General features: G+C 71.4%; 54 protein-coding genes and 1 riboswitch (2 of these 55 only partly in view). Of the genes, 21 read left to right on the top strand and 33 right to left on the bottom strand.

Annotation, left to right across the window (positions count from 1 at the left end; translation table 11 throughout):
* Positions 1–90, top strand: the 3' portion of a protein-coding gene (locus tag NMK44_RS18880) for a hypothetical protein (protein WP_254744551.1). The gene continues 72 nt to the left of window position 1, outside the view; the window shows 90 of its 162 coding nt (coding positions 73–162); the start codon falls outside the window, past its left edge; it ends in the stop codon at positions 88–90.
* Between the two features lie 3 nt (positions 91–93).
* On the opposite strand, the gene NMK44_RS18875 is transcribed toward NMK44_RS18880, so the two are convergent.
* The 7 genes from NMK44_RS18875 to NMK44_RS18845 all read right to left on the bottom strand — a co-directional run bounded on the left by NMK44_RS18875 (position 94) and on the right by NMK44_RS18845 (position 7,467).
* Complete coding sequence (locus tag NMK44_RS18875) at positions 94–1,287, bottom strand: UDP-N-acetylglucosamine--N-acetylmuramyl-(pentapeptide) pyrophosphoryl-undecaprenol N-acetylglucosamine transferase (RefSeq protein WP_254744549.1); 1,194 nt, start codon at positions 1,285–1,287, stop codon at positions 94–96.
* Between the two features lie 199 nt (positions 1,288–1,486).
* Entirely contained in the window at positions 1,487–2,140 is a 654-nt protein-coding gene (locus tag NMK44_RS18870; protein WP_254744547.1) for an epsilon-toxin family protein, read from the bottom strand.
* 67 nt (positions 2,141–2,207) lie between these two features.
* Entirely contained in the window at positions 2,208–2,807 is a 600-nt protein-coding gene (locus tag NMK44_RS18865; protein ID WP_254744545.1) for a hypothetical protein, read from the bottom strand.
* Positions 2,808–2,950: 143 nt separating this feature from the next.
* Entirely contained in the window at positions 2,951–4,378 is a 1,428-nt protein-coding gene (locus NMK44_RS18860) for a CoA transferase (protein ID WP_254744543.1), read from the bottom strand.
* 121 nt (positions 4,379–4,499) lie between these two features.
* Positions 4,500–5,381, bottom strand: a complete 882-nt coding sequence (locus NMK44_RS18855; RefSeq protein ID WP_374215298.1) for a D-alanyl-D-alanine carboxypeptidase family protein — start codon at positions 5,379–5,381, stop codon at positions 4,500–4,502.
* A gap of 149 nt (positions 5,382–5,530) precedes the next feature.
* Entirely contained in the window at positions 5,531–6,928 is a 1,398-nt protein-coding gene (locus NMK44_RS18850; RefSeq protein ID WP_254744538.1) for a GntT/GntP/DsdX family permease, read from the bottom strand.
* A gap of 23 nt (positions 6,929–6,951) precedes the next feature.
* The gene (locus NMK44_RS18845) at positions 6,952–7,467 is read right to left on the bottom strand and encodes a gluconokinase (RefSeq protein WP_254744537.1); all 516 of its coding nucleotides are present in this window, start codon (positions 7,465–7,467) and stop codon (positions 6,952–6,954) included.
* A 133-nt stretch (positions 7,468–7,600) separates the two neighbouring features.
* On the opposite strand from NMK44_RS18845, the gene NMK44_RS18840 reads away from it, so the two are divergent.
* Together NMK44_RS18840 and NMK44_RS18835 are read left to right on the top strand one after the other, a co-directional pair.
* Positions 7,601–8,341, top strand: coding sequence for a FadR/GntR family transcriptional regulator (locus NMK44_RS18840; RefSeq protein ID WP_254744536.1), 741 nt, complete (start codon positions 7,601–7,603; stop codon positions 8,339–8,341).
* 76 nt (positions 8,342–8,417) lie between these two features.
* Positions 8,418–9,281, top strand: a complete 864-nt coding sequence (locus NMK44_RS18835) for a YwqG family protein (protein ID WP_254744535.1) — start codon at positions 8,418–8,420, stop codon at positions 9,279–9,281.
* Here NMK44_RS18835 and NMK44_RS18830 read toward each other — a convergent pair.
* Genes NMK44_RS18830 through NMK44_RS18815 form a run of 4 tightly spaced genes read right to left on the bottom strand, consistent with a single transcriptional unit; the run spans position 9,271 to position 14,470 of the window.
* Entirely contained in the window at positions 9,271–10,533 is a 1,263-nt protein-coding gene (locus NMK44_RS18830; RefSeq protein WP_254744533.1) for an LCP family protein, read from the bottom strand. The two genes, NMK44_RS18835 and NMK44_RS18830, sit on opposite strands and share 11 nt — an antisense overlap.
* 17 nt (positions 10,534–10,550) lie before the next feature.
* Complete coding sequence (locus tag NMK44_RS18825; RefSeq protein WP_254744661.1) at positions 10,551–12,641, bottom strand: bifunctional polysaccharide deacetylase/glycosyltransferase family 2 protein; 2,091 nt, start codon at positions 12,639–12,641, stop codon at positions 10,551–10,553.
* Positions 12,635–12,955: a hypothetical protein gene (locus NMK44_RS18820; RefSeq protein WP_254744530.1), complete on the bottom strand. Its 321-nt coding sequence runs from the start codon at positions 12,953–12,955 to the stop codon at positions 12,635–12,637. The genes NMK44_RS18825 and NMK44_RS18820 overlap by 7 nt, the downstream gene beginning before the upstream one ends.
* A 60-nt stretch (positions 12,956–13,015) precedes the next feature.
* Positions 13,016–14,470 (bottom strand): amidase, encoded by a 1,455-nt coding sequence (locus NMK44_RS18815; RefSeq protein WP_254744528.1) that lies wholly within the window; start codon positions 14,468–14,470, stop codon positions 13,016–13,018.
* A 179-nt stretch (positions 14,471–14,649) separates the two neighbouring features.
* On the opposite strand from NMK44_RS18815, the gene NMK44_RS18810 reads away from it, so the two are divergent.
* On the top strand, positions 14,650–14,796 hold the full coding sequence (locus NMK44_RS18810; protein WP_254744525.1) for an SCO1431 family membrane protein: 147 nt from the start codon (positions 14,650–14,652) through the stop codon (positions 14,794–14,796).
* A gap of 54 nt (positions 14,797–14,850) precedes the next feature.
* Here the strand turns inward: NMK44_RS18810 and NMK44_RS18805 are convergent, their stop codons facing one another.
* Entirely contained in the window at positions 14,851–16,137 is a 1,287-nt protein-coding gene (locus NMK44_RS18805) for an alpha/beta hydrolase (RefSeq protein WP_254744523.1), read from the bottom strand.
* Positions 16,138–16,310: 173 nt separating this feature from the next.
* Between NMK44_RS18805 and NMK44_RS18800 the strand changes: the two genes are divergently transcribed.
* Both NMK44_RS18800 and rox read left to right on the top strand, forming a co-directional pair.
* Positions 16,311–17,024, top strand: a complete 714-nt coding sequence (locus NMK44_RS18800) for a B3/B4 domain-containing protein (protein ID WP_254744521.1) — start codon at positions 16,311–16,313, stop codon at positions 17,022–17,024.
* Positions 17,025–17,200: 176 nt separating this feature from the next.
* A complete protein-coding gene (gene rox, locus NMK44_RS18795) occupies positions 17,201–18,628 on the top strand; it encodes a rifampin monooxygenase (protein WP_254744519.1) in 1,428 nt (475 codons plus the stop codon).
* A 40-nt stretch (positions 18,629–18,668) separates the two neighbouring features.
* On the opposite strand, the gene NMK44_RS18790 is transcribed toward rox, so the two are convergent.
* From NMK44_RS18790 to NMK44_RS18780, 3 genes are all read right to left on the bottom strand, one after another.
* Positions 18,669–18,881 carry a hypothetical protein gene (locus tag NMK44_RS18790; protein WP_254744517.1) on the bottom strand — a complete coding sequence of 71 codons (213 nt, stop codon included), beginning with the start codon at positions 18,879–18,881 and terminating at the stop codon, positions 18,669–18,671.
* Between the two features lie 14 nt (positions 18,882–18,895).
* The gene (locus tag NMK44_RS18785) at positions 18,896–19,522 is read right to left on the bottom strand and encodes a SecDF P1 head subdomain-containing protein (protein WP_254744515.1); all 627 of its coding nucleotides are present in this window, start codon (positions 19,520–19,522) and stop codon (positions 18,896–18,898) included.
* 72 nt (positions 19,523–19,594) lie between these two features.
* Positions 19,595–21,184 (bottom strand): acyl-CoA mutase large subunit family protein, encoded by a 1,590-nt coding sequence (locus tag NMK44_RS18780; RefSeq protein ID WP_254744512.1) that lies wholly within the window; start codon positions 21,182–21,184, stop codon positions 19,595–19,597.
* A 154-nt stretch (positions 21,185–21,338) separates the two neighbouring features.
* Here NMK44_RS18780 and NMK44_RS18775 point away from each other — a divergent pair, with 154 nt between their 5' ends.
* Positions 21,339–22,235 (top strand): L,D-transpeptidase family protein, encoded by an 897-nt coding sequence (locus NMK44_RS18775; RefSeq protein ID WP_374215297.1) that lies wholly within the window; start codon positions 21,339–21,341, stop codon positions 22,233–22,235.
* 251 nt (positions 22,236–22,486) lie between these two features.
* On the opposite strand, the gene NMK44_RS18770 is transcribed toward NMK44_RS18775, so the two are convergent.
* The 4 genes from NMK44_RS18770 to NMK44_RS18755 all read right to left on the bottom strand — a co-directional run bounded on the left by NMK44_RS18770 (position 22,487) and on the right by NMK44_RS18755 (position 27,214).
* Positions 22,487–23,587: a hypothetical protein gene (locus tag NMK44_RS18770; RefSeq protein ID WP_254744508.1), complete on the bottom strand. Its 1,101-nt coding sequence runs from the start codon at positions 23,585–23,587 to the stop codon at positions 22,487–22,489.
* On the bottom strand, positions 23,587–24,270 hold the full coding sequence (locus tag NMK44_RS18765; RefSeq protein WP_254744505.1) for an RNA polymerase sigma factor: 684 nt from the start codon (positions 24,268–24,270) through the stop codon (positions 23,587–23,589). The genes NMK44_RS18770 and NMK44_RS18765 overlap by 1 nt, the downstream gene beginning before the upstream one ends.
* Before the next feature lie 51 nt (positions 24,271–24,321).
* Entirely contained in the window at positions 24,322–25,176 is an 855-nt protein-coding gene (locus NMK44_RS18760; RefSeq protein ID WP_254744503.1) for a DUF4328 domain-containing protein, read from the bottom strand.
* Positions 25,177–25,606: 430 nt separating this feature from the next.
* Positions 25,607–27,214 carry a beta-N-acetylhexosaminidase gene (locus tag NMK44_RS18755; RefSeq protein ID WP_254744501.1) on the bottom strand — a complete coding sequence of 536 codons (1,608 nt, stop codon included), beginning with the start codon at positions 27,212–27,214 and terminating at the stop codon, positions 25,607–25,609.
* A 228-nt stretch (positions 27,215–27,442) separates the two neighbouring features.
* Between NMK44_RS18755 and NMK44_RS18750 the strand changes: the two genes are divergently transcribed.
* From NMK44_RS18750 to NMK44_RS18730, 5 genes are all read left to right on the top strand, one after another.
* Entirely contained in the window at positions 27,443–28,060 is a 618-nt protein-coding gene (locus NMK44_RS18750) for a 2-oxo-4-hydroxy-4-carboxy-5-ureidoimidazoline decarboxylase (RefSeq protein WP_374215296.1), read from the top strand.
* 135 nt (positions 28,061–28,195) lie between these two features.
* Positions 28,196–28,576: a succinate dehydrogenase, cytochrome b556 subunit gene (sdhC, locus tag NMK44_RS18745; protein WP_176182458.1), complete on the top strand. Its 381-nt coding sequence runs from the start codon at positions 28,196–28,198 to the stop codon at positions 28,574–28,576.
* A gap of 3 nt (positions 28,577–28,579) precedes the next feature.
* Positions 28,580–29,050: a succinate dehydrogenase hydrophobic membrane anchor subunit gene (locus NMK44_RS18740; RefSeq protein ID WP_254744499.1), complete on the top strand. Its 471-nt coding sequence runs from the start codon at positions 28,580–28,582 to the stop codon at positions 29,048–29,050.
* A gap of 24 nt (positions 29,051–29,074) precedes the next feature.
* Positions 29,075–30,829: a succinate dehydrogenase flavoprotein subunit gene (gene sdhA, locus NMK44_RS18735; protein WP_254744497.1), complete on the top strand. Its 1,755-nt coding sequence runs from the start codon at positions 29,075–29,077 to the stop codon at positions 30,827–30,829.
* Positions 30,829–31,602: a succinate dehydrogenase iron-sulfur subunit gene (locus NMK44_RS18730; RefSeq protein WP_254744494.1), complete on the top strand. Its 774-nt coding sequence runs from the start codon at positions 30,829–30,831 to the stop codon at positions 31,600–31,602. The genes sdhA and NMK44_RS18730 overlap by 1 nt, the downstream gene beginning before the upstream one ends.
* A gap of 94 nt (positions 31,603–31,696) precedes the next feature.
* On the opposite strand, the gene NMK44_RS18725 is transcribed toward NMK44_RS18730, so the two are convergent.
* Together NMK44_RS18725 and NMK44_RS18720 are read right to left on the bottom strand one after the other, a co-directional pair.
* Positions 31,697–32,170 carry a group II truncated hemoglobin gene (locus tag NMK44_RS18725; protein ID WP_254744492.1) on the bottom strand — a complete coding sequence of 158 codons (474 nt, stop codon included), beginning with the start codon at positions 32,168–32,170 and terminating at the stop codon, positions 31,697–31,699.
* Positions 32,167–32,511, bottom strand: a complete 345-nt coding sequence (locus NMK44_RS18720) for a putative quinol monooxygenase (protein WP_254744490.1) — start codon at positions 32,509–32,511, stop codon at positions 32,167–32,169. The genes NMK44_RS18725 and NMK44_RS18720 overlap by 4 nt, the downstream gene beginning before the upstream one ends.
* Before the next feature lie 152 nt (positions 32,512–32,663).
* Between NMK44_RS18720 and NMK44_RS18715 the strand changes: the two genes are divergently transcribed.
* The 3 genes from NMK44_RS18715 to NMK44_RS18705 all read left to right on the top strand — a co-directional run bounded on the left by NMK44_RS18715 (position 32,664) and on the right by NMK44_RS18705 (position 36,521).
* Positions 32,664–33,578 (top strand): LysR family transcriptional regulator, encoded by a 915-nt coding sequence (locus tag NMK44_RS18715; protein WP_254744488.1) that lies wholly within the window; start codon positions 32,664–32,666, stop codon positions 33,576–33,578.
* Positions 33,579–33,777: 199 nt separating this feature from the next.
* On the top strand, positions 33,778–35,169 hold the full coding sequence (locus NMK44_RS18710) for a serine/threonine-protein kinase (RefSeq protein WP_254744486.1): 1,392 nt from the start codon (positions 33,778–33,780) through the stop codon (positions 35,167–35,169).
* Between the two features lie 77 nt (positions 35,170–35,246).
* Positions 35,247–36,521: a VanZ family protein gene (locus tag NMK44_RS18705; protein ID WP_254744484.1), complete on the top strand. Its 1,275-nt coding sequence runs from the start codon at positions 35,247–35,249 to the stop codon at positions 36,519–36,521.
* Here the strand turns inward: NMK44_RS18705 and NMK44_RS18700 are convergent.
* Both NMK44_RS18700 and NMK44_RS18695 read right to left on the bottom strand, forming a co-directional pair.
* Positions 36,487–38,121: a metallophosphoesterase gene (locus NMK44_RS18700; protein ID WP_254744482.1), complete on the bottom strand. Its 1,635-nt coding sequence runs from the start codon at positions 38,119–38,121 to the stop codon at positions 36,487–36,489. The two genes, NMK44_RS18705 and NMK44_RS18700, sit on opposite strands and share 35 nt — an antisense overlap.
* Before the next feature lie 45 nt (positions 38,122–38,166).
* Positions 38,167–38,418, bottom strand: a complete 252-nt coding sequence (locus tag NMK44_RS18695; protein ID WP_254744480.1) for an SCO4848 family membrane protein — start codon at positions 38,416–38,418, stop codon at positions 38,167–38,169.
* A gap of 10 nt (positions 38,419–38,428) precedes the next feature.
* Between NMK44_RS18695 and NMK44_RS18690 the strand changes: the two genes are divergently transcribed.
* Positions 38,429–39,841, top strand: coding sequence for a D-alanyl-D-alanine carboxypeptidase family protein (locus NMK44_RS18690; protein WP_374215295.1), 1,413 nt, complete (start codon positions 38,429–38,431; stop codon positions 39,839–39,841).
* A gap of 10 nt (positions 39,842–39,851) precedes the next feature.
* Here the strand turns inward: NMK44_RS18690 and NMK44_RS18685 are convergent, their stop codons facing one another.
* From NMK44_RS18685 to trpS, 3 genes are all read right to left on the bottom strand, one after another.
* Positions 39,852–40,823, bottom strand: coding sequence for a YihY/virulence factor BrkB family protein (locus NMK44_RS18685; protein WP_254744476.1), 972 nt, complete (start codon positions 40,821–40,823; stop codon positions 39,852–39,854).
* 303 nt (positions 40,824–41,126) lie between these two features.
* Complete coding sequence (locus tag NMK44_RS18680) at positions 41,127–41,726, bottom strand: 2'-5' RNA ligase family protein (protein WP_254744474.1); 600 nt, start codon at positions 41,724–41,726, stop codon at positions 41,127–41,129.
* Positions 41,727–41,990: 264 nt separating this feature from the next.
* A complete protein-coding gene (gene trpS, locus NMK44_RS18675; protein ID WP_254744472.1) occupies positions 41,991–43,004 on the bottom strand; it encodes a tryptophan--tRNA ligase in 1,014 nt (337 codons plus the stop codon).
* A gap of 55 nt (positions 43,005–43,059) precedes the next feature.
* Here trpS and NMK44_RS18670 point away from each other — a divergent pair, with 55 nt between their 5' ends.
* Both NMK44_RS18670 and NMK44_RS18665 read left to right on the top strand, forming a co-directional pair.
* The gene (locus tag NMK44_RS18670; RefSeq protein ID WP_374215294.1) at positions 43,060–43,881 is read left to right on the top strand and encodes an RNA polymerase sigma factor; all 822 of its coding nucleotides are present in this window, start codon (positions 43,060–43,062) and stop codon (positions 43,879–43,881) included.
* A 13-nt stretch (positions 43,882–43,894) separates the two neighbouring features.
* Complete coding sequence (locus NMK44_RS18665; RefSeq protein WP_254744470.1) at positions 43,895–44,083, top strand: hypothetical protein; 189 nt, start codon at positions 43,895–43,897, stop codon at positions 44,081–44,083.
* On the opposite strand, the gene glyA is transcribed toward NMK44_RS18665, so the two are convergent.
* Positions 44,043–45,314: a serine hydroxymethyltransferase gene (gene glyA, locus NMK44_RS18660; protein WP_254744468.1), complete on the bottom strand. Its 1,272-nt coding sequence runs from the start codon at positions 45,312–45,314 to the stop codon at positions 44,043–44,045. The genes NMK44_RS18665 and glyA overlap by 41 nt on opposite strands.
* Before the next feature lie 42 nt (positions 45,315–45,356).
* Positions 45,357–45,454, bottom strand: a riboswitch (ZMP/ZTP riboswitch).
* Positions 45,455–45,569: 115 nt separating this feature from the next.
* Between glyA and rocD the strand changes: the two genes are divergently transcribed.
* Positions 45,570–46,796 carry an ornithine--oxo-acid transaminase gene (gene rocD, locus NMK44_RS18655; protein WP_254744466.1) on the top strand — a complete coding sequence of 409 codons (1,227 nt, stop codon included), beginning with the start codon at positions 45,570–45,572 and terminating at the stop codon, positions 46,794–46,796.
* A 172-nt stretch (positions 46,797–46,968) separates the two neighbouring features.
* Here rocD and NMK44_RS18650 read toward each other — a convergent pair whose 3' ends face one another.
* From NMK44_RS18650 to pdxR, 3 genes are all read right to left on the bottom strand, one after another.
* The gene (locus tag NMK44_RS18650) at positions 46,969–48,153 is read right to left on the bottom strand and encodes a glutathionylspermidine synthase family protein (protein WP_254744464.1); all 1,185 of its coding nucleotides are present in this window, start codon (positions 48,151–48,153) and stop codon (positions 46,969–46,971) included.
* 3 nt (positions 48,154–48,156) lie between these two features.
* The gene (locus tag NMK44_RS18645; RefSeq protein WP_254744462.1) at positions 48,157–48,489 is read right to left on the bottom strand and encodes a hypothetical protein; all 333 of its coding nucleotides are present in this window, start codon (positions 48,487–48,489) and stop codon (positions 48,157–48,159) included.
* A 72-nt stretch (positions 48,490–48,561) separates the two neighbouring features.
* A complete protein-coding gene (pdxR, locus tag NMK44_RS18640; protein WP_254744460.1) occupies positions 48,562–49,956 on the bottom strand; it encodes a MocR-like pyridoxine biosynthesis transcription factor PdxR in 1,395 nt (464 codons plus the stop codon).
* A 47-nt stretch (positions 49,957–50,003) separates the two neighbouring features.
* On the opposite strand from pdxR, the gene NMK44_RS18635 reads away from it, so the two are divergent.
* A complete protein-coding gene (locus NMK44_RS18635; protein ID WP_254744458.1) occupies positions 50,004–50,468 on the top strand; it encodes a carboxymuconolactone decarboxylase family protein in 465 nt (154 codons plus the stop codon).
* Positions 50,465–51,178 (top strand): isocitrate lyase/PEP mutase family protein, encoded by a 714-nt coding sequence (locus NMK44_RS18630; RefSeq protein ID WP_254744456.1) that lies wholly within the window; start codon positions 50,465–50,467, stop codon positions 51,176–51,178. The genes NMK44_RS18635 and NMK44_RS18630 overlap by 4 nt, the downstream gene beginning before the upstream one ends.
* A gap of 60 nt (positions 51,179–51,238) precedes the next feature.
* Here the strand turns inward: NMK44_RS18630 and NMK44_RS18625 are convergent, their stop codons facing one another.
* The 3 genes from NMK44_RS18625 to NMK44_RS18615 all read right to left on the bottom strand — a co-directional run.
* Positions 51,239–52,195: an ABC transporter substrate-binding protein gene (locus NMK44_RS18625; RefSeq protein WP_254744657.1), complete on the bottom strand. Its 957-nt coding sequence runs from the start codon at positions 52,193–52,195 to the stop codon at positions 51,239–51,241.
* Between the two features lie 79 nt (positions 52,196–52,274).
* On the bottom strand, positions 52,275–54,308 hold the full coding sequence (locus tag NMK44_RS18620; RefSeq protein ID WP_254744454.1) for an ABC transporter permease subunit: 2,034 nt from the start codon (positions 54,306–54,308) through the stop codon (positions 52,275–52,277).
* Positions 54,305–55,012 carry the 3' portion of a quaternary amine ABC transporter ATP-binding protein gene (locus tag NMK44_RS18615; RefSeq protein ID WP_254744452.1) on the bottom strand. 390 nt of this gene lie beyond the right edge of the window, so 708 of the gene's 1,098 nt are visible here — the last part of the coding sequence; the start codon falls outside the window, past its right edge; the stop codon is at positions 54,305–54,307. Before NMK44_RS18615 ends, NMK44_RS18620 begins: the two co-directional genes overlap by 4 nt.

The raw sequence follows: 55,012 nt of genomic DNA, 5'->3' as shown, positions 1-55,012 counted from the left end.
GAGACCCAGGCCGTGACGCACTGCCTCCGCGACAGTGATCAGCTCGGAGACCGCACCGACTGGACGCGGGCGGCCTCCGGCATGGCGTAGAGATCAGCCTCGCGCGCCGGTGGCGGTGCGGCTGGCCGACAGGATGACGTCGACCAGCCGCTCCGCCGCGTCCGGCCGTCCATGGGCCCGCGCCGCCAACGCCATGGCCGCCCGCCTTTCCGGATCCGTCAGCAGCGGGCCGACCGCCGAGCGCAGCCGGTCCGCCGTCACCTCGCCGACGATCGCGACGGCCGCGCCGGTCTTCTCCAGATGCCGGGCGTTGTGCGCCTGCTCATTCCCCGCCGAGGAAGCGAGCGGGATGAAGACAGCCGGCTTGCCCAGGGCGGTCAGCTCGGCGAGGGTTCCCGCGCCACTGCGGGAGAGGACGACATCAGCGAGTGCCAGGACGTCCGGCAACTCCGGTCCCACGAACGGGGTGAGGTGATACCGGGCGGCGAGCGCGGGAGGCAGGCCCGTCGCGTTCCCGCGCAGGGCCTCGTGGTTCGCCGCCCCGCACTGGTGCACCACGTTCGCACGCTCCAGCAGCCAGGGAAGCGCATCCCGGACCACATCGTTGATCTGCTGCGAGCCCTGCGCCCCGCCGGTGACGTACAGGGTCGGAAGACGCCGGTCGAAGCCATGCAGCCGCAGCGCGGCGATGGCCTTGTCCGGATGTCCGGTCAGTACCTCCGGCCGCACCGGATTGCCGGTGACCACGGCCACGGACCGAACGGCCTCCGGCAGGAGCGGGAGCGTCGACTCCGAGGAGACCGCGATCCGGGTCGCCGACCCGGCGAGCTTGCGGTTGGCGAGCCCGAGCCGGACGGTCTGCTCGTGCAGCACCAGGGGAGCACGGCGCATCCGCGCCGCGAGCCCGCCCGGGACCGCGACGTACCCGCCCGTCGCGAGAACGACGTCCGGCCGGAAATCACCCACCACCTTCCGGGCCTGAACCACCCCGAGCGGCACACGGGCCATGTCCCGGATATTGGCCGGCGACACCATCTTGAGCGGATTGGCGGAGCGCCGGATCTTCCCGGTGGCCACCGTGGTGAACCGGATCCCCTCCGCGGGTGCGACCCGGGCCTCCAACCCGTCGGGAGTCCCGATCCAGAGCACTTCGAGCGTGCCCCCTCCGGCTGCCAGCCGCGTCTGCAACGTACGGATGGCGGTGAGGGCGGGGTACGTGTGACCGCCGGTCCCTCCTCCTGTGACGATCAAGCGGAAGGGGTTCGCGTACCGGATCGCATCATTCACCCGGCGCACGCTACTCCGTGACCACCGCGCACGGCACAGATCCGGCCGCGTCACCTCATCGCCCGCCAGCGGGCAGGGCAAACGGCCCGCGGCCACCGCGCGATCTCCGGGAGTCGGTACACCCTCCCGTTGATCACGCGGTGGCCGTTCCCGTTCCAGCCGGGCCCGCCACAGGTCCGCGAAAGCGGACCGGGGGCGCTCAGCCGCAGTGCTGGGCCTTCTCCTCCTCCGTCATCGGGCGGGTGTGCTGGGTCTTGGTGCTGGACGCGTCCTTCTTGGGCGCGGTCGACTCGAACGGCACGTACCAGATGTAGTGGCCGTAGAACCGGTCCTCGAAGTGCAGTTCGTAGGTGCCCTTGACCTTCTCCATGGTGGGTTCGCGGGTCACCCAGCCCACCTCACCGGGGCGGACGTCGACATTGGTGGTGTCGGTCTCGGTGTGCGAGGTCTCCCAGGTGTGCCCGTAGCTGGTCTCGATGCTCACCTTGAAGACCTCGGAGAAGCCGTACTCGGCGCTGAGCGAGACCCCGAGGCTGTTGGACTCCCCGGTGGTGTCGGCCCACGCGATGCTCGACCGCTGGAGGTCCTGGGTGCAGTTGTAGGCGGAGTCACCGACCTGGTGCGCCTCCCCCATGGAGTCCGTGGGGGCGCCCTCGGGGTGGAAGACGCAGGAGTCGGTGCCGTTGTCGCACTTGTCGAGCAGTTCGCGCATGGTCGGCGTCTCCTCGGCCTGTGCGCCGGGGGCCATGGCGACGCCGCCCAGGACGGCCACCGCGGACAGCAGAACGGCGGCGCGGGTGCGGCGGATCCGGTGGGAACGGTCGCCGGTGCTGGTGCGTATGCGGTTGTTCATGTGCAGCCCTCCCGTGGGGGGTGTGCGATGAAGGGGGATACCGGGCACCGGTTCAGCGCGGTGGAGGTCAGCTGAACCCGATCGACTGGGTGCGGTCGTTCATCATCTGGCCGACGTCCGCGGTGTTCTCGTCGAACGGACCGTCGCGGTCACCGCCGAGGCCCGGCTCCGGGTAGAGCCAGATCGCGCAGTTGCCCCACGGCTGCACCGAGGAGACGCGGTTCTTCCAGTCCTCGGCCAGGTCGTGCTGGTAGTCGACCCAGCCGTCCTTCTCGCACAGACCCGGACCGGTGATGGTGAGCGAGGAGCCGGTGAAGTCCTTCTCGTCGAAGAACGTCCCCTGGATGACATCCCCCTCGGCCGCCTTCGACCGGGCCCCGGACGCCGCCGCGGTGCGGGCACCGGACAGCTCCGCCCGGAAGGACGCCGACGCCGCGGCCTCCCGCGGGCTGGCGGGGGCGTCGGTGACCCGGCCGTGAGTGGCTCTGTCGACGGCCGCGGTGAAGGTCGCGAAGCAGCTCTGCTGTCCGGAGCGGGCATCCACCACGCAGTGCCGCGGGGCGGATTCGGCGGCGGTGGCGGTCTGTGTCCACGGAACGCAGACCACACCGGTGACGAAGGCGACGGCCGCCCCGGCGAACCGGGCGCGGAGGGTCTTGATCGCCATACGAACACCTCCTGACTGTGTGTCACGGGCAGTTCTCACCACCGCGTGTGCTCGCCCTGGTACGGACCAAAACTACGAAGTCCCCTAGCAGATCTAGGGATTCCCCCAGGGCGCTTTTCAGCCAGCGGGCGGAACCTCCGAGGTCAGCGCCAGACCGGGGCGTCCGCGCCCCAACGGCCTGGCGGGCGGCTCCAGTTGAAGCCTCCGCCGCCGGGTCGGGCGAGCGGTGACCGGGCGTACCGCAGTGTGCCGTACGGCGATTCCGTCTCGGCCAGCCAGGGGGCCGGGTCATGGCCGGGCCCGTCCTCCGCGACCGGGGTGATCCCGTGCAGCAGCCAGGACGCGGTGCCCGCGAGCGAGAGGCCCAGCCGCCGCCCGGCGCCGGTGTCCTGGCGCTCGGTCAGCGCGCGCAGCACCGCCGCCGCGATCAGATAGCCGGTGCCGTGGTCCAGCGCCTGCGCGGGCAGTGCCCCCGGACGGCCGTCCGGTCCGGCCTCGATCGCGGCGATCCCGGTCCCCGCCTGGACCAGGCTGTCGAAGCCGCGGCGGCCGGTCCACGGCCCGGACCAGCCCCAGGCGCACAGATGGACGGCGATCAGCCCGGGGTGCCGGTCGGCCAGGGTGTCCGGGTCGAGGCCGAAGCGGTCCAGCGCACCCGGGCGGTAGCCGCTGACCACCACATCGGCGCGGGCGAGGAGTTCCCCGAAGGCCCGCCGGTCCCCGGGGTCACCGAGGTCCAGCCGGGCGGAGCGTTTGCCGAACCCGGTGTCGGCGTGCGAGTCCGGGTCCTCGGGAAGCCGCGGCGCGTCGATCCGCAGGACGTCGGCGCCGAGTGCGGCCAGGGTGCGGGTAGCCACCGGTCCGGCGAGGACCCGGGTCAGATCGAGCACCCGCACCCCCTCGGCGGGCAGCGGCGCGGCGGGCAGCGGACGCGCTGCGGCGTCCGGTCCCGGCCGGGACTCGACCAGCGGGAGTCCGTCCAGCGGCATGGCGGTGGCACCGGGCCGGGCCACGGCCACCGCCAGGGCGCCCGCCGGGTACGCCACCTCCTGCACCTCGTGCGCACGGCGGCCCGCCAGCTCCGCGCGCAGCCGCTCCACCAGCTCCTCCGGGGTGCCGCGGGCGGGGATGCCGAGGGCGGCCAGCAGCCGGGCGCGGTGGTGGGGGTAGTTGGCATGGGTGCGGACCCAGCCGTCGGCCGTCCTCCAGAAGCCGGACAGCGGTGCGAACGCGGTCGGCTGCCGTCCGTCGATCCGCAGCAGCCGCTCGCTGTGGAACGCCGTGGCCACCGCGGCCTCGGCCACCCGGACACCGCCCGTCCCCGCCGGCGGACGGCCGGAGCGCCGGGCGTCCAGTTCGGCGGCGGCCAGTGAGCAGACCCCCACGGTGGCGCGGGCCATCTCCCGCACCGGGAGCCGGGCGGGCAGCGCTCCGGCCGCCGGTGCGTAGCTCACGGCGGCGGCCAGGTCGGGCGCTCCGCCGAGGGCGGCCCAGGCGTACGCCGTCGCGCTGTCGGTCCCCGCGTGGTCGTCCCCGTGGTCGTGCGCGCGGTCATCCCCGTTGTCGTCCATGGGCTGATTCTGTGCCGGGGCGATCACGGGTATGCGGCGGCCGCGTGTGACATGAGCCGGGGCCCGTCCGGCCGACCGGTGCGGTCGATCGGACGGGCCCCGGACCCGTGACGCGGAGGGACTACTTCTTGAAGCCGTAGTCCATCAGCTTCTTGGCGTCGGAGGTGCGGGCGTCCACCGAGGTGGAGGCGAGCACCGTGCCGATCATCGTCTTGCCGTTCCGGGTGGCGGCGAAGACCAGGCAGTACTTGGCCTCCGGACCGGAGCCGGTCTTGACGCCGATGGTGCCCGAGTAGCCGCTGAGCAGGTTGTTGGTGTTGCTCCACGACATGTAGCGGTAGCCACCGCTCTTCGTGGTCACCTTCTGCTTGGTCGACTTGGTCTTCACGACCGACCGGAAGGTCGAGTACTTCATCGCGCTGCTGGCCAGCTTGGTCAGATCACGCGGGGTGGAGTAGTTCGCCCCGTGCCCGATGCCGTCGAACGAGTCGAAGTGGGTGTTGCTCAGACCCAGGTTCTTGGCGGTGGTGTTCATCTTGCCGATGAACGACTTCACCCGGGCGGACCGGGTGGAACCGCTGCCGAACTTGTCGGCCAGCGCGTACGCCGCGTCACAGCCGGACGGCAGCATCAGGCCGTAGAGGAGCTGCCGGACGGTGACCTTGTCGCCGACGATCAGCCGCGCCGAGGAGGCGTAGTTGTTGTCGACGATGTAGTCGCTGTACGCCTTCTGGACCGTGACCTTGGCGTCGAGGTTGAGGTTCGGCTGCGCGAGCACCACCCTCGCCGTCATGATCTTGGTGGTGGAGCCGGTGGAACGACGGGTGTCCGCGGCCTTGGTGTACAGGCTCTTGCCCGTGCCGTTGTTCATCACATAGCCGCCCTTGGCGGCGATCGAGGGCGTGGCGACCGCGGCGGCCTGCGCGGTGGCGGAGAACGCCCCCGCCGCCAGCACGGCTCCCGCGGTGACGACCGCCGCGGTGGCGCGACGTACGCTCTTCATGCCGTATCTCAAGATATATACTCCAAATGCCCCTGCCGTACGGCGGCATAGCAATGCCGCTCCACTTGATGACGCGCGACAGGGGCCGATGGATGTGCTCCATGCGGATGTTTTTCCGCCGGATGTTCCGCGGAAGGTTTCGGAGCGGGTCAGAGCACCAGCGAGAGCAGCATCACAAAGCCGAGTCCGGTCACCGAGATGATGGTCTCCATCACCGACCAGGTCCGCAGGGTCTGCCCCACGCTCATCCCGAAGTACTCCTTGACCAGCCAGAACCCCGCGTCGTTCACATGGCTGAAAAAGAGCGAACCGGCGCCGATGGCCAGCACCAGCAGGGCCGTGTGGGTGGTGGACATATCGGCGGCCAGCGGTGCCACCAGACCCGCGGCGGAGATGGTGGCCACCGTCGCCGAGCCGGTCGCCAGCCGGATGGCGACCGCGATCAGCCAGGCCAGCAACAGTGCGGAGATGTTCCAGTCCTTGGAGAAGTCCAGGACCATCTGACCGACGCCGATGTCGATGAGCGTCTGCTTGAAACCGCCGCCCGCGCCGACGATCAGCAGGATCCCGGCGATAGGGGCGAGCGAGGTCTCCACGGTGGTGGTGATCCGCTCCTTGGTGAAGCCCGCGGCCCGGCCGAGCGTGAACATCCCGACGATCACCGCGGCCAGCAGCGCGATCAGGGGCGAGCCGATGACGTCCATGGCGCGCTGGACCCCGGCCTCCGGGTCGTCCACCACGATGTCGGTGAGCGCCTTGCCCAGCATCAGCACCACCGGCAGCAGCACGGTGGCCACGGTGGCGGTGAAGCCCGGCCGCCGCTCCAGGTCCTCCGAGGGACGCTGCGGGATCATCCGGTCCGGCGGGGTGATGTCCACCCAGCGGGCGGCGTACCGGGCGAACAGCGGTCCGGCGATGACCACGGTGGGCAGCGCGACCAGCACCCCGAGGGCCAGGGTGACGCCCAGGTTGGCGTGGACGGCGTCGATCGCGGCCAGCGGACCGGGGTGCGGCGGCACCAGGCCGTGCATCACGGACAGGCCCGCGAGCGCCGGGATGCCGATGCGCATCAGGGAGTAGTTGCCGCGCTTGGCGACCAGCAGTACGACGGGGATCAGCAGCACGATGCCGACCTCGAAGAACAGCGGCAGTCCGATCAGTCCCGCGATCAGCGCCATCGCCCAGGGCATGGCCCGGCCGCTCGCCTTCGCCAGGATGGTGTCGACGATCTGGTCGGCACCGCCGGAGTCGGCGAGCAGTTTGCCGAGTATCGCGCCCAGCGCGATCAGGACCCCGACACCCGCGACCGTGGTGCCGAGTCCGGCCGTGAAACTGGTGATCGCCTTGTCCAGCGGCGCCCCGGCCGCGGCGCCCAGCACCAGTGAGCCGATGGTCAGCGACAGGAACGCGTGCAGCTTGAACGTGGTGATGAGCAGGACGATGACGGCGATGCCGAGGAGGACGGCGATCCCGAGCTGTGCGTGACCGGCCGAGGTGATCGGCTCGACGGTCTCCGCTGCCAGCATCTCGACGCTGAGTCTGGTCACGGGGTGTTCCTTACGTAGCGGTGTCAGTTCTGCGCGATGCGCCGCCGCAGCTCGGCGGCGGCCCGCTCGGCGATGGCCTCGGGCTCCGGGGAGATGTCCACGGCCATACCGTTCTCGTCCGGCTCCAGCGGTTGGAGCGTGTCGAGCTGGGAGTCGAGCATCCGGTCGGAGAAGAAGTGGCCCTTGCGGGCCTTGATCCGCTCGGCGATCCGTGCGCGGTCGCCGGTCAGATGGAGGAAGACCACCTCGGGATTGGCCGCGCGCAGCCGGTCCCGGTAGCCGCGTTTGAGGGCGGAGCAGCTCACCACCCCGCCGCCCGCGGCGTGGTCCCGGGCCCAGGCGCCGATGGCGTCGAGCCAGGGCCTGCGGTCTTCGTCGTCCAGCGGGGTCCCGGCCGACATCTTGGCGATGTTGGCGGGCGGGTGGAAGTCGTCGGCCTCGGCGTACGGCACGCCGAGCCGGTCGGCCAGCAGCGGCCCGACCGTGGTCTTGCCCGTTCCGGACACTCCCATGACGACAACTACCTGGGGGACGTGCATTGCGGTGAAACCTCGCTGTCTTCGTCGACCTCGGCGCCGCGGCACACTCAACCTCACAGATACGACGTATTCAAGAGTCCGTGACTCAAAAGTCATACTTATTTGGTCCGGGTGGGGCACGTAGGCTGATCCCATGGACAACCAGGGGCCGGACAACCAGGGGCCGGATGATCAGGGGTCCAAGGGGCGGGGGCCGCACGCCCGGGTGCTGCAGACCCTCGGGCCCGCGATCACCTCGGGGGACTGTCCGCCGGGGACCGTGCTGCGCACCGATGAGCTGGAGCAGCGGTTCGAAGTGTCGCGCACGGTCGTACGGGAGGCGGTGCGGGTCCTGGAGTCCATGCACCTGGTGGAGTCCCGGCGCCGGGTCGGGGTGACGGTGCGCCCCGCGGAGGACTGGGACGTCTTCGATCCGCAGGTCATCCGCTGGCGGCTGGCCGGTCCCGACCGCCCCCGCCAGCTCCGCTCGCTGACCGCGCTGCGGTCGTCGATCGAACCGGCCGCGGCGGCGCTGGCCGCCGAGCACGCCACCCCCGAGCAATGCGCCGAGCTGACCGAGCACGCCCTCGGCATGGTGGCCACCTCACGCGGACAGCAGCTCGCCGGATACCTGGTGCACGACATCGCGTTCCACCGGGTGATCCTGCGCGCCTCCGGCAATGAGATGTTCGCGCGGCTCGGCGATGTGGTCGCCGCGGTGCTGACCGGCCGCACCGAGCACGAGGTGATGTTCACCGACCCCGACCCCGAGGCGGTCACCCTGCACGTACGGGTCGCCGAGGCGGTCCGCGAACGGGACGCGGAGCGGGCCGAGGCGTACACCCGCGAGATCACCGTGGGGGCGCTGCGCGAGCTGGACATCCTGGCCCCGTAAGCCCCGTAGGCCATGTCCGCAGCCGGGCCGCGGGGCGGCCGCCGGCCGCGGCGGGCCCGGGTGCGAGACTGCCCCGATGGCCCTCACCACCGCCGCGCCCTCCGTCGATCCGGTCCGGCTCCGTCCCGGGCTCGCCCCGTACGCCCGCACCACCGTGCGGCTGCATCCGCGGCGCGGCACCCCCGGAGTGACGGACAGTCATCTGGGCGGACCGCTGTACTGGCCCGCCGGTGAGCCCTGGCCGCACTGCGCGGACCACCGGGATGTGAACGGCCGTCCCCTCGGGCCGTACCCGATGGCCGCGGTGGCCCAGCTCACCGCGGCCGACTTCCCCGAGATCCCCTTTCCGGCCGGCACCGATCTGGTCCAGGTGCTGTGGTGCACCGACTGGCACGACCAGCCGCACCCCGAGGGCTGGGGCCAGTCCTGCCGGGTGTTCTGGCGGCGGACCGCGGAGATCACCGCCGTTCGGGAACCCTCCGCCGGGGAACCGGGCACCGGTGACGCGCACGACGAGGACATGGTGCCGCGGCCCTGTGTGCTGCGGCCGGAGCGGATGGTGGAGTACCCCTGGTACGAGGAGCTGCCCGGCGGGCTGGGGGACGGACTCGGCGAGTGGTACGAGGAGGTGTCCACGGTCCCCGGCTGCAAACTGGGCGGCGCGATGGGCTGGGCGACGACCGATCTGCCGGCGGCGCTGGACTGCGGTGACTGCGGCCGGCCGCTCGCGCTGTTCCTCCAGTTCGACACCTATGAGTTCCTGGGCGGACACGAGCCCGACCGCTGGTGGCCGCTGGAGGAGCGTCATCTGGTGCCGGGGACCGCGGAGTTCACCGCGGCGCGCGAGCCGACGGGGATGACGGTGGGGCGGGGCGGCCACGCCGGGCTGTTCCTCTGCTCGGCCGACCCCACCCACCCGCCGTCCTTCTTCACCCAGTAGGGCCCACCGGCCGGTCGGTCCGCAACTGCTCGAAGAGCCGCTTCGCGCGCCTGTCGTCCCACTTCACCGCGCTGCCCTTGGACGTCGGGAAGCCGAGGCTCGCCACGGGCACGTTCAGCTGCCTCCCGGACCCGCCCGCGACGCCCTGCATCGCCTGGAACATGGACTTGAGCGTCGGCAGGTTCATGTCCTTGTCCACGATGAGGGTGTCCAGACCGGCCCCCACGGTCGGGAAGACCTTCCACGGCACCAGGACCTGGCCCGGCTCCGCGGCCTTCTTCGCGAGGGCGGACAGGAACTTCTGCTGATTCGCGCTCCGGCCGAGGTCGCCCTTGGCCTCCTGGTGGCGCTGGCGGACGAAGGCCAGCGCCTGGGCGCCGTCCAGGGTCTGGCACCCGGCCTTCAGATCGGCGCCCGACTTCTTGTCCTTGATGGCCCGGTCGAGACACATCGGGACCCCGCCGACCGAGTCGACGACGTTCACGAAGCCCGCGAAGCCGATCTCCGCGTAGTGGTCGATCCGCAGTCCGGTGTTGTGCTCCACGGTCCGCACCAGCAGTTCGGGACCGCCGAGCGAGAACGCGGCGTTGAGCTTGTTCTTCGCCGCCCCGGGGCGTTTGCCGGTCATGGGGTAGGTGAACGGCGGGAGGGTCACCCAGGAGTCGCGCGGCAGGCTCATCAGCGTGCTGCCATGGGCCCCGGTGTGCAGCACCATCATCGAGTCGGTGCGGCGGCCCTCGGCCGAGCCGGTGGTCAGATCCTTCTTGTCCTTGCTGGAGAGCCCGTCCCGGCTGTCGGAGCCGACGATCAGGTAGTTGGTGCCCTCGCCCTTCGCGGGGCGGTCCTCGACGCGGCTCAGATCGACGTCGGTGTTGAGCTGGGACGTGGCCCAGCCGTAGGCGGTACCGGCCCCGGCGAGGGCCAGCGCGAGCACGACGACCACCGTCCGCCGCAGCCGCCGGGGCCACCGGCGGCGGGGAGCGGTCCCGTCTCCCCCGTCGTCCCCGTCGCTCCCGCTTTCCTCACGCGGGCGGTACGGATCCGGTGGTATCTCCCGTAGCGGCACCGGCTGTTGCCGCTGTGGCGGAAGGGCGCTGTCCGCGTACGGCGCGTAGTGGTCGCCTTCATGCGGCACGTAATGGTCGCCCTGGTGCGGTACGTAGTGGTCGCCCTCGTACGGCACGTAGTGGTTGCCCTGGTGCGGCGCGTAGTACCCGGGGTCAGTCGGGTCGTACGTCCACTGGTCGGTCATGGTTCTCCTCACCCCGTTCACTTGGACGGCAGGCGCTCGTGGTGGCGCCCGGCCGGTTCGGAGGTCAGCTGGTCGCCCGCGGAACCGGAGCGCTGCATGCGGTGCCAGCGCAGCCGGGTGCCGAACAGGGCGCTGACCACGGACTGGATGATCACCAGGTACATCAACTGCCGGTAGACGAAGAGCTGGAGCGGCATCGCCCACAGCTCCCGCAGCCGCTCCTTGTCCAGCCGCAGCGCGTATCCGGCGCCGAGGAGCTGCACCACGAGGAAGGCGAACCACACCCCGATGGACGACAGCGGATCGGCGAACAGCACGCCGTACACGGCGAAGACGTCCACGATGGGCGCCATCAGCGGCAGCACGACCTGGAAGAGGAAGAGATACGGCAGCGCACGGCGGGCGAAGCGTCCGGCCGGGCCGACCTCGGTGAGGGCGCGCCGGTGCTTCCACATGGCCTGGAGGGTGCCGTAGCACCAGCGGTAGCGCTGCCGCCACAACTGCCGCATCGAGGTGGGGACCTCGGTCCAGGCGATGGCGGACTCCTCGTAGACCACCCGCCAGCCCGCCCGCCACAGGGCCATGGTGAGGTCGGTGTCCTCGGCGAGGGTGTCCTCGCTGACGCCGCCGACCCCCAGCAGCGCGTCCCGGCGGAAGGCGCCGATGGCGCCGGGGACGGTGGGCATGCACTCCAGGACCTCGTACATCCGGCGGTCGAGGTTGAACCCGAAGACGTACTCCAGGTGCTGCCAACGGCCCAGCAGCCGACGGCGGTTGCCGACCTTGGTGTTGCCGCTGACGGCGCCGATGGCGGGGTGGGCGAGCGGCTGGACGAGCTGGTGGATGGCCTCCGGTTCGAAGACGGTGTCGCCGTCGACCATGACCACGATGTCGTGCTGCGCGTGGACCAGTCCGTTGTTGAGGGCGGCGGCCTTGCCCGCGTTGCGCTGCCGGATCACCATCACCCGGGGGTCGTCGATCCGGGTGGCGAGATCCGCGGTGCGGTCCGTCGACCCGTCGTCGATGACGATGACCTGGAGCTGCCGGTGGGTGGAGGCGAGCAGCGACCGCACGGTGGACTCGATCCCCGCCTCCTCGTTGTACGCGGGGACCAGGACCGTCACCGGTTCGTTCACCTCGCGCAGCCAGGGCGAGCCGGGCCGGAAGCGGTGCAGCCGCCGGACGTGGGTCCGCGCGAGGAAGAGGAGCAGCAGCAGCCGCAGCAGGGCCAGCACCCCGGCGATGCCCAGCACCCAGGTCATGGCGTCGACGAAGGTGTGTCCGATGCCCTGGACCTGGATCAGCGCCTTGCCCTGCCAGTGGCCGACGGTGGACGCCGGGGAGTTGGCCGGGGCCTGGCCGAGCCCCTCGGACACGGTGGCGAACTTCTCGACCTTCCGGTTCCGGAGGAGCTTCTTCACCTGGCCGTAGGCGGTGTCCGTCTGGCTGTACTGCCGGACGACGCCCCGTTCCGGTTTGCGCAGCGGCCGGTCGGCCGCGACCACGAGGTAGCCCTGTGCGGCGGCGCGCCGTGCGGCGGTCCACTCACCGCCGCAGAGGGTGTCCGCCTGGGTGGTCAGCGGCAGCCGCAGGAGTTTGGTGGTGACACCGGCGGTGCCGGCGAGTGCGGTCTGGGTGAGCGAGAGCTCCAGCCGGGTGCGCGGTCCGGAGACCGAGCCGAGGTCGGATCCGGTATAGGTGAGCGAGCCGAGCTCATGTCCCTCGGCGCGGATCCGGCGCACCAGCTCCGGGTGGCGGACCGCCTGGGCGCCGGAGACGAAGAAGGTGGCGTGCGCGCGGTGCTCACGCAGCAGGTCGAGCAGACGTGGGGTCCATACGGAGTTGGGGCCCCCGTCGAAGGTCAGGGCGACGGTACGGGCCGGCATCCCGGCCGTCTCCACCGTGTTCCCGGCGATGCGGACCACCGGCTCGCCGGTGTCGGCCGCCTTCGGGATGGGGTGGGTGCAGGGCTTGCGGGTCTGCTCGGAGGCGACCTCGTGGGTGGTCCAGCCCTCGAAGACCAGCGCGGCGGCGACCGCGGAGATGACGATGATCAGCAGCAGCCAGTGGCCGCGCGGCGGGGGCCGGAGTGCGTGCCGGCTCACCAGGGGCTGCCTCCGGTGGCGGGGGCCGTGGCAAGGGGCGCGGACACCCCGGCGCCGTGGAGGTGTGCGCCGGACCAGGGCCCGGCGGCCGGAGCACTGCCGGTGGTGGACCGCTCAAAGGTCGCGGGCGGCGCCTTCTCGTCCTTCCCGATCACCCCGGACAGGGCCGCGGCCAGCAGCAGCAGATAGCCGAGGCAGACACAGCCGACCGCCAGCGCGACGAGCCGGAGGAGCTGCCTCCGGCCGCCGGAGGCGTTGACGAATATCTGCCCGTTCTGTTTTCTCCGCCGTCGCTTCGCGGTCACCTTCTTCACCATGTGGCGGGAGTGTAGTAACGATCTTCCGCGCCCGTGGCCGCAACGGAGGACTTCGCTCCGTTATGAACCGGGGGCCGCCGGGTCCGTCCGACCGGCCGATCGCCCCGCGAGCTGGGGCCAGTGTTCGAACCAGCGCCGGTCGGCCTCGAGCTGAGCGGCCAGCGAAATGAGACGGGGCTCACTGCTCGCCGGGCCGAGGAGCTGGGCTCCCAGCGGCAGGGTGTTGCCGGCGTCGGCGAACCCGGCCGGCACGTTCACCCCCGGCCATCCCAGGACGTTCCACGGCCAGGCGTAGGGGCAGGCCGCGATCATCGCGCGGTCGGTGCGCCATCCGGAGAGCCCGGACATCGCCCCGATCCGCAGCGGCGGGGTGGCGGTCGTCGGGGCCAGCACCACATCGAATCCATGCCGGTGGAAGATGGCGCCGACCCGGCGGTGCAGCCGCAGCTCCGCGGCGCGCGCCCAGCGCAGCGGACCGCCGCCGAGCATCCGTCCGTGGCGGGCGGCGGCCTGGGTGCGGACGTCCAGCAGGGCCTGGTCCGGCACCCGCGCGGCCCATTCGCGGATCCCGGCGGTGGCGCGCGGCAGGAAGGCGAGCCCGACCATCCCGTAGCGCGGCTCGGCCTCGACCACGTCGTGGCCGAGAGCGGCCAGCCGCTCCGCGAGCCGCCGCACCGCGGCCTCGACCACCGGATCCAGCTCCTTGGGCGTCCCGGTGAACGCGGGCTTGAGCGAGAGCGCGATCCGCAGCCGCCCCGGGTCGCGGCCCACCGCGGACAGCACGTCCACCGGCTCGGGCCGGTGGAGGTCGCTTTCATGGTTGCCGCTGGCGGCGTGCAGCAGCAGGGCGGCGTCCGCGACCGTGCGGGCCAGCGGGCCGTTGCAGGTGATGCCGTTGAACGCCTCGGGGTCCGGCCAGGTGGAGATCCGGCCGCGCTGCGGCTTGATGCCCACCAGATGGGTCCAGGCGGCGGGGATCCGCACCGAACCCGCACCGTCCGAGCCCAGCGCGGCGGGGACCAGCCCGGCGGCGACGGCGGCCGCGGCGCCGCCGGAGGAGCCGCCGGGGGTGTGCGCGGGGTTCCAGGGGTTGCGGGTATCGCCGAAGGCCGGGCCCTCGGTGAAGGGCCACTGGCCCAGCTCGGGGGTGTTGGTCTTGCCGACGATCACCGCGCCGGCCGCCCGCAGCCGCCGGACGACCTCACCGTCCTCGGCCTTGAGGGGAAACTCCCCGGGGCAGCCGAACGCCGTCGGCTCCCCCGCCAGATCCGTATCGTCCTTGATCGCGATCGGCACCCCCAGCAGCGGTGCCCGCTCCCCCGCCGCCAGCCGCCGGTCCGCCTCGTCGGCCTCGCGCAGCGCGGCCTCGGTCCGGATCCGGCGGAAGGCGTTGAGGGTTCCCTGCGTCGCGGCGATGCGCTCCAGCGCCTGTTCGACCAGGGCGCGGGAGGACACCTCGCCACCGGCCAGCGCACGGGCCTGTTCGCCCAGACCCTTGGGAATGACGCTGGTCACCCTGGACCTCCTCGATTCGCACGGATTCGCACGCGGAACGGCGTGACGGTACACGGCCTACGGGTGAGTTCGGCCACTCCCCCTTTACCCCGGGTGGGTCGTCACGCACCCTGGGGAGGCGTGGGGTGACCGATTCATCCCGTTCATCACGATCATCTCCGAGCACCGAGGACACCCGTATGACCGACATAGCGGCGCGCCGCATCGGCCTCCGTCCCCGTACCGGCGGGCCCAAGGACGACGACCAGCTCAAGGAGCACATCGCGGGATGGGCCCTCGCCATCGTGATCGCGATGCTCACCGTCCAGCTCGGACTCTTCTTCTAGGCCGCTTCCGGGTCGCGCGGGCTGCTTCCGGGCCGCTACGCCCCGCGCCCCGCGTCAGCGCACCCGCCGCAGCTCCGCACCGCCCGCCGACGGGCCGTCCGGCAGCCCGCCACCTCCGGCGCGGCCCCGCAGCCAGGTGTCGAAGAACCCCCGCACACAGGCCCGCTCGGCGGCCATCGCCCGCCGCGGCCGGACCGTGCCGAGCACCTCGGTGACGGTACTCGCCGGCAGGCCGAGCCGCCGGACGATCTGCGGCAGCAGCGCGACGGCGTCGGTGAACGCCGCATGGCGCGAGCCGCGCAGCGTCAGATCGCACCGCGGGCCGGTGCTGTGGTCCCACAGCGCGCCCCATGAGGGCACGGTGTGGTGATCGTTGCCCTCCATGCCCATGAGCAGCACGGGCCGGTCCACCCCGTCCCGCGCGGCGGTCGAGAGGTTCCCCGGGTCGTGGTCCTCCCTGACGTGGGCCAGCACACCGTCCAGGTTCGCGGCCGCCGCGATCCGCCGGTCGTCGTGCATACCCTGCACCGCCGCGAACCCGCCCGCGGACTGTCCGAACATCCCGACGGCCGACACCTCCGACCCGGCCGGGACCAGCGTCTGAAGCCGGTCGAGGACGAAGCGGGTGTCGGCCACCCGCACCGCGCAGGTCTTCTCCAGCAGGGCGGTGAACGTCCCCTCGCGCTCGGCCCGCTCCCACTCCTCCGGCAGCCGACTGGTCTCCACCCGGCCGTCCGGGAACTCCACCGCCGACGCGTCGTAGGTGTGGTCGACACAGACCACGACATATCCATACGAGGCCAGCTCATCGGTGAGGGTGGTGCCCAGCGAACGCGGGTCGCCGACACCGGGCGAGTAGAGCACCACGGGCCACCGGCCGGTGCCGCGCCGCGCGGCCGGGGCGCCCCGGTGCGCGAAGGTCCGGGTCGCGGCCCAGTCGACGCGCCCCTGCGGCACACCGGTGAAGGAGTTCAGCCGGTCGAAACCGGCCGCCTCGCCCGGCAGTAGCTGCGCGGCGCGCGGATATCCCCCGACGTCCCGGGCGGGATAGCGGACGCTGATCATCAGCTCACGCGAGCGCCCGGCCGCCACCCAGGGATCGGGGCGGGTGTGGTCGACGAGATGGCGGGAGACGGTGCCGACGGGATACGGCCCGGTCGGGGCGGGCAGCGTCAGCCGGGCCCGGCCGCCGGAGGGGTGCGGCGCGGCCCGCGCGGCGGGCGCGGCGACCGCCGCTCCCAGTGCGGCGAACGCCGCGGCGGCCAGTAATCCCCTGCGGTCCGGCCCACGGCCGGAGGTGCGCTGATCCATACAGGTCTGATCCATACAGGTCTGATCCATACGCAGAAGGCTCCCGTCCGCACCGGTCGCACCGCCATCGGGCTGCCCACCGTTCCGGGGTGGGGCCCGCCCCCGTGGGCCCCACCCCCACGGTCCAGCATGCTGCACCGCACCGTATGCCATAGTGGACCAGCCGGATCCACGCGCGAGCGCGCCACCGCAGGGAGAGAACCATGATCAACGACGTAGCGGGCTGGCTGGAGTCCGCCGCCATCGACCCGGCCGTCCACGCGCTGCGCCCCGACTACCGCGCACTGCTCATCACCGCGGAGGGGCTGCGCCCCGGACCGAGTGACGGCTTGAGCGAACGCCTGCTGGCCGAGGCCGAGTCGGCCGCCCGGGAGCGGTTCGGGGACGGGCCGGTGGAGGAGGACCCGCACCTCGCCGCCTGGCGCGAGGCGTTCCGCGGCTTCGGGGCCAAGCCACAGCGCACCCGGCCCAGCGCGGAGGCCCTGCTGCGCCGGGTCGGCGCCGGACTGCCCCGGGTGGACCGGCTGACCGACCTCTACAACGCGGTCTCGGTCACCCACGCGGTGCCCCTGGGCGGTGAGGACCTGGACCACTACAGCGGCCCCGCACAGCTGGTCCGCGCCACCGGCGAGGAGGACTTCGCGACCACGGCCGGGGGCGAGACCGTCACCGAGCACCCCGCGCCGGGCGAGGTGGTCTGGCGGGACGACGCGGGCGTCACCTGCCGCCGCTGGAACTGGCGCCAGTGCGTCCGCACCCGGCTCACCCACACCACCACCCGGGCGTTCTTCGTCCTGGACGCGCTCGGGCCGCTGGACGACATCGCGCTGAAGGCGGCCGGTGACCAGCTCACCGAGGCACTGGCCGAGAGCAGCCCCGGGGTGCGGCTCGCGTCCCGGCTGGTGACGGGCGGCTGACGGCGGCCACGCCACGGGGTCCGCACACACCGCGGGCACCACGACAAAGGCAAGGAGCTCGACCGCTCCTTGCCACTCTCAACGTATAGCGCACCGGGGGCCTTGCGGCAAGGCCCCCTCCGTACCGCAGAATTCACCGTCCGAAAGCGATGACCTGCGGAAACGGGGGATTGTCAATGATCGATGTGATCATCGCCGGGGGTGGTCCGACCGGGCTGATGCTGGCCTGCGAACTGCGGCTGGCCGGGGTGCGGACGGTCGTGCTGGAGAAGCTGACCGAGCCGACGAGCCAGTCCCGCGGACAGGGGCTGCACACCCGCAGCGTCGAGCTGATGGCCCAGCGCGGTCTGCTCGACCGGTTCCTGGCGGTCAGTGAGACGTTCCAGGCCGGAGGTCTCTTCGGCGGCATCGTCACACCGTGGCCGGACCGGCTGGACACGGCCCACCCCTACGGCGTCGCCACCCCGCAGCCGGTCACCGAACGGCTGCTGAACGAACGCGCCCTGGAACTGGGCGCCGAGATCCGGCGCGGCCACGAAGTGACCGGGCTGAGCCAGGACGAGGACGGGGTGACGGTCGAACTGGCCGACGGGACCCGGCTGCGCTCGCGCTACCTGGTCGGCTGTGACGGCGGCCGCAGCACGGTGCGCAAGCGGCTCGGCGTCGGTTTCCCCGGTCTGCCCGCCACGGTCGAGACGCTGCTGGGCGAAATGGAGATGACCGAGGATCCGGCGACGGTCGCGGCCGTCGTCGCGGAGGTCCGCAGGACCCAGCTACGGTTCGGCGTCACCCCCGGTGAACACGGGGTGTGCCGTGTCGTCGTACCCGCCGACGGGGTGGCGGAGGACCGTGCGGCCGAGCCGACCTTCGAGGAGTTCACCCAGCGGCTGCGGGCCGTCGCGGGCACCGACTTCGGCGCGCACTCACCGCGCTGGCTGTCCCGGTTCGGCGACGCCACCCGGCAGGCCGAGCGCTACCGGGTCGGCCGGGTGCTGCTGGCCGGGGACGCGGCGCATATCCACCCGCCGACCGGCGGACAGGGGCTCAACCTCGGTGTGCAGGACGCGTTCAATCTCGGCTGGAAGCTGGCCGCGGCGGTGGGCGGCTGGGCCCCGGAAGGGCTGCTGGACAGCTACCACTCCGAACGGCACCCGGTGGGCGCGGCCGTACTGGAGAACACCCGCGCGCAGATCACACTGCTGGGCACCGATCCGGGCGCGACCGCGCTGCGTGAGCTGTTCTCCCGGCTGATGGACTTCGAGGAGGTGAACCGGTACGTGACCGGGATGATCACCGCGGTCTCGGTCCGCTACGACGTCGGCGAGGGCCATGAACTGCTGGGGCTGCGGATGCGGGACCTGAAGCTGAAGGAGCGCGGCCGTCTCTACGAGCTGACGCACCGCGGCCGCGGGCTGCTGCTCGACCAGACAGGGCGGCTGTCGGTGGCGGGCTGGGCGGACCGGATCGACCACATCGTGGATGTCAGCGACGAACTGGAGGTGCCCGCGGTGCTGTTGCGGCCGGACGGCCATGTGGTGTGGGCCGGTGAGGATCAGCGGGAGCTGCTCGCCCGGCTGCCGCGATGGTTCGGCGCCGCCGCCTGAGCGCGGGCGGGGACGGCCCTCCGGGGCGCGGGAGCGGGGATCAGAACAGCGCCTGCTGTCCGCCCGTCGGCGGCTCGTCCCCGCCGAACAGTTTCGGCGGGGCGCTGAGCAGCGGCGCGATTCGCCGCGACCCCGGACAGGAGACCAGTTCGTAGTCGGAGCGGCGGCCCGGCGGATCGTGGCGGGCGAACCGCCCGCCCACGACCGCGATCTCTCGGGTGCAGACCGGACAGGCGCGGCGGGGAGCAGACATGACCCCAGTGTCGCTCACCCGCCGCCGAGGCCGCGGGCCAGTTCGCGCGCGGACGCAGCGGTGAAGCTGCCCGAGATGACCACCGTGCCGCCGGTGATGGAGCTCGCCACCGAGGGGGCGGACAGCACCCGGCCGTCGCGCACGATCGCGAGCTCGTTCCCCGGGGCCTGCTGGGTGGAGAGCTCCTGGGTGAGCCGGGCGAAGCGTGCGGCGTCCCGGCTGTTGAAGGTGACGGTGACGATGTGGCCACCGCCGTTCTCGTCATAGCTCGCCTCGGCGGACCGGGGCTCGTCGACGGTCATCCCGTCGTCCGGCCGGACCACGTAACAGATCTCCTCCCGGTCCTGGTACGTGGCGTAGCCGTCCGGGTCCGCGGTGAACGGCACGCTCGGACAGGTCCCGGGGGCCGACATCACCACGGGCAGCAGACGCAGCGGCTCCGCGAGCGGTGTGGCGGTGCGGGGCGCTCCGGTGTCCGCCGGGGCGCCCGTCGTGACACTCACGCTGGGGGCGGGGCCGCCGCGCGGGTCCCGGCCGCCCCCGCCGCCCCCACCGTCACCGTCGCCGCCGCATCCCGTGAGCGCCGCCATCACCAGCACCAGCCCCACGGCCGCCGCGCCCCGTACCCGTCCGGCCCCCATCGGCCCGCCCCCTCGCCGTCGTCCGCGGTCCCGTCCATGAACCCGGACTCCCGTCCGTGCACCCCGGACCGCTCAGAATGCATCAGCGGGCACATACGTGCCCCACACTTCGCGCAACGCGTCACACACCTCGCCCAGCGTGGCCCGTGCCGCCAGCGCGTCCTTCATTGGATAGAGCACATTGGCCGTGCCCGGCTCGCTCTCCGCCGCCTTCTTCAGCGCCACCAGCGCCGTACGGACCGCCTCCCCGTCGCGCCCGGCGCGCAGCCCCGCCAGCCGCTCGCGCTGCCGGTCCTCGATCGCCGGGTCCACCCGCAGCGGCTGATAGGGCTCTTCCTCCTCCAGCCGGAAGCGGTTGACGCCCACCACCACCCGCTCGCCGTCGTCCTGCTCCCGTGCGATGCGATAGGCGTTGCGCTCGATCTCCTCCTTCTGGAAGCCCTGTTCGATGGCGGCCACGGCACCGCCCCGGTCCTCCACCCGCCGCATCAGGTCCAGGGCGGCGGCCTCGACCGCGTCGGTCAGCGCCTCGACGGCGTACGAGCCCGCGAACGGGTCGACGGTGGCCGTCACATCCGTCTCGTACGCCAGCACCTGCTGGGTGCGCAGCGCCAGCCGGGCGGACTTGTCCGTGGGCAGCGCGATGGCCTCGTCGAAGGCGTTGGTGTGCAGCGACTGGGTGCCGCCGAGGACGGCCGCGAGCCCCTGCACCGCGACCCGCACCAGGTTGACCTCGGGCTGCTGCGCGGTGAGCTGGACCCCCGCGGTCTGGGTGTGGAAGCGCAGCATCTGCGACTTGGGGTCCCGGGCGCCGAACTCCTCCCGCATCACCCGCGCCCAGATCCGCCGCGCGGCACGGAACTTGGCGACCTCCTCCAGCAGGGTGGTGCGGGAGACGAAGAAGAACGACAGCCGGGGCGCGAAGTCGTCGACGTCCATGCCCGCGGCCACCGCCGTGCGCACGTACGCGATGCCGTCGGCCAGGGTGAAGGCGATCTCCTGCGCGGGTGAGGCCCCGGCCTCGGCCATGTGGTAGCCGGAGATCGAGATCGTGTTCCACCGGGGCAGCTCGGCCCGGCAGTATTTGAAGGTGTCGGCGACCAGCCGCAGCGAGGGCCCGGGCGGGAAGATGTAGGTCCCGCGCGCGATGTACTCCTTGAGCACGTCGTTCTGGATCGTGCCGGTGAGCTGGTCGCCCGTCACCCCCTGCTCCTCGGCCACGAGTTGGTAGAGGAGCAGCAGCAGCGCGGCGGGCGCGTTGATGGTCATGGAGGTGGAGACCCGGTCCAGCGGGATGCCGTCGAACAGCACCCGCATGTCCTCGACCGAATCGATGGCCACGCCCACCTTGCCGACCTCGCCGTGGGCCAGTTCGGCGTCGGAGTCGTACCCCATCTGGGTCGGCAGGTCGAAGGCGACGGAGAGCCCGGTGGTGCCGTGCTCGATCAGCCGGCGGTAGCGGGCGTTGGACTCGGTGGCGGTGCCGAACCCGGCGTACTGCCGCATGGTCCAGGGGCGGCCGGTGTACATCGTCGGGTAGACCCCACGGGTGAAGGGGTACGCCCCGGGCTCGCCCAGCAGCGCGTCCGGGTCCCGGCCGGTGAGCGCGCCGGGTCCGTACACCGGGTCGACGGGGAAACCCGACTCCGACTCGCGCGCCATCGCTCCACGCCTTCCTGGTGGCTGATACCGGCTCTTGTCCCGGTTCGGGCCCTCTTTCACAGCATGCGTCGATGTTCGCCGGACGGCAGCCCCGGGAAACATCCCGGGCGAAATATCAGTGGACCGGGTGGACTGGGGGGATGAGATGCACCGGATGCCGGTGATCCGCGCCGCGCTCGCCACGGCCACGGCCACGGCGCTCCTCGCGGGGTGCAGGGCGGGGTCGGTGACCACGGACGGACGGCCCCAGGACAGACCCCAGGCCCGGACGAGTACCAGCGCCCCCGCGCGGGACGCCCCGCGTCCGCACCGCACCTTCACCCACACCCCCCGGCCGGAGGCCGAGCGCACCCCGGCCCGGGCGCGTCCGGTGCGGCCGCCCGCCCATGTGCCCCGGCGGGACACCGCGCCCCGGGCGGCCCCGGTGGTGATCGCGGTGGGCACCAGCGGTGAGCGGGTGCGGGACCTCCAGGCGCGGCTGCGCCAACTGGGTCTGTTCGGGCGCAATCCCACCGGGTACTACGGCTCGGTCACCCGGGCGTCGGTCCTCTCCTACCAGCGCGGCCACGGTCTGGTGGCCACCGGTTCGGTGGACCGGCGCACCCTGGACTCGCTGCGCTCCCGGACCCGGCCGCCCGCGCGGGACGAGCTGTATCCGCCGACCACCCTGCCGCCGGCCGAGCCCGACCGGCGCTGTCTGACCGGGCGGGTGCTGTGCATCAGCAAGAGCAGCCGCACCCTGGCCTGGATGGTGGACGGGCGGGTGGTCTCCGCGATGGATGTGCGCTTCGGCTCGCAGTACACCCCGACCCGGGAGGGTCTGTTCCAGGTCAACTTCAAGAGCCGGGACCATGTCTCGACGATCTACCACACCCCGATGCCGTACGCGATGTTCTTCAGCGGCGGCCAGGCGGTGCACTATTCGGCCGACTTCGCGGCCCGTGGCTACGCCGGTGCCTCGCACGGCTGTGTCAACGTCCGGGACAAGAAGAAGCTCGCCTCGGTCTTCGGCCAGGTGAAGGCCGGGGACAAGGTCGTGGTCTTCTCCTGAGCGAAGGACCTCGGGGAGGTCCTTCGCGGAGGACCGGCGGGAGAGCTGGGAGAGCGGCGCGGGCAGGGCCGGGGGAACGTGCCCCGCCCGCGCCGGATGCGCGGAGCCGTCGGTACGGGGGGAACCTCGGCTCTCGCGCGGCCGATGACCAGTCGGCCCGTTTCTTACAGCGTCACCGTCGAAAAAAACGTCACACCTAAGATCTTGAGCGCTCAACCTGCGGTCGGACCGGCCGGCCGCCCGGCGTCCGGTCAGACCGGATCGCCGGTCACCGAGGCGGTGTCGGCCGGAGTGTCGGCCGGTGCGGACGGCGTCGGGGGCGGCGGCTCGGGGTCGTGGCCGCCGGAGCCCCCGGACCCGCCGTCGCCCCCGCCGGAACCGCCCGAACCGCCGGAGCCATCCCCGTCGGAGCCGCCGTCGCCCGAACCGTCGGAGCCGCCGTCGCCGTCCTGACCACCGTCGTCCTTGCCGCCGGAGTCATGGCGCGGCAGCTCCACCCCGCTGTCCAGCAGGAGCTGGACGCAGTAGCCGTGGAGGGTGGTCCGGCCCGCGGACTTCTTCAGCTTGTACAGCGCCCTGCGGTCCAGCCCGCTGGCGTCGCCGTACTCCGCGGACAGATAGCGGTGGCAGGCACGGAGGGCCCACGGCCCGGTGTGCCGCCCGTCGCCCGCGGAACCGTCCGAGGGGTGACCCTTGTCTCCCTTGTCACGGCCCGAGCCGCGGCGCCCGTCCTTGTCGTCCGGTGCGGTGGATCCCTGGCCGCCGTTGGCGGACGGATCGCTGGCATCGTTGTCGGTGGACCCGCTCGGACCGGGCTGCGGTGTGGTGGGGTCCCGGGAGATCTCGGGCTGAACCGGGTCACTGGCCGAAGGCCCGTCACCCGGCATGCTCACCGAGGGCGCCGGACCGCCGCCCTCCGTGAACGGGGTCGGCAGCACACCCGCCGCGGCCGCGACCGCGAAACCGCTGAGCGCACAGCCCGCCAGCGCGGCCACCATGCCCGCGCGCACCTGGCGGCGGGCACCGAACCGGCCACGGCGCAGCGCGCGCACAAAACCTTCACGTCCGGGGGTGGACCCTTCGGCTCCGGCGGCCGCCGCGGCGAACTCCTCACGGGCCGCGAGGAAGGCGGACACGGCCGCGTCCTCCCCGGGCAGCGGGGTCGCGCCGGGTCCGGTCACCGGGCGGGTCGCCTCGGCCACGGCGGAGAGCACGGCGGCCAACCGTTCCGCTTCGGCGCACGGCTGATGCCGGTCATCGGTGACACTCTGCTGCCCCTCGACCGGTTCCCCGCTGAGCAACCGCTCCGCGGCACTGTCATCCAGCCAGCTATAGCGGTGGTCTTCGGCCATCACATGTCCTTCTGCGTTGGCGCGCACGAATCCGTCACACCCGCAGACTTCGCTACCCCCGAGTTGGTTGCCTCCCCGGACGACTCCCGTTGCACGGGAACCCCGTCCAGAACGGCCGGATCACCCCCCGCCCGGGGGTCGATCAGATCGGCCAGCCGCCGCAGTCCGCGGTGGGCGGCGGTACGCACCGCGCCGGGCCGCTTGCCGAGCACCGTGGCCGCGCTCTTCGCGTCGAGTCCGAGGACCACCCGCAGTGTCACGGCCTCGGCCTGGTCCTGCGGAAGCTGCGCGATCAGCCCGAGCGCCCGGCCGGTGCCCAGGGCCTCCATGGCCTCGCCCGCGGTGTCCGCCTCCGAGGCCCGGGTCGCCAGCTCCGTCTCATCGCCGCCGATCGCGGGGCGGCGGCCGCGCATCCGTATGTGGTCCAGCGCGCGGTTGCGGGCTATCCGGGCCGCCCAGCCCCGGAACCGGTCCGCGTCTCCACTGAAACGTTGCAGGTCGCGAGCTATCTGGAGCCACGCCTCCGAGGTGATGTCCTCCGCGTCACCGTCGCCGACCAGGGTGCGTACGTAGCCGAGGAGGCGAGGGTGCACGGACCGGTACACGGTCCGGAAGGCGGTCTCGTCCCCGTCCTGCGCCGCACGCACCGCGGCGGTCAGTTCCGCGTCGTCCCCCTGCTGCACGCTCTCTTCCTGCCCTCGGAGGTTCTGAGGTCCGCGCTCGCCGGCGATGGATCAGCCGTGGCCGTACGGCGGGTACGGCTGGCCGGGACCGGGAGGGCCCGGCGGCATCTGCGGCGCACCGTACGGCGGCTGCCCCTGCGGCGGGACACCGTACGGCGACGGCGCGCCCGCACCGTAGGGTGCCGGCCCGCCCATCGGCCCCACCTGCGGGGGCAGCGCCGCGCGCTGCTCCTGCATGGCGGTGATCTGGCGGACCAGCAGCAGTCCCAGGACCGCCGCTGCCATCAGGACCACGAGCGCGAACATATCGAAGGCGAGGATGTCATGCAGACTTTCGACGTCTTCCTTCGCCTCCGAGAAAGAAGGGGAGTAGCTGTCACTCTCGATCTTGCCGCGGAGGGCGCTGTAGCGGATGCTGCCGATGCTGTTCATGACCATGGCGACGATCCAGGTGACCCACCAGCCGTTGAGCAGTCCGCGGTTGGCCGCGTGGGGACCCTGCGGGGAGCTGGCGCGCCAGATGTCGTTGGCGATCTGCTTGGGGAACCACAGGTTCACCACCGGGGTGAACCAGGCACCCGCCGCCCAGCCGGGGCTGAACCGGTGCGCACCGGGTGCGAAGACCTCGGCATTGAGCCGGAGCCTGCGGAACCAGACCGCCCAGACCACCGCGAGCGCGATGGTGAGCAGCACATAGAGGACCCAGACGCCCGTGAAGAAGTCATCCGCGTCGTCCAGGTCCTTCCGGGTGACCGACTCGCCGTCGAGCATGTCGCCGATGACGGACCACTGGCCGCCGCGGGCCACCAGCACCAGAATGAGCGCGGGGAGCGCCACCGCGAACAGCACGGTGAGCGTGGTCGCGAGACCGCGGCGCAGATCGACGCCCCCGGTGGGCATTCCCATCGCCGGTGCGACGGGATAACCTCCGGGCGCCTGAGGCTGCTGGTACTGCTGCTGGAACGTTCCGCATGCGGCACAGCGCCCGTCGGGCCCGACGGCGACAGCGCGGCAGCTCCCGCACGGATACATGTGAGTCCCCCTGGGGACGTGGCCCGCACCAGGCCACGTACGAGATAAGCAATTGACCGCGCCCAAAGCGCGGACCTGCACGTTACGGGCATCCGCCCGGTCCCGTCCAGAGCCGAAGGGGCCCCCGGACGCGCTCCGGGCCCCCTGGGTTTCATGCCCGCCAAAGGTGTGACGCATTCGAGGCGTGCGACGCTGTAGGGAGTAAGGGCTCCACGCGGGCCCGCGCTGGACGGCGGTCGGGGCCTCTCCTGTGGGGGGTGGCGGCCCCGGCCGTCCTTCCTTCTCCTGCTGTCTCCCGTGCTCTCTACACGCCCAGCCGATCGGCCAGCTTGCTGAAGTCGGCCCAGGTCAGCGGCGGTGTTCCGGGATACCAGAGTCGTTGGGCGAGCGCCGCGAGCGGCAGTCTGATGCCCTGGGCGACCTCCGCCTGGGTCTGCGCCTCGGGGTGGTCGGACCAGATCGCGAAGCGTGCGCCGAGCACCCGGTCCGGTCCGGTCAGCTTCTTGTCGGCGACCGGCTTGGTGCCCCGCAGGGTCCCGGGCGTCCAGTCCTCGTAGATACGTTCGCCCGTGGGGTAGAGGAAGCCGTTGGGCTCACCGAGGACGTAGTAGAGGTACTCGGAGTTGAGGTTGACCAGATCGCGTCCCTCGCGCAGATACTCCTCCGGCTGCCGGGCAGGCCACTTCAGCCGCCCCGTCCAGTACTCGACCTCGATCCTGCGGTCGGGGGTGACCACGCCCCCGGTGAAGAAGCCGTCGTTCCACGCCTTGGGCTGTTTGCCCAGTTCACGGGCGACCGCCGCCCGGTCGTTCAGCCAGCCGGTGGCCAGGTCCTGGACTTTCGCCTGGGATCCGTACTTCCGCTCGGCTGCCTGGGCAAGCTGCGGGAACGACGCCTGCGGGTCCTTCACGGTGAGCGCCATGTACTCATCGGCGCCCAGGTGCCAGTAGCGGCCGGGGAACAGCGGGGCATACTCGCGCATCAGCTCGTCCACGATCCGCGCGGCAGCCGGATCGGAGATGTCCACCGCGCCCTCGAAGCTGGTCCCGGAGGCGTTGCGGAGCTGGAGGCCGGGGTGGGCGGCGATGACCGCGCCGAGGTGGCCGGGCGAGTCGATCTCGGGGATGACGGTGATGTGCAGCCGCTGGGCGAGGGCGACGATCCTGCGGACCTCGGCCTTGGTCAGATGCTGCTGGGAGACGATCTCGGGGTGGCTGCTGCTCTGGATGCGGAACCCCTGGTCGTCCGAGAAGTGCAGACCGAGCTGATTGAGCTTGAGGTCGGCCATCTCGCGCAGCCGGGCCTCGATCCAGGAGGCCGTGTAGAACTTACGGGCGATATCGAGGTTGAGTCCGCGCTGGGGACGGCCGGGCCGGTCGTGGATCACGCCCGCGGGCACCCGGTCACCGGAGCGCAGCGCCTGTTTCACGGTGCGGGTGCCGTAGAAGACACCGGCGTCGGCGGCGCCGGTGATCCGCGCGCTGCCGTCCTTGACGGTCAGGGCGTAGCCCTCGCAGCCACCGCTCTGCCCGGGTTTCAGCGCCAGGGAGAGATCGCCGCGGTGCGGCTTGCCGGACACGGCCTTGATCCCGAGCTCATCGGCGATCATCCGGGCCTCATCGGCGAGCGGGCCCTTGAGGTCGGCCACCACCCGGCTGTCCCGGCCCGGCCGCCAGCCGGATCCCGTCCCGGGGTCGAATCCGCGGACCGAGGGGATGGTGCGGGGCGGGTTGGACGGCGCCTTGCCGGGCGCCGAGGCCGAGGGGGACCCGGCCGGGGTGCCGGACGGGGCCTCGGACGAGGAGGAGCCTGGCTGCTGACAGCCGAGCGCTATCAGGACGAAGGTCGCGGCGGCACCGGCGACGGTGCCGCGGACGCATGCGGCCCTGGTGATCCTCCGGGGCATTCCCATGGCGCAAACCTCCTGTTTCAGGCGTAATCCGCCTCGCGCCTCGACATGCCGTCCACTCCTCACAACAAAACGTCCCCGTACGGGTGAATTTACGCTCTCTGCGGCACACCGGCCTGTTCACATCGTTAGCGTGAGTCGCTCACACCCCGAACACAGGCCCCTCATGTACCCCTGTCACGCCCTCTACGTCTTCCAGTCCTTTCTCACTCCACACCTCATGCCGCCCCCTTGAACCGCTCGCCTCATGCGCCCCCGCCACGCGCGTCCAAGGAGCCCACGCTGCCCAGGTCCAGGTCCAGGTCCCGCGACCCAGTCCACAGCCTCGACCGGCTCAACGCCGCCACCGCCGAGGCGGCCGAGGAGGCGCTGCTCGCCTGCTGCGGCAGCCGCCGCTGGGCACGGCTGATCGCCGGCCACCGCCCGTACCCCGATCTGGACGCGCTGCTCGCCGCCGGGGACGAGGCCAGCTACGACCTCACCACCGCCGATCTGGACGAGGCACTGGCCGATGAGTCGATGGTCGGCCATCCGCTCCCGGCCGCCGACAGCCTGGGCACCCTGGCTGCTCACACCGCGCTACGAGCCGCGCACGCCGAGTACGAGCGCCAGTTCGGCCATGCCTTCGTGATCTGCCTGGACGGCCTGGGCCCCGACGCGATGCTGGACCGGCTGCTCACCGGGATCCGCACCCGGCTGGGCAATGAGCGCGAGGTGGAGCGGACCAACACCGCCGAGGAGCTCCGGCGGATCGCCCGCGGTCGCCTCGCCCGGCTTGCCCGTGGTCGCGAGGTATGCCGTGAATCCTGCGGTTCCGGGCCCCCTGATCGGCCGTACGTGCCTCTTTGATCACACCTGGGCACCCCCGGGCGGAGGAACCGACAACACGTCGCTACGATGGCCAGGGCCGGTGGACCGTACCCGGCCGGGCCAGACCGACAGTGAAGCCGGCAGGCCCCAATCCCCGCTTCCGGAGGGTTTTCCGTGCCGGCTGGAACGCTGTATCGCGGCCGGGAAGGTATGTGGTCCTGGGTGGCTCATCGAGTCACCGGCGTCCTCATCTTCTTCTTCCTGTTCGTACACGTCCTGGACACCTCGCTTGTCCGTGTGTCTCCCGAGGCCTACGACGACGTGGTCGCGACGTACAAAAATCCCATCGTGAACCTGATGGAGTACGGCCTCGTCGCCGCCATCCTGTTCCACGCCCTCAATGGTCTGCGCGTCATCGCCGTGGACTTCTGGTCCAAGGGCCCGAAGTACCAGCGTCAGATGCTCTGGTCCGTCGTCGGTATCTGGGTCGTGCTGATGGCCGGGGCCTTCTACCCGATCCTCCAGCACACGCTGCGCGAACTGTTCGGGAGCTGACGCATGTCCGCCGAGACCACCACCCCCGCGAACGACGCGGTCAGCGCGTACGACGTGGATCACCCCGCGCCGGTCATCGAGCCGCCGCGGGCCCGCACCCGCAAGACGCCCAAGGCGACCCGCACCAATTTCGAGATGTACGGCTGGCTCTTCATGCGCCTGTCCGGCATCGTGCTGGTCGTCCTGGTCCTGGGCCACCTGCTGATCCAGCTGGTCCTCGACGGCGGCGTCTCCAAGATCGGCTTCGCCTTCGTGGCGGGCCGCTGGGCCTCGCCGTTCTGGCAGGCATGGGACCTGATCATGCTCTGGCTCGCCACGCTGCATGGCGCGAACGGTCTGCGCACGGTCATCAACGACTACGCGGAGCGGGACAACACCCGCCTGTGGCTGAAGGCGCTGCTCTACACGGCGGCAGGATTCACCATCGTGCTCGGCACTCTGGTGATCTTCACCTTCGACCCGAACATCCGCTAGGCCCCGGGGCTGAGGTATCCACATATGAAGATCCACAAGTACGACACCGTCATCGTGGGCGCCGGCGGCGCCGGTATGCGCGCGGCCATCGAGTCGACCAAGCGCAGCCGCACGGCGGTGCTCACCAAGCTCTATCCGACCCGCTCCCACACCGGCGCCGCCCAGGGCGGCATGGCCGCCGCCCTCGCGAACGTCGAGGAGGACAACTGGGAGTGGCACACCTTCGACACGATCAAGGGTGGCGACTACCTGGTCGACCAGGACGCCGCCGAGATCCTGGCGAAGGAGGCCATCGACTCGGTCCTGGACCTGGAGAAGATGGGCCTGCCGTTCAACCGGACCCCGGACGGCACCATCGACCAGCGCCGCTTCGGCGGTCACAGCCGTAACCACGGCGAGGCCCCGGTCCGCCGGTCCTGCTACGCCTCGGACCGCACCGGCCACATGATCCTCCAGACGCTGTACCAGAACTGCGTCAAGGAGGGCGTGGAGTTCTTCAACGAGTTCTACGTCCTGGACCTGCTGATGGCCGAGGTCGACGGGGTCAAGCGCACCGCCGGTGTGGTCGCCTACGAGCTGGCCACCGGTGAGCTGCACGTCTTCCAGGCCAAGTCCGTGGTCTTCGCCTCCGGCGGCTGCGGCAAGTTCTTCAAGGTGACCTCCAACGCCCACACCCTCACCGGTGACGGCCAGGCGGTCGCCTACCGGCGCGGGCTGCCGCTGGAGGACATGGAGTTCTTCCAGTTCCACCCGACCGGTATCTGGCGCATGGGCATCCTGCTGACGGAGGGCGCCCGTGGTGAGGGCGGCATCCTCCGCAACAAGGACGGCGAGCGCTTCATGGAGAAGTACGCGCCGGTCATGAAGGACCTCGCCTCGCGTGACGTGGTCTCGCGCTCCATCTACACCGAGATCCGCGAGGGCCGCGGCTGCGGTCCGGAGGGCGACCACGTCTTCCTGGACCTCACCCACCTGCCGCCGGAGCAGCTCGACGCCAAGCTGCCGGACATCACCGAGTTCGCGCGGACCTACCTGGGCATCGAGCCGTACACCGACCCGATCCCGATCCAGCCCACCGCGCACTACACGATGGGCGGCATCCCCACCAACGTCGAGGGCGAGGTGCTGTCGGACAACGACACCGTCGTCCCCGGCCTCTACGCCGCGGGCGAGGTGGCCTGCGTCTCCGTGCACGGCGCCAACCGCCTGGGCACCAACTCGCTGCTCGACATCAACGTCTTCGGCCGCCGCGCGGGCATCGCCGCCGCGGAGTACGCCGCCACGGCCGACTTCGTCGAGCTGCCGGAGGACCCGGCCGGGCTGGTCCACGCCCAGGTGGAGAACCTGCGCGACGCCACCGGCACCGAGCGGGTCACCGAGATCCGCAAGGCGCTCCAGGAGACCATGGACAAGAACGTCATGGTCTTCCGGACCGAGCAGACGCTCAAGGAGGCCGTCGAGGAGATCGGCCACCTCCGCGCGCGTTACAAGAACTGCAGCGTCCAGGACAAGGGCAAGCGGTTCAACACCGACCTGCTGGAGGCCATCGAGCTGGGCAACCTGCTCGACCTGGCCGAGGTCATGGCGATCTCCGCACTGGCTCGCAAGGAGTCGCGCGGCGGTCACTACCGCGAGGACTACCCGAACCGCGACGACGTCAACTTCATGCGTCACACCATGGCGTACCGCGAGGTGGGCGCGGACGGCTCGGAGTCCATCCGCCTCGACTACAAGCCGGTCGTGCAGACCCGCTACCAGCCGATGGAGCGTAAGTACTGATGAGCACCCCCACGCTTGAGAAGTCCTCGGAGGCCCCGGGGGCGAGTGACGCCACCGCCGCGCACCTGATCACGGTCACGTTCCGGATCCGGCGCTTCAACCCGGAGATCTCGGACCAGGCGGTCTGGGAGGACTTCCAGTTCGAGATCGATCCCAAGGAGCGCGTCCTCGACGGTCTCCACAAGATCAAGTGGGATCTGGACGGCACCCTGACCTTCCGCCGTTCCTGCGCCCACGGCATCTGCGGCTCCGACGCCATGCGGATCAACGGCCGTAACCGGCTGGCCTGCAAGACGCTGATCAAGGACATCAACCCGGAGAAGCCCATCACGGTCGAGGCCATCAAGGGCCTGACGGTCCTCAAGGACCTGGTCGTGGACATGGAGCCGTTCTTCCAGGCGTACCGCGATGTGATGCCCTTCCTGATCACGACGGGCAATGAGCCGACGCGCGAGCGCCGGCAGTCCGCCGAGGACCGCGAGCGCTTCGACGACACCACCAAGTGCATCCTGTGCGCCGCGTGCACCTCCTCGTGCCCGGTGTTCTGGAACGACGGCCAGTACTTCGGCCCGGCGGCGATCGTCAACGCGCACCGCTTCATCTTCGACTCGCGTGACGAGGGCGGTGAGCAGCGGCTGGAGATCCTGAACGACAAGGACGGCGTCTGGCGCTGCCGCACCACCTTCAACTGCACCGAGGCCTGCCCGCGCGGTATCGAGGTCACCAAGGCCATCCAGGAGGTGAAGCGCGCGCTGATCACGCGTCGCTTCTGACCTCCGCGGTCCCGCACCACGCAGACGGCGAGGGCCCTGCACTCCACCCGGAGCGCGGGGCCCTCGCCGTTTCCCGGGCTCCGTCTGCACCCGTCTATTTCTGGAGGCCGTCCCATCCCCAGCGCGGAGTCGGACCCGGGTCCCCCAGATCCGCGTCGGCGGGCTGCCCGGACACGCTCTGAGCGATCCCGGCGCCCCACCGGAAGTACTCGGTCACCTGGTGGCGCAGCCGAGGATCGGGCGGCAGCTCCCGCTCCACCGCCCGGCTCATCAGCTCCACCCAGCGGTCGCGCTGTTCAGGCGTGATGGACCGCCCCACATGGCTGCGCAGCAGTCCCTGGTGGCCGCCGTGCTCCTCGGTGAACGCGGCCGGTCCGCCGAACACCTCGGCGAGCCAGACGGCGACGTGCTCGCGGTGGGTGGCGGTGAAGTCCGCGAAGACCGGCGCCAGCAGCGGGTCGGCCAGGACCTCGGCGTAGAAGGCGTTGCTGAGCCGCCGCAGCGCGGGCAGTCCGCCCACCGCCTCGTACAGGGACGGCTCTCCCGTGGTCCCCCGTGCGCCGGTCATGGCGTCTTCTTCTCGTTCTTGCCGTTGTCCCCGTTCTTCCCGGAGACCACCACGGTGCGCTCGTAGTGCTTCATCTCCTCGATGTCGCCGATGAAGGGGCGGACCGAGTCGAGGAAGGGCCCGAAGAGCGGGCTGCCGCGGAAGCCCTGGAGATGGTCCTCGACCGAGGTCCACTCGATGCGCAGGATGTAGCGCTCCGGCTCCTCCACCCCGTGCGCCAGCTCGTAGGCCAGGCACTCCGGGGACCGGTCGAGCTGTTCGGCGGCGGCCGTGTACGCCTCCTCGAACGCGGTGCGCCGTTCGGGGTCCTCGATGCGGTAGCGGATGTATTCGACGGTCACAGCCTGCTCCTTCGTCGGTGGGGTGTGACCCCGTCACGCTAGGAGCGGACCACGTTGATCAACAAGCGCAACTTGTTGTCGGTCCACAAGCCTTGCTTGTCACGGGAGTTGGGTGGTACCGGAGACACGGAGCGGCCGTAGCATGCGGTCCCATGGAACCCGAGCTGCGACAGATGCGGTATTTCGTGGCCGTCGCGGAGCGGCGCAACTTCACCCGCGCGGCCGATGATGTCTTCGTCGCGCAGCAGGCACTCAGCCAGCAGATCAAGGCACTTGAGCAGAGCCTCGGGGTACGGCTGCTGGAACGCACTTCGCGCCGCGTCGAGCTCACCCCCGCGGGAGCGGCGTATCTGGCCGACTGCCGCAAGGTGCTCGCGGCCGCGGCGCGGGCCGGGCGGCGGGCCCGGGCGGTGGCGGCCGGGGAGGCGGGGCGACTGCGGGTGTCGTACACCCTGACCTCGGTGTATGAGACGGTGCCGCTGCTGGTCGACCATCTGGCCGAGACCTGCCCCGAGTTGACGGTGGAGACGCGGGAGATCTTCGCCTCCGATGTGTGCGGTGCGCTGCGGGACGAGCGCTGCGATGTGGCACTCGCGCCCGCGACCGCCCGGCCCCGCGGAATCGTCCAGCGCACCGTGCGGTGGGAGGAGTTGAAGGTCGCGGTGAGCGAGTCGCATCCGTTGGCCGGGGCTCCGGCCGTGGATCCGGCGCTGCTGCGGAAGGAGACGTTTCAGCTGTGGCCCCGGGAGATGTCCCCGGGGTACTACGACACCGTGGTCGGGGTGTGCCGGGAGGCCGGGTTCGAGCCGGTGCTCGATCCGGCCGCCTCCGGCACCAACGCCTGGGCGCATATCGCCGCGGGCCGGGGCGTGAACCTGGTGGTGGCCTCCCTGGTGCGCCATCTGCCGCGCGGTATCGCGCTGGTGCCGCTCGCCGAGCCCCGGGCCGGCCTGGCCATCGAGGCGGTCTGGCGGGCCGATTCCTCACATCCCGCGGTCGACCGCTTCCTCGACGCCCTCGCGCTGCTCGGTGAACGCCATGCATGGCTGCCGCCCCCCTCCGGCTGAGCGGGCGCCTGCCAGGACTCCCCTGCTCGTCCTGGTCGTACCCACGTTCCGCGGGAACCTCCGCGTTCCGTTCCGGCCCAGGACGACTGCCCCTTTCCGGACACGGGCCGCACTCGTCCCGTCTCCCATTGAGCACGGGCCGATCCCTGGGCGTACCTCCTAGGGGAAAGCTGTTGGGTGCGGAGCAAGGGGTGAGACCATGACCGGCGCGGACCAGCCCGTTCACGGGACGCAGGCCGTACGGCCCGATACCGACCGCCGTCCGCTGAGTGAACTGCTCGACCGCGAGGGCAGGTTGGAGCCCGGCCGGGCGGCCGGGATCGGTCTGAGCCTCCTCGACGTCATCGGCGCCGCCCACCTCAAGGGCATCACCCACGGCGATCTCAATCCGGCGCGGCTGCTGCTTCTGCCCGACGGTGAGATCGTTCTCAGCGGGTTCGGCGCCACCGGCAAGGCCGCCTCCCGCCCGGTCACCGACCCCGCGTTCGCCTCCCCCGAACAGGTCCGCGGTGACGGCGCGACCCCGGAGTCCGACCTGTGGTCCCTGGGCGCGATCCTCTTCGTCATGGTCGAGGGCCACCCGCCGCATCCCGACTGGAGCGGGCTCGACGTGACCAGGGCCGGACCGCTCACCCAGGTGATCCACGGGCTGCTGCGCGCCGACCCCACCGCGCGGCTGACCGAACCCCTGATCCGCCAGGCCCTGTTGCGCGCCCTCGAGCGGGACCGGCCGGCCGCCGAGACACGGACCGCGGCATGGCTGCCCTGGCTGCACGGCACCTGTGAGGCACTGCGGCCCGGAGGCCACCGGCTCGAGGGTCGGAGAGGCCGGCCGAAGGTGGCGATCGCGGCCGGAATCGCCCTGGTGGCGGTCGCCTCGGCGGTGGCGCTCGCCTCGACCGGCGTGCTGTCCGGGGGCGGTGACGACCGCGCCACCGCCCCCACCCGCAGCGCGTCACCGCCGGACGCGCCACGGCCGAGCCTGCCGCGCGAGCCCACCCCCTCCACGTCCCCCTCGCCCTCCTCCCCCGCCGAACCCTCGGCCCCCGCGAGCCCCTCGGCCCCGGCCTCCCCCTCGAAGCCGCCCGGCAAGGGCGGCGGTGGCGGTGGCGGTGACCGCGAGGACGCCTTGGCGTTCGTGCGCTTCACCGCCGAGGAGGAGGGGTTCTCCATCGACATCCCCAAGGGCTGGAAGCGGGTGGAGAGCGGTTCGCGGTTCCATGTGAAGTTCGCGCCCCAGGACGAGGACGACGGCCGGGACCTGGTCGTCACCTTCGGCAGGGGCTCCGAGGACGACGACCCCGTGGAGGTGTGGGAGAGCCTGGTGCCGTCGCTGGAGAAACTCACCCCGGGTTTCCAGCGGATCGACGACATCCGCAGGGTGGACTACCGCGACTGGAAGGCCGCGGACATGACCTGGTCCTCCGCCGTCGGCGGCGATCCGTTCCGCACGTTCGGCCGCGGATTCCTCGTCGGGGGCGGCCGCGGCTTCTCCATCCGCTGGACGACCCCGGCGGACGAGGCGGACTCCACGGAGAACGAGCGGGCGCTCGGAATCTTCCTCAAGTCCTTCGCGGAGACCGAGGACTGAGCCCTACCGCCCCGGTGCGGTGGCCGCCCATGAGCCGCTATACATTCGGTGTATACACATGGCGTATAGTGCCGCGCATGCCTCAAGCGCACCTCCTGCCGATCACCACGGCCGCCGCCGTCTTCCCGCTGCTCGCCCTGGTGCTCCTGCTGCCGACCGCCGTCGTCCTCTACCGGCGCCACGGCGTCATGTCCCAGGGCCGGACGCTGTCGCTGTACGGCTTCCTGTACTACGCGCTGACCGCCTTCTGCATGACCGTCGTTCCGCTGCCCCGTCAGTCGGCCGACATGTGCGCCCGGTTCGGCGCCTTCTCCCGGCCCCAGGTGGTCCCCGGCAACACCTTCGCCGACATCTGGAAGGAGGCGCACCACAAGGTCACCCCCGGCGCGCTGGTCCTCCAGAACCCCGCCGTCGCCGGAGCCCTGCTCAACCTGGCGCTCCTGGTGCCGCTCGGGATGTTCCTCCGCTACCACGTGCGCTGCGGGCTGCGCGCCGCCACCGCCGCCGGACTGGCGTCCTCGCTGTTCTTCGAACTGATCCAGTACTCCGGGGTGTGGGGCCTCTACGACTGCCCGTACCGGCTCTTCGACGTGGACGACCTGCTCACCAACACCGCGGGCGCGGCACTCGGCTGGCTGCTCGCCGGTCCGCTCCTGCGGGTGCTCCCCGCGCTGGAGACCCTGGACGGCCGGGCGCGGGCGCTGCGCCCGGTGCCGTTCGGACGGCGGCTGGTGGCCCTGATCGCCGACCTGGCGGGGTTCCTGGTGGCGGTGGCCGTGGTGAGCGAGACGTTCGCGTACGGGGACGCCGAGCGCGAACTGTGGGTGCTGGCCGGGGTGTTCCTGCTGTGGTTCGTCGTCCTCCCGCTGCGGACGGGGGCGACGCCGGGCAAGCGGCTGTTGCTGCTGCGGCTGGAATCCGCCGACGGCCGCCCGCTCACCCCCGGACGGCTGGCCGTCCGCGCCGCGCTCGTCGGGGCGGCGGCGCTGCCCCTGCTCATGGGGATGGCGCTGGCGTCGGCAGTAGTGCTGTCCACATCATCACTGCCCGGAACGGCCGAGCTGACCGAACTGTTCACGCTCACCCGCGCATCGCTCGGCGCCGACGCCGTGGCCCTGACGGTCCTCGCCCTGGCCCTGCGCCACGGGCTGCGCACCCTGCGGCACCCGGAGGGACTGGCCCCGCACGAGCGGCTGTCGGGGATCCGCACGAGGGCGCTGCCGCATACGCGGGCGGCGGGGGCGGAGCCCGGAGCGAAGCCGGTGGCCGGAGCCGGGGTGATGGCCGGAGGGCCGTCGTCCGCGCTCCCGCTCCCCGTCAGGCGTGACGCGATGCCAGTTCCACGACCGTGACGTCCGGCGGCGCCCCGACCCGCACCGGCGGCCCCCAGGCCCCGGCTCCGCGGGTGACGTACAACTGGGTGTCGCCGTACCGCTCCAGCCCGGCGACGGTGGGGTTGGCGAGCGCCGCGACCAGGTCCCCGGGCCACATCTGGCCCCCGTGGGTATGGCCGGAGAGCTGGAGGTCCACACCGTGGTCCACCGCGTCGTGGATCACCACGGGCTGGTGCGCGAGCAGTACCGAGGCCCGCGACCGATCGCGGTCACCGAGCGCCCGCTCGAAGTCCGGCCCCTCGCCCTCGTCCTCCCCCGCCACGTCGTTCACTCCGGCGAGGTCGAAGCCGGGCAGTTCGGTGCGCGCGTTCTCCAGGGGGTGCAGCCCCAGTTCCCGTACGTGATCGACCCATTGGCGGGCACCGGAGAAGTACTCGTGGTTACCGGTGACGAAGAACGAGCCGTGGCGGGAACGGAGTTCACGCAGCGGCTCGGCGGCGGGCCCGAGATCCGCCACGCTGCCGTCCACGAGGTCGCCGACGACGGCGATGAGGTCGGGGTTGGTGCGGTTGATCGTCTCCACCACCCGCCGGGTGTGGGCGCGCCCGAGGATCGGTCCGAGGTGGATATCGCTGACGACGGCGATCCGGAACCCATGGGCCCGCCGGGGCAGCTTGGCCAGCGGTACGGTCACCCGCTTCACGCGCGGCCCCCGGAACACGGTGGCCGCGCCGTACGCCACGGTCCCCGCCGCGACGGCAGTGGCCCCCACGGCGATCCCCCGCGCCACGAACAGCCGCCGCGACTGCTCGCCGGCGGCCGCGGAGGCTTCGGGACCGCCCGGAACGCCGTCGTCGGCGGACACCACCGCCGACGGAGCATCCACCGCACCGGCCGCCCCGGACCCGCCGGACGCCTCACCGACACCGTCGGAGCCGCCGGGCTCACCGGACACCACCCCGGCGTCCGGCACGCGGGACGCTCGGGCACCACGGGGAACGCCCAAGCCCTCCGAACCACCGGGGTCACCGGGGTCACCGGGGTCACCGGCCGTACCCGATGCCGCCGCCCCGGCCGACAGGCCACCCGCATCACGACTGCCCGCAGCGGCCACCGCCTCCGACGCATTGGCGACCGCGCGACCCTGCTCACCGGACGGCTCACCGCCACCGCCAGAGCCGCAGGGCGCCGCCCCGGCGTCCGGCACGCGAGGCGTTCGGACATCACGGAGAGCACCCGGGCCCTCCGGGCCACCGGGCGTACCCGATGCCGCCGCCCCGGCCGGCAGGCCACCCGCACGGGGCCGGGCGGCACGGAGGAGCAGGGGGCGCAGGGCCTCGCCCAGCAGGAGGGCCAGCGTCAGATAGAGGAGCAGCGCGAGCCACAGGTAGCCGGGCCACGCCAGCACGCGCTGGAGCGCGAACGGCGCTCCGGCGCGGCCCGCGACCAGCGCGCCCACCGTGGTCAGCGGCAGCGCAACGGCCGCCGCCGTGCCCGCGCGGCGGGCGAGGCCGCCAAGGGCCGTCGTATCGCGGATCAGCCGCACCCACAGATACCGGTGCACCCCGGCCAGCAGTCCGACGACAGCCAGTGCGATCAGGACGAAGAGCACGACCATCCCGGTTAATCCCCTTTTGTCCGCCCAGAGTGACTAGCGAAACGGCTACTCCACGGGGTCCTTCCTGCGCAGAGCGCGCAGACCACGCAACCCGATCACTCCGATAGCCGTCCCCAAGAGAAACGAGGTGATCGCGAGCAGCAGATGCACCCAAAAGTACGCGGTGGGGTCGCCGGAGTCGTCGAAGGCGAGACCGCTGCTGTCCTTCCAGAGGTTTTTGACAAAGGTGAACCAGATGACCCAGCTCCAGACCCCGAAGGCGAGCAGGAACCAGGACACGGGGCGGCTGAGCTTCATGGTCTCCAGTATGGGCGCACCCTCGGATGCCTCCACGCGGGGGTCTGACGCCCATACGACGGCGGTCCTGTCGCCGACCACAGGAACGGCGGGTACGTTCACCAACGTGCAGACATGTTCATATGCTTCCGCGCCGCGTACGGGCGACGCGGCCGGTGGGGCGCGCGCGACCGACAGCCGCCGCCGTATCGCCGTACCCCTGATCGCCGCCGGCGTACTCGCGCTGTCCAGCCTGCTGCCCACCGCGCCGGCGTTCGCCGACGACGTACCGGGCGCCGCGGACGGCCCCGGAGCCGTGAAGCCTCCGGCCCAGATGTCCACGGTCGGCGGGAAGCGGCTCGGCCACCCCGGCACCCAGGTGGACCCGAAGGCGGGCGCGCCGCGGCTGCCGAAGGGGCTCAGCGGACGGTCGTGGCTGGTGGCCGACGCCGAGTCGGGCGACGTCCTGGCCGCGCACAACGCCCACTGGCAGCTCCCGCCCGCCAGCACCCTGAAGATGCTGTTCGCCGACACCCTGCTGCCCAAGCTGCCCAAGGAGCAGAACCACACGGTGGTGCCCTCGGACCTGGAGGGGATGGGCGAGGGCAGCAGCCTGGTCGGGGTCAAGGAGAACTACAGCTACTCGGTCCACGACCTGTGGCTCGGGGTGTTCCTGCGCTCCGGCAACGACGCGGTGCACGTGCTCTCCGCGATGAACGGCGGCAAGGCGAAGACGGTGCAGGAGATGCAGGCGCACGCCCGCCAGCTCAACGCCCGTGACACCCATGTCGTCACCCCGGACGGCTACGACGAGAAGGGCCAGGTCAGCAGCGCGTACGACCTCACGCTCTTCGCCCGCTCCGGCCTCCAGAAGGCGGACTTCCGGGAGTACGCCTCGACGGCGTACGCGAAGTTCCCCGGGGACTACAAGAAGGGCAAGGACGGCAAGAAGACCCGTCAGAGCTTCGAGATCCAGAACACCAACCGGCTGCTGACCGGCTTCGGCATCCCGACCTACAAGGGGATCGCCGGGGTCAAGAACGGCTACACGACGAACGCGGGCTCCACCTTCACCGGTGTCGCCCAGCGCGGCAAGCGGGTGCTGCTGGTCACCGTGATGAACCCGCAGAAGGCCGCGCCGAGCGAGGTCTACAAGGAGACCGCGAAGCTCTTCGACTGGGGCTTCAAGGCGTCGGGCTCGGTGAATCCGGTCGGCACGCTCGTCCGGCCGGGCGCGGCGGGCGCCAACCAGAACCGGACGACCGCGCACGGCAACGGCACGGACGAGCACACCCAGGCGTCGGTCTCCTCGGACGGCGGTTCGGGCAAGTGGACGGCGATCGGCATCACGGGCGGCACGCTGGCGCTGCTGGCCGCGGTGGCGTACGCGGTGCACCGCCGCCACCCGCTGCCGGAGCTGGTGCGGCGGCGCGGCCGCGGCTGAGCGGGCCGGGTCAGTCCAGGGGGTTGGCGGGGCCGGCGGATTCGGGCTTCGGCTTGGGCGTCGCGTCGGACCCGCCGCTCCCCGCTGTCCCGCCGTCGGCCTTCCCGGCCTCGTCGGCCTCCTCCGGGCTCTCCGCACCGGACCCGGTGGCGGTCCAGGAGGAGCAGTACAGGGTCAGCTTGGCGGTGAAGTTGATCCACAGCAGCAGCGCGATGGGGACGCCGAACGCGCCGTACATGCTCTTGGCCGCCACATCCCGCAGATAGCTGCTCAGCAGCAGCTTGAGCAGCTCGAAGCCGATCGCGCCGATGAGGGCGGCGACCACGACGCGGCGGCGCGGCGGTTCGACCCCGGGCAGCCAGGTCAGCACGTAGCACAGCAGCACGAAGTCGGCCACGACGGCGACCATGAAGGCGGCGGCCCACAGCAGCCAGCCGCCGGCGCCGTCCTCGGGGATGCCGAGCAGCCCGGCGACCCGGCCGACGGCGGTGGCCGCGAGCGTGGAGAGGCCGAACGAGACGAGGGCGACACCGCCGAGGCCCAGCAGCACGCCCGCGTCCTTGAGCTTGCGGGCCACCGGATTGCCGGGGTCCTCCTCCAGCTCCCAGACGGCCCGCAGGCATTCGCGCAGCGAACCCACCCAGCCGATACCGGTGAACAGCAGCAGCGCCCCCGCGACGACCCCGATCGTGCCCGCGTTGTCGACCAGGCCGCCCAGGTCGAGCTGACCGGAGATCCCGGGGATCTGCTCGGCCAGCTTCTTCTGGAGCTGATGCATCTGGGACTCGGTGAGCGTCGCGGCGCCGATCGCCGCGCCGACCGCGATGAGCGGGAAGAAGGCGAGGAAGCTGATGAAGGTGATCGCGGCGGCGAGCCGGGTCCAGTGGACGCGGTCCAGCCGCTCATAGGAACGCCAGGCGTGGGTGCGCATGAGCTGGGCGATCGCGGGGCCGACGACTGGCAGCCGGGTCAACCATTCCATGATCAGCAACTACCCTTCTGCACGGTTTCTCCCCTCGGCACACGGTGAGGTGCACAGAAGGTCGGAATCCGGGTTCCCCGGAACACGCGCGCCTAGCGCGACCGGCAGGGCGAAACGTGGGGCGGCGGAACCGGGACGGGAATCGGTCTGATCATGGATCTCACCGACGGCGGTCCATCAGTCGGCACAGCGGCCGCAAACACCGCGCCCATCACCCGTTCCGGTGAACGTGGCTGACGCGGTGTCGGATGGCGACGGGGCCGAGCCCCGGCTGCCCGGCTCGCGGCACGCCGGGGTACGAAATCAGCAGGAGGGCGCGGCCGGGCGGGAGAGATCGACCTGACGGGGCACCATGGGCGTCCCGCCGTCCGTCGGCTCACCCGCGCCGAAAGGGTACTCACGGTCCAGCCGCCACACCCCGTCGGCGCCCTGCTCGTAGAGGGCGAAGCCGGTGATCGTCCAGGCCGCCGCATAGTCCTTCAGCTCGGCGAAGGCCCGGTCCATGGCCTCCTCGTCGATGCCGTGGGCCACGGTGACGTGCGGGTGGTACGGGAACTGGAGCTCACGCGCGCACGGCCCGGAGCTCTCCCGGATCCGCTCCTGGAGCGCGGCACACTCGTCCACACCCTCCACGATCCTGACGAAGACGACCGGCGAGAGCGGCCGGAACGTGCCGGTCCCCTCCAGCCGCATCGGGAACGGCCGCCCTTCGGCGGCCACCCGGGCCAGGTGGTCCTCGATGGCCGGGAGCGCCGAGGCCTCCACCTCGGTCGGCGGCAGCAGGGTGACATGGGTGGGGATGCCATGGGCGGCAGGGTCCCCGAAGCCCGCGCGCCGCCCCTGGAGGTAGCTGCCGTACGGCTCCGGGACCGCGATCGAAACGCCGAGCGTTACGGTCCCCACTGCGTTCTCCCTCCTGGCCCTCCCGGGCTGCTGGACTCGATGCCGCTGCACCGGTGTCAGTGTGGCGGCTGTGCCGCCCTCGCGGCTAGGTGCCTCGGTCCTTCGGCACACAGGCCCTAGGGCCCCCTGGCCGGGAGCCCGGACCCGGGTGTACTGCTGTCGCGCACGCCCCGCGGCGCACCGGCCCCGCGCCCGACCGCCGCGCGAGGAGCGCCCGACCGGTGCGCGACCGGCGCTCGCCGGTGTCCCGCCGGTGCCCGGCCGTCAGTGCCTGGCGGGCAGGAAGCCCACCTTGTCGTAGGTGACGGCCAGCGTCTCGGCGGCGACGGCCCGGGCCTTCTCCGCCCCCTTGGCGAGGATCTTGTCCAACGTCCCCGGGTCCGCCAGGTATTCCTGCGTCCGCTCGCGGAACGGTGTCACCCACTCGACCAGGATCTCGGCGAGGTCGGTCTTGAGCGCGCCGTAGCCCTTGCCCTCGTAACGGCTCTCCAACTCCGGGATGGCGGTGCCGGTGAGCGTCGAGTAGATGGTCAGCAGATTGCTGACTCCGGGCTTCTTCTCCTCGTCGAAGCGGATCTCGGTCTCCAGGTCGGTGACCGCGCTCTTGATCTTCTTCGCGGAGACCTTGGGCTCGTCGAGGAGGTTGACGATGCCCTTCGGGGTGGACGCCGACTTGCTCATCTTGATCGTCGGGTCCTGGAGATCGTAGATCTTCCCGGTCTCCTTGACGATGTACGGCGCCGGGACGGTGAAGGTCTCGCCGAAGCGGCCGTTGAACCGGTCGGCGAGGTCACGGGTGAGCTCGATGTGCTGACGCTGGTCCTCGCCGACGGGGACGTGGTTGGCCTGGTAGAGCAGGATGTCCGCGACCTGGAGGATCGGGTAGGTGAACAGGCCGACGGTCGCCCGGTCGGCGCCCTGCTTGGCCGACTTGTCCTTGAACTGGGTCATCCGCGACGCCTCGCCGAACCCGGTGAGACAGTTCATCACCCATCCGAGCTGCGCGTGCTCGGGCACATGGCTCTGGATGAAGAGGGTGCAGCGGTCCGGGTCGAGGCCGGAGGCGAGCAGCTGGGCGGCGGCGAGGCGCGAGTTGGCGCGCAGTTCGGCCGGATCCTGGGGGACGGTGATCGCGTGCAGGTCGACCACGGTGTAGAACGCGTCGTGGGTCTCCTGGAGCGCGACGTACTGCCGGATCGCACCGAGGTAGTTCCCGAGGTGGAAGGAGCCTGCGGTGGGCTGGATACCGGAGAGCGCACGGGGACGATCGAGGACCATGGCACCCATTCTCTCAGGTGTGGAACCCGGCTCCGTCCGCCGGTGTATGAAAGGTGTGAGGACGACACGGAGGGCGCGGGAGGGGGACCTCGTCGCGCGGGACGAAGCGGGGATCATCGCGCGGGTGCGCGCCGGGGAAACCGAGGCGTACGCGGAGCTGATGCGGGCGTACGCACCGGTGGCGCATCGCACGGCGGTGCTGCTCGGAGCCGGTGCCGATGCCGAGGATGTGGTGCAGGACGCCTTTGTGAAGGCGTATCTCGCGCTGGGCGGCTTCCGCGACGGGGCGGCGTTCCGGCCGTGGCTGCTGCGGATCGTCGCCCGCGAGACCAGTAACGCGATCCGCTCGGCGCGTCGGCTGCGGTCGGCGGTCGACCGGGAAGGGGCGCTGGGCGGGACCGCGGCGGTCATACCGGAATCGGTCGACCCGGCAGCGCTGGCGATGGCGGGTGAGCGGCGGGCGCGGCTGATGACCGCTCTGGATCAGTTGAGCGCGGACCAGCGGCGGGTGGTGATCTACCGCTATCTGCTGGATCTGGACGAGGCGGAGACGGCGGAGGCGCTGGGCTGGCCGCGGGGCACGGTGAAGTCGCGGCTGAGCCGTGCGCTGAGACGGCTGGAGCTGCTGCTCGGCCCGGATGAGGCGGAGCGGACCCGGGGGCGGGACCGGAGCGAGCGGGGCGCGCGGGGTGCGCGCGCCGTGCGGAGTGCGCGGGGCGGGCGGCAGACCCGGGCCTCGCGGGGAGGCGGAGCATATGACCGGAGTGCGGGAGGCGGCGCCGGCCGGGGGCCCGGCCGGGCTGCCGGAGGAGCTGCGGGCGCTGGGGCGCGCGCTGGACGGTCCACCGGGCGGCTCGCCCCGGGGCGGGCCGGATGAGCCGGAGGGCCCGATGGAGGGCGAGACGGTGGTGGAGCGGGTGATGGCCCGGATCGTGGGGCTGCCGGTGCCGGTGCCGCCGGAGCGCGGCCGGATCCGGGAGGAGCAGTGGTGGCGGGCCCTGCCCGGCCTGGCGGCCGGGCAGAGCACCGTCAATTCGGTCAGGCGGTCGGCAGACCGGGAGCCGGGTGGGCCGCCATGAGCTCGGCGACCTCGTTCCTGATCTTGGCGAGACCGGAGGTGTCACCGCTCCGGGCGGCGGTCACCCCGCGGTCGATCCAGCCGGCCACGGCGGGCATGTGCTCGGTGCCCAGTCCGCGTGAGGTCAGGGAGGGGGTGCCGATGCGGATACCCGAGGGATCGAAGGGCTTGCGGGGGTCGAAGGGCACGGTGTTGTAGTTCACCACGATCCCGGCCTCGTCCAGGGCCTTGGCCGCGACCTTGCCCGGCACCTCCTTGGGGGTGAGGTCCATCAGGATCAGATGGTTGTCGGTGCCGCCGGAGACCAGGTCGAACCCACGGGCGAGCAGTGCCTCGGCCAGCGCCTTGGCATTGGCGACCACCGCATGGGCGTAGTCACGGAAGGAGGGCTGGGCGGCCTCATGGAGGGCCACCGCGATGGCGGCGGTGGTCTGGTTGTGCGGACCGCCCTGGAGACCGGGGAAGACGGCCTTGTCGAGGGCCTTGGCATGGGACTCGCGGGCCATCAGCATCGCGCCGCGCGGACCGCGCAGGGTCTTGTGGGTGGTGGTGGAGACGACATCGACATACGGGACCGGGGAGGGGTGGGCCCCGCCCGCGACCAGTCCGGCGATATGCGCGATATCGGCGACCAGCACCGCGTCCACCTCGCGGGCGATCTCCGCGAAGGCGGCGAAGTCGATCGTGCGGGGCACGGCGGTACCACCGCAGAAGATCAGCTTGGGCCGCTCCTTGCGGGCCAGGTCACGGACCTCATCGAAGTCGATCATGCCGGTGTCCTGGCGCACCCCGTACTGGACACCGCGGAACCAGGAGCCGGTGGCGGACACGCCCCAGCCGTGGGTGAGATGGCCGCCCATCGGCAGGGACATCCCCATCACGGTGTCGCCGGGCTCGGCGAAGGCGAGGTAGACGGCGAGGTTGGCGGGCGAGCCGGAGTAGGGCTGGACATTGGCGTGGTCGGCGCCGAAGACGGCCTTGGCCCGGTTGACGGCCAGGGTCTCCACCTGGTCGATGACCTGCTGGCCCTCGTAGTAGCGGCGGCCCGGGTAGCCCTCGCTGTACTTGTTCTGGAGCACCGTGCCCGACGCCTCCAGCACGGCCGAGGAGACGTAGTTCTCGCTGGGGATCAGCCGCAGGGTCTCGGACTGGAGCAGTTCCTCGGCGCCGACGAGGGCGGCGAGTTCGGGGTCGGACGCGGCGAGGGCGGGATGGGAAAGGGGCAGGCTCATGGCATTCCTCCGGGGCGATCGGTGGTGGTCCGGTCGTGATCCCTTCGGTGCCCAGGCGGGCGGCACCTCGTGGCGCTGTGGCCGCGCACCGCTTCCTCGTGGTCGGTTCCACGCTCGGCTCGCCAGTCACGGTGCGCGGGCCCACTCTAGTAGGCAGCCCCTCCCTCGCGGACAGCCGACGTGCCCGGCCGCCATCCGGGCCCCGGATCCACCCGGCGCCGAAGCCCCGGCGCCCGGCACCGAAGGGAGTACGCGTTGTCCACCCCGGATCCGCTCACCCGGCGCGCCCTGGCGGCCGCCGAGGCCCACAGCGCGCACAACTACCATCCGCTGCCCGTGGTGATCGCGTCCGCGGAGGGCGCCTGGATGACCGATATCGAGGGCCGCCGCTATCTGGATCTGCTCGCCGGATACTCCGCGCTCAACTTCGGGCACGGCAACCACCGGCTGATCGAGGCGGCCAGGGCCCAGCTGGAGCGGGTCACGCTCACCTCGCGCGCCTTCCACCACGACCGCTTCGGGGCGTTCTGCGCGGAGCTGGCCGCGCTGTGCGGGATGGAGATGGTGCTGCCGATGAACACCGGGGCGGAGGCGGTCGAGACGGCGGTGAAGACCGCCCGGAAGTGGGGCTACCGGATCAAGGGCGTCCCGGACGGCCAGGCGAGGATCATCGTCGCCGAGAACAACTTCCACGGCCGGACGACCACCCTCGTCAGCTTCTCCACCGATCCGGAGGCCCGTGCCGACTACGGCCCCTACACCCCCGGGTTCGAGATCGTCCCGTATGGCGATCTGACGGCGCTGGAAACGGCGGTCGACGCCGCCCCGGCGGACACCGTGGCCGTGCTGCTGGAGCCCGTCCAGGGCGAGGCGGGGGTGCTGGTGCCGCCGCCGGGCTATCTGGCCGGAGTCCGGGAGCTGACCCGGTCCCGCAAGGTGCTGTTCATCGCGGACGAGATCCAGTCCGGGCTGGGCCGCACCGGGACCACCTTCGCCTGTGAGCACGAGGGCGTGGTCCCGGACGTCTATGTGCTGGGCAAGGCGCTGGGCGGAGGGGTGGTGCCGGTGTCGGCGGTGGTCTCCTCCGCCGAGATCCTCGGGGTCCACCGGCCCGGGGAGCACGGCTCGACCTTCGGCGGCAATCCGCTGGCCTGCGCGGTGGCGCTGGAGGTGATCGCCCTGCTGCGGACCGGGGAGTTCCAGCGGCGGTCCGCGGCGCTCGGTGAGCGGCTCCACCATGAGCTGGGGCTGCTGCGGGAGGCGGGCCGGGTGACGGAGGTGCGCGGCCGGGGGCTGTGGGCGGGGGTGGACATCCCCGCCGGCCGGGGCACCGGGCGGCAGATCTCCGAGCGGCTGATGGACCGCGGGGTGCTGGTCAAGGACACCCACGGCGCCACCATCCGGATCGCCCCGCCGCTGGTGATCAGTGAGGAGGATCTGCTGTGGGGCCTGGAGCAGCTCACGGCGGTGCTGTCGGAATGAGACCCGCTTAGGCCCTGTCCTGCCGATCTTCGTGGGCCCGCGACGCCTGGCACCGCACCTCGCCGCGTTGTCGGGATCATCCGAGTACGCCCAGTACAAGGACGACCCTCCGCCTTGCGAGCCACGGCACCAGACGCCGCGGCCTGATCCACGAAGATCGACAGGACAGGACCTAGAGGATCACATGCGGCAGAAAGCGGGCGTACTCATCGGTGATCAGCCCCGCCGACTCCCGGATACCGAGCCCGGCCGCCTCGTCCTCCACGACCCAGGCCCCGAGCACCACACGGTTGCCGTCGATCTCCGGCAGCGGCGCCAACTCCTGGTAGCAGCAGGGCTCGTCCCGGATCACGGGCTCCTCCCCGGGCCGGTGCACGGTGACTCCCGCGCCTTCCCGGCCGAGCAGCGGCTTGGCCACATAGCCCGTCGTACGGGCCAGTTCACGAGGACCGTCCAGATAGGAGGGCAGCAGATTCGGATGACCGGGGTAGAGCTCCCAGACCACCGCCAGCAGCGCCTTGTTGGACAGCAGCATCTTCCAGGCGGGTTCGATCCACAGGGTGGAACCGGTGCCGCCGCCGTTGTCCAGCGTGTCCAGCACATGCGGACCGAAGCGGTCGCTGACCAGCCACTCCCACGGGTAGAGCTTGAAACAGGCGCGGATGAAGCCGAGCCTGCGGTCCACGAACCGCCCGGACAGCCCCTGCCAGCCGATGTCCTCCATGGAGATCGACTCGGTGGCCAGCCCCGCCTGTTCGGCCGTCTCCCGCAGATAGGCGACGGTCATCAGATCCTCGCCCAGTTCGTCCCCGGCCGAGTGCGCGAAGTACAGCGGGGTGCCCGGCGGCAGCAGCCCGGCCTGTTTCCGCCAGGCGTCCACCAGCCGTTCGTGCAGCGAGTTCCACTGGTCGGCGCCGGGGAACCGGTCCTCCATCCAGAACCACTGCGCACTGGCCGCCTCCACCAGCGAGGTGGGGGTGTCCGCGTTGTACTCCAGCAGTTTGGGCGCCGCGCCACCCTCGTAGCGGAGGTCGAACCGGCCGTAGACGCTGGGCTGTTCGGCGCGCCGGTGCCAGGACTCGGCGATCAGCCGGGCCAGCCGGGGATCGTCGATACCCAGATCACCGAAGCGGTCGTGCTCCACGATGTGCCCGGCGGCCGCCAGACACATCCCGTGCAGCTCCTCCACGACCTCTTCCAGCGCCTCGACCTCGGGCAGCGAGAAGGAGTAGTAGGCGCTCTCGTCCCAGTAGGGGCGCAGCGAACCGTCCGGGTAGCGGGTCAGCGGATAGATGACCCCCTGCTCCTCGACCGTGGCCTGCCAGCCGGGGCGGGGATCGATCGTATGGCGCTCCACGGATCAGCCGCCGCCCGAACCGGAGCAGCCGAAGCCACCGCGGTCGGCTGCCTGGCTCTTGTCAAAAGTGCCGTAGTCGGCCCAGCGGCCGGTCACATCGGCGTCGTAGTACCAGTCGCCGTCCACACGCTTCTTACCGCGTTTGGTGCCCGTCGAGGAGCCCTGGCAGGCGCTGGAGTCCACGACGCGGTAGCCCTTCATGACGTCGTAACTGTCGCGGTCCACACAGCGTTTGTCCGGTTCGGAACCGCAGGACGTCAGAGCCGCCGCCAGCGCGCCCATACTGCCCAGGATCACCGTGCTCGACCGCAGCCGACGTGGCGTGATGCGCTCCATCGAATGATCTCCCCCGTGGTGTGGACCGCCCACCCTAGAGGGGTTGCCATCACATCCGTACGGCGGGGTGGATCAGGGCAGGACCCGGCACAGCGCCTCGATCGCACCCGAGAAGGCGTGGTCGGGCGGTGTCCCATAGGCGAACACCAGCGCATCCCGCCGCACCGCGCCGGCATCCGGGTGGCGGAAGCGGGCCAGGCCGTGCAGGGCGAGCCCCTGCCAGGCCGCCCCCTGGACGACCGACAGCTCGGTGCCCGGCGGGAGTTCGAGCACCGCGTGCAGTCCGGCCGCGATCCCGGTGACCCGCACCCCCGGGGCGCGTTCGGCCAGCGCCGCCACCACCTGGTCGCGGCGGCGCCGGTAGCGCAGCCGCATCCCGCGCAGATGGCGGTCATAGGCACCGGAGTCGATGAACTCCGCGAGCGTGAGCTGGTCCAGCACGCCCGACTGCCACTCCCCCGTGCCCTTCAGCGCCAGCACCGCGTCCATGAGGTGGTCCGGCACCACCATCCAGGCGATCCGCAGCCCCGGTGCCAGGCTCTTGCTCGCCGTCCCCAGATAGACCACCCGCTCCGGGTCGAGCCCCTGGAGCGCCCCGACCGGCTGGCGGTCGTAGCGGAACTCCCCGTCGTAGTCGTCCTCCAGCACCAGTCCACCGGTCCGGGACGCCCAGTCCACCACCGCGGCCCGCCGGTCGGGGTCCAGCGAGACCCCGGTGGGGAACTGGTGCGCGGGGGTCAGCAGCGCGGTCCCCACCCCCAGCCGGTCCAGCTCCGCCACATCCGCGCCGTGGCCGTCCACCGGCAGCGGCACGGTGTCCAGCCCGGCCCGGCGCATCGCGTTCCAGTGGATGTCCAGCCCGTAGGACTCGACGGCCACCGCGCGTTCCCCGGCCTGTCGCAGCACCCGGCTGAGCACCGCGAGCCCCTGGGTGAACCCCGCGCAGACCACGATCCGTTCGGGCGCCGCCCGCACCCCCCGGGCCCGCGCCAGATAGTCGGCCAGCACCCGGCGCAGTTCGGCCCGGCCCTGCGGCTTCCCGTAGCCGAACGCCTCGTTGGGCGCGCTGGTCAGCGCGCGCCGGGAAGCGGAGAGCCAGGCCGACCGGGGAAAGGAGGCGACATCGGGCGAACCGGGCGTCAGATCGTAGACGGGCCTCGCCGGGGTCTGCGGTGTGCGCGGCGGCGCGGGCTCCGGCGGCACCACCCGCCGGGCCACCCGGGTGCCCGAGCCCTGGCGGGCGGTCAGCCAGCCCTCGGCCACCAGCTCCCCATAGGCGTCGGCCACCGTGTTCCGGGCGATGCCCAGGTCCACCGCGAGCGAACGGGACGAGGGCAGCCGGGTGCCCGGCGCGAGCCGCCCCTCGCGCACGGCGTCCCGCAGCGAGCGGATCAGCGCCGCCCGCACCCCCGTCCCGCCGGGCAGGTCCAGGTGCAGATCCAGGGAAGTGGCCCAGGAATCCTCCATGGGAATGGACCATATCGTTGGGCTACCGGAGTTCTAGCGTGGAGGCCATGACGCACCAGAACAGCCCCCGCATGCAGTTCGTCCACGCCGCGCCCGAGGTCTACAAGGCCATGGTCCAGCTCGACGCGGCGGCCCGGAAGGGCCTGGCCCCGGAGCTCGTCGAACTGGTCAAGATCCGCGCCTCCCAGATCAACCACTGCGCTTTCTGTATCGATATGCACATCAAGGACGCCCGTGCCGCGGGCGAGTCCGAGGAGCGGATCTATCTGCTCAGCGCCTGGGAGGAGGCCGGGGAGACCTACACCCCCCAGGAGCGCGCGGCGCTCGCCCTGACCGAGGCGGTCACCGTCCTGACCGACGGCTTCGTCCCGGACGCGGTCTACGAGCACGCCGCCGCGCACTTCGAGGAGCAGGAACTGGCCCAGCTCATCGCGATGATCCTCACCATCAACGCCTGGAACCGCATCGCGGTGACCACGCGGATGGCCCCCGGCTCCTACACCCCGCGATGACCTTCCGCGCGCTCCACCACCGGGCGACCACGGACGCCCCCCTGATCCTCCCGGGCCCGTGGGACGCGGCCTCGGCCCGCGTCTTCGCCGACGCGGGCTTCGCCGCCCTGGCGACGCCGAGCGCGGGGGTCTCGGCGTCGCTCGGCCACGACGACGGTGACACCCCGCCCGACGAGATGTTCGCCGCGGTGGCGCGGATCGTGCGCGCCGTGGACATCCCGGTCTCGGCCGACATCGAGAGCGGCTACGGACTCGCCCCGGCCGAACTGGCCGAACGCCTCCTGGAGACGGGCGCGGTGGGCTGCAACCTGGAGGACTCGGCCCACGGACGCCTCCTCGACCCGGCGTACCAGGCGGACCGGCTGGCGGCGGTACGGCAGGCGGCGGGACCGGAGCTGTTCCTCAACGCCCGGGTGGACACCTTCGTCCACGGCTCGGGAGACCTGGACGACGCCATCGCCCGCGCACGGCTCTACCTGGCAGCGGGGGCGGACGGCATCTACCCGATCACGGCACCATCAGACGTCCTGCCGAGACTGGCCACAGCGATCAAAGCACCCCTCAACGCGTTGGCGAAGGACCACTCCCCCGCGGAACTCGGCCGGCTCGGCGCGACCCGCGTCACCTTCGGCCCCCGTCTCTTCCGCGAGACGATGGCCGCCGCGCGGGACCTCGTACAACGGCTGGGCCCCGCTCCGTCCACCGGGTGAGGGGGACGCAGCGGGGCCCGGCCGGGAGCGCCCTGAGGTCGAGCCCGGTGCGGAGTCTGCCTACGGCAGCCACTTCTCCCAGGTGGGCTTGTTCTCGTCGACCCACTTCTTCGCGGCCGCGTCCGCGGACATCTTGTCCCCGGCGATCATTCCCGCGACCTCGTTCTGCTGCTCGGTCGTCCACTTGAAGTTCTTCAGGAACTTCGCCGCCTTGCCGCCGTTCTTGGCAAAGTCGGCGTTGAAGTACTTCTGGAGCGGAGTCTTGGGGTACGCGCAGGTGATCTTCTTCGGATCCGCGTCACACCCCGTCTTGTACTCCGGCAGCTTCACCTCGACCATGTCCACCTGGTTGTTCAGCCACTGCGGCGTCCACCAGTAGGTGAGAAACGGCGTCTTGTTCTTCACATTCTGCTTGATCTGGGTGATCTGCGAGGACTCGTTGCCCGCGTAGACCGTCTTGAGGTCCAGCTTCAGGTTCTTGATGATCGCGTCGTCATTGGTGACGTAGTCAGGCGAACCCTCGAGCAGCTGGCCCTTGCCACCGCTTTCGGAAGTCTTGAAGTCCTCCGCGTACTTGTTGAGGTTCTTCCAGTCGGTGACATCGGGGTGCTTGTCCGCGAAGTACTTCGGCACGTACCACCCGATGTGGCCGGTGACGCCGAGGTCGCCGCCCTTCACCACGGTCTTCTTGCCGTTGAGGTACTGCTTCTCCTGCTTGGGGTGGCCCCAGTCCTCGAGGATCCCGTCGATGTCCCCCTTGCTCAGCGCGTCCCAGGCAAGGACCTCGCCCATCTGCTTGGTGTGGACCTTGTAGCCGAGCTCCTTCTCCAGGATGTACTTGGCCACGGCAACGTTGGCCTCCGCGCCGACCCAGGAAGGAACCGTCAGCGTCACGGCCTTGTCGCCGCCCACTTCGTTCTTTTTGCCTGTGTCCGCGGCACCGCACGCGCTCAGCGCGACCAGGCCGACGGCTCCGGTGGCGGCGACGAGAGTTCTGCGAACCCGCTTGCTGTTCATCATGACGAATATGTTCCTTTTCTTCGGGGGTGTGGCACGAGGGTGACGGCATCGGCCGTACTGTTCACGGGACCGGACCTCAGCTCTCCTTGCGGGTAGCGGCGGTGGGCTGTGTGACCCGGTCGAGTACCAGGCCGAGACAGACGATGGCTGCACCGGCCACCAGTCCCACTCCGAGTTCTCCACGCGCGAGGCCGAAGACCACGTCGTATCCGAGAGCGCCACCGCCGACCAGACCACCGACGACGACCACGGCGAGGACCAGCACCACGCCCTGGTTGACGGCGACGAGTAGCGCGGGCCGGGCCAGTGGCAACTGCACCTGACGCAGTTGCTGGGCTCCGCTGGCTCCCATGGAGCGGGCGGCTTCGAGCGCCGCCGGGTCGACCTCCTTGATGCCCTGGGTGGTGATACGGACGACGGCGGGCAGCGCGTAGGCCACCGCCGCGGTGATCGCCGCGACGCGGCCGACGCCCATCAGCGCCACGACCGGGATGAGATAGACGAACTGCGGCAGTGTCTGCAACACATCGAGCACCAGCCGCAGCCAGCGTTCCACCCATCCGACCCGGGCCGCGAGAATGCCGATCGCGAAGCCCAGCAAGAGGGTCAGCGCGAGGCCCACGAGCACCTGCGAAAGCGTGTCCAGCGTCTTCGGCCAGACACCCAGCACACCGACGGCCGCCATGGCCAGGACGGCAGTGAGCGCGGTGCCCCAGGTGCCGACCAGCAGTGCGAGAACAGCGACCAGCAGCAGCAACAGCCACCACGGGGCGTCCAGCAGACCGTCACGGAGCGGGTTGATCATCCACTCGGTGATGTGGTCGGCCCAGACCTTGGTGCCGCCCAGGACGGGTACGTCCTGGTAGAGGTTGTTGGTGATCCACTCCTGGAACTTGTTGACGGGCGTGGAGATCTCGTACACCCAGGCTTCCGGCCACAGCGTCGCCCCGGCCAGCCGGCCGGCCACGGCCGCCACCACAGCACCGGCCGTCACCAGCGCCCAGGCCCGCCAGCCGTGCAACAGCCGCCGGGCCCCGGTCGCTTCGGCCGCCGCGGTCGCGCCGAACCGTTCACCCGCGGCCGCGGTCGTACGGTCCAGCCAGACGGCGATCAGGACGATCGGCAGACCCGCGGCGAGTGCCTTGCCGACATCCGTCGTCGACAGCGCGGTGAACACCTCCTCGCCCAGACCGCCCGCACCGACGATGGACGCAATGACCACCATCGACAGCGCCATCATGATCGTCTGGTTGAGCCCGAGGAGCATCTGCTTACGGGCCAGCGGCAGTCGAGCGGTCAGCAGGCGCTGCCAGAAGCTCGCCCCCAGCGAGGACGACGCCTCCAGCACGGCCGGGTCGGCACCCCGCAGACCGAGCGCCGTGAGCCGGGTCATCGGCGGCACGGCGTAGATGACCGTCGAGAACAGCGCGGCCGGTGTGCCGGGGCCGAAGATCAGCACCATGGGCAGCAGGTAGGAGAAGGCCGGCATCACCTGCATGGTGTCCAGCACGGGCCGCAACATCCGGTTGAAGCGCTCGGACAGACCGGCGGCGAGCCCGAGCAGCGCGCCGAGAACGGCCGAAACGGCTACCGCCACCACCATCAGCGCGAGGGTGATCATGGTGGGGTCCCACATCCCGAGCAGTCCGCAGACGGCGAACGCTCCGAGCGTGATGCCCGCGACCTTCAGACCGGCCCGGCCGAGGCCCCCGGCCCGCCAGGCGAAGAGAACGGCGGTGGCGGTGACCCCGATCCAGCCCAGCGAGTCCAGCAGGTTGTAGACGGCGTCGACCGAGTCCGTGGCGGCGTTGCTGAAGTACAGCAGGAAGTACAGGAACAGGGGGTGGGTGTCACGGTTGTCGATGATCCACTGGTTCACGGAGTCCAGCGGCGCCTTGACATCGTGACTGAGCTCGCTCGGCCAGGCGCCACTGCCCCACAGCACCGCGGCGATGGGTATCAGCACCGCGGCGAGGGCGGTGAGAGGCACCAGCTTGCGCCCGAGAGGGTGGGTCAGCAGCGCCTTGAGCCCTCCGGCCCGTCGGGGCGCGCCGTCCGGATCTCTCTTCTCGAGGGACGTCTTGTCGGGGGCGGTGGTGGTCACGCTCATGCTGGGACCACCCCTGCCTCCACCCCCGCGACCACGGCGAGCAGTCGCTGATGGTCGACGATGCCGATACAACGGCCGTTCTCGACCACCCGGACCGGGCCACCGCTGCGGGCGGCCACCTCGATCGCCTCGGCCACGGTCACACCGGGGGCCACGGAGGCACCATCGGTGGCCTCGTCGCCGTTCGCGGGCCGCATCGCCTTGCGCACGGTGATGACCTGCTCACGCGGCACATCGCGGACGAAGTCCCGTACGTAGTCGTCGGCCGGGGAGTCGACGATCTCCTCGGGGGTGCCGAGCTGGACGATCCCGCCGTCGCGCATCAGCGCGATCCGGTCGCCGAGCCGCAGCGCCTCGCTGAGGTCGTGGGTGATGAAGACCATCGTGCGGCCCTCTTCGCGGTGCAGGCGGATGACCTCCTCCTGCATGTCCCGCCGGATGAGCGGGTCCAGCGCGCTGAACGGCTCGTCGAACAGCAGCACCTCGGGGTCGACCGCGAGGGCGCGGGCGAGTCCGACACGCTGTTGCTGACCGCCGGAGAGCTGGCCGGGGCGGCGGCGTTCCAGACCGGTGAGGCCGACCTTCTCGATCACCTTGGCGGCCCTGGCGCGACGTTCGGCCTTGCCCACGCCCTGGATCTCCAGACCGTAGGCGACGTTGTCCAGTACGGACCGGTGCGGCAGCAGCCCGAAGTGCTGGAACAC

This window comes from Streptomyces cucumeris, assembly GCF_024295805.1.
Lineage (GTDB): Bacteria > Actinomycetota > Actinomycetes > Streptomycetales > Streptomycetaceae > Streptomyces > Streptomyces cucumeris.
Note: the sequence above shows the minus strand (reverse complement) of the source record. Positions and strands in the feature narration are given on the sequence as shown.

Excerpts from the sequence above, each read along its gene's own strand:
- NMK44_RS18700 (WP_254744482.1), bottom strand. The coding sequence starts at position 38,121 with ATGGTCGTGCTCTTCGTCCTGATCGCACTGGCTGTCGTCGGACTGCTG.
- NMK44_RS18715 (WP_254744488.1), top strand. The coding sequence starts at position 32,664 with ATGGAACCCGAGCTGCGACAGATGCGGTATTTCGTGGCCGTCGCGGAG.
- NMK44_RS18800 (WP_254744521.1), top strand. The coding sequence starts at position 16,311 with ATGATCAACGACGTAGCGGGCTGGCTGGAGTCCGCCGCCATCGACCCG.
- NMK44_RS18870 (WP_254744547.1), bottom strand. The coding sequence starts at position 2,140 with ATGAACAACCGCATACGCACCAGCACCGGCGACCGTTCCCACCGGATC.
- NMK44_RS18785 (WP_254744515.1), bottom strand. The coding sequence starts at position 19,522 with ATGGGGGCCGGACGGGTACGGGGCGCGGCGGCCGTGGGGCTGGTGCTG.
- NMK44_RS18710 (WP_254744486.1), top strand. The coding sequence starts at position 33,778 with ATGACCGGCGCGGACCAGCCCGTTCACGGGACGCAGGCCGTACGGCCC.
- NMK44_RS18845 (WP_254744537.1), bottom strand. The coding sequence starts at position 7,467 with ATGCACGTCCCCCAGGTAGTTGTCGTCATGGGAGTGTCCGGAACGGGC.
- NMK44_RS18855 (WP_374215298.1), bottom strand. The coding sequence starts at position 5,381 with ATGAAGAGCGTACGTCGCGCCACCGCGGCGGTCGTCACCGCGGGAGCC.
- NMK44_RS18695 (WP_254744480.1), bottom strand. The coding sequence starts at position 38,418 with ATGAAGCTCAGCCGCCCCGTGTCCTGGTTCCTGCTCGCCTTCGGGGTC.
- NMK44_RS18820 (WP_254744530.1), bottom strand. The coding sequence starts at position 12,955 with ATGGTGAAGAAGGTGACCGCGAAGCGACGGCGGAGAAAACAGAACGGG.
- NMK44_RS18860 (WP_254744543.1), bottom strand. The coding sequence starts at position 4,378 with ATGGACGACAACGGGGATGACCGCGCGCACGACCACGGGGACGACCAC.
- NMK44_RS18645 (WP_254744462.1), bottom strand. The coding sequence starts at position 48,489 with ATGGAGCGCATCACGCCACGTCGGCTGCGGTCGAGCACGGTGATCCTG.
- NMK44_RS18740 (WP_254744499.1), top strand. The coding sequence starts at position 28,580 with ATGTCCGCCGAGACCACCACCCCCGCGAACGACGCGGTCAGCGCGTAC.
- NMK44_RS18625 (WP_254744657.1), bottom strand. The coding sequence starts at position 52,195 with ATGAACAGCAAGCGGGTTCGCAGAACTCTCGTCGCCGCCACCGGAGCC.
- NMK44_RS18760 (WP_254744503.1), bottom strand. The coding sequence starts at position 25,176 with ATGGGAATGCCCACCGGGGGCGTCGATCTGCGCCGCGGTCTCGCGACC.
- rox (WP_254744519.1), top strand. The coding sequence starts at position 17,201 with ATGATCGATGTGATCATCGCCGGGGGTGGTCCGACCGGGCTGATGCTG.
- NMK44_RS18865 (WP_254744545.1), bottom strand. The coding sequence starts at position 2,807 with ATGGCGATCAAGACCCTCCGCGCCCGGTTCGCCGGGGCGGCCGTCGCC.
- NMK44_RS18725 (WP_254744492.1), bottom strand. The coding sequence starts at position 32,170 with ATGACCGGCGCACGGGGGACCACGGGAGAGCCGTCCCTGTACGAGGCG.
- NMK44_RS18690 (WP_374215295.1), top strand. The coding sequence starts at position 38,429 with ATGGGCGCACCCTCGGATGCCTCCACGCGGGGGTCTGACGCCCATACG.
- glyA (WP_254744468.1), bottom strand. The coding sequence starts at position 45,314 with ATGAGCCTGCCCCTTTCCCATCCCGCCCTCGCCGCGTCCGACCCCGAA.
- NMK44_RS18685 (WP_254744476.1), bottom strand. The coding sequence starts at position 40,823 with ATGGAATGGTTGACCCGGCTGCCAGTCGTCGGCCCCGCGATCGCCCAG.
- sdhA (WP_254744497.1), top strand. The coding sequence starts at position 29,075 with ATGAAGATCCACAAGTACGACACCGTCATCGTGGGCGCCGGCGGCGCC.
- NMK44_RS18665 (WP_254744470.1), top strand. The coding sequence starts at position 43,895 with ATGGAGGGCGAGACGGTGGTGGAGCGGGTGATGGCCCGGATCGTGGGG.
- NMK44_RS18840 (WP_254744536.1), top strand. The coding sequence starts at position 7,601 with ATGGACAACCAGGGGCCGGACAACCAGGGGCCGGATGATCAGGGGTCC.
- NMK44_RS18775 (WP_374215297.1), top strand. The coding sequence starts at position 21,339 with ATGCCGGTGATCCGCGCCGCGCTCGCCACGGCCACGGCCACGGCGCTC.
- NMK44_RS18635 (WP_254744458.1), top strand. The coding sequence starts at position 50,004 with ATGACGCACCAGAACAGCCCCCGCATGCAGTTCGTCCACGCCGCGCCC.
- NMK44_RS18805 (WP_254744523.1), bottom strand. The coding sequence starts at position 16,137 with ATGGATCAGACCTGTATGGATCAGACCTGTATGGATCAGCGCACCTCC.
- NMK44_RS18810 (WP_254744525.1), top strand. The coding sequence starts at position 14,650 with ATGACCGACATAGCGGCGCGCCGCATCGGCCTCCGTCCCCGTACCGGC.
- NMK44_RS18790 (WP_254744517.1), bottom strand. The coding sequence starts at position 18,881 with ATGTCTGCTCCCCGCCGCGCCTGTCCGGTCTGCACCCGAGAGATCGCG.
- NMK44_RS18770 (WP_254744508.1), bottom strand. The coding sequence starts at position 23,587 with ATGGCCGAAGACCACCGCTATAGCTGGCTGGATGACAGTGCCGCGGAG.
- NMK44_RS18705 (WP_254744484.1), top strand. The coding sequence starts at position 35,247 with ATGCCTCAAGCGCACCTCCTGCCGATCACCACGGCCGCCGCCGTCTTC.
- NMK44_RS18730 (WP_254744494.1), top strand. The coding sequence starts at position 30,829 with ATGAGCACCCCCACGCTTGAGAAGTCCTCGGAGGCCCCGGGGGCGAGT.
- pdxR (WP_254744460.1), bottom strand. The coding sequence starts at position 49,956 with ATGGAGGATTCCTGGGCCACTTCCCTGGATCTGCACCTGGACCTGCCC.
- NMK44_RS18830 (WP_254744533.1), bottom strand. The coding sequence starts at position 10,533 with ATGACCGACCAGTGGACGTACGACCCGACTGACCCCGGGTACTACGCG.
- NMK44_RS18630 (WP_254744456.1), top strand. The coding sequence starts at position 50,465 with ATGACCTTCCGCGCGCTCCACCACCGGGCGACCACGGACGCCCCCCTG.
- NMK44_RS18755 (WP_254744501.1), bottom strand. The coding sequence starts at position 27,214 with ATGGGAATGCCCCGGAGGATCACCAGGGCCGCATGCGTCCGCGGCACC.
- NMK44_RS18780 (WP_254744512.1), bottom strand. The coding sequence starts at position 21,184 with ATGGCGCGCGAGTCGGAGTCGGGTTTCCCCGTCGACCCGGTGTACGGA.
- NMK44_RS18835 (WP_254744535.1), top strand. The coding sequence starts at position 8,418 with ATGGCCCTCACCACCGCCGCGCCCTCCGTCGATCCGGTCCGGCTCCGT.
- trpS (WP_254744472.1), bottom strand. The coding sequence starts at position 43,004 with ATGGTCCTCGATCGTCCCCGTGCGCTCTCCGGTATCCAGCCCACCGCA.
- NMK44_RS18620 (WP_254744454.1), bottom strand. The coding sequence starts at position 54,308 with ATGAGCGTGACCACCACCGCCCCCGACAAGACGTCCCTCGAGAAGAGA.